Below are 57,671 nucleotides of genomic sequence, written 5' to 3' on the forward strand. Positions count from 1 at the left end.
GTCCAAATATAGAAAATATATATATTAATGGATTTTTTTTGATTGATGATTATTTTAGAATTGGTGTTGTTTTGTGGGAGGAACTACATCAAATAAACCCTAAAAGTAAATGGAAAAAATTCAAGCAACCTATTTTAATAATTCACGGCAATCAAGATAGTTATGTTTCATATGAAACATCAAGAGAATTGTTTAATTCACTACCAACCATAAGCTTTGAAACAATCTCTGGCGCTGATCATGGTTTTGAAATACAAGAAGATGAAACTTATGTCTTATTAAAAACTGAAGAATATTTGTTACATCACCATTTTTCTGATCATGAATAATAAACCTTTTATATCAATCCATCAAGAAGCCCGAATTGATACGACAGCACGAATTGGGGTTGAATCTGAGCAAAGACTGCGAGGATCAGCTATGGATAATTCAAAGTCAAGCAATATAATAATTGGCCGTAATGTTTTAATTGGGGGCTTCGCTTCCATTTACGAGGGAGTCATTGTAGGGGAGGATTCGATAATCGAAGATCAATCTCGTATCGGGCCATTTTCTCAAATCGGTTCAGGATGTCGTGTATGTTATCAAGCTCACATTTCGGATAATGTATCTATTGGAGATAATTGCGTTATTGCTTCATTTATTTGCGATGATTCGGTAGTTGAAGATAATTGCAGAATATTTGGATCATTGGTGCATGAGCAATCTCAGCCTCATAAAGGTTGGTGGGACATTACTGAAGCAGCTCCTAAAGTTAAAAAAGGGACAGTAATTGGATGGGGGGCAATAATAATTGGAGGCATAACAATAGGAGAGAATTCATATATTGCAGCAGGTGCAATTATAACCAAAGACATTCCAGAGAATTCTATAGTTACAGGTGTAAATAAAATTTCTCAGAAAGAGAAATGGTCTGGAAAAAAACTAACACAATGGATAAAAAAATAGGAGCGTAGATGATGAAAACAGTGCATCTTTTCTTTGCGTATCAATTTTCTTCAATTCAGATTTCTCGGATGGAAAGAGAGATGAGTGTGGCACGCTCTGTTCAATACATTAACGCAGAGCTAAGACGTAGCAAACCAAATGTAGAGATAAAATGGACATTTTGTGATCTTCAAGCAGGCATAGGTATTTTCAATCAAATTACCAAATCAATAGAAGATTGTTGTATTTTCATCGCGGATGTAAGTGAAATAAATCCGAATGTAATGTTTGAATTAGGCATGGCCTATGCCTTCACTCGGAAAATACATAAATCAATATCAATCCTATGCCACGAGTCCATTGATATAAAAAGACTTCCGTCTGATATGGCTGGAATTTTTATTGAAATATATAAAACTGAATATTTTCAGCAAATTTTTTCAGGTCAATTGAGCCGATGCATTAATGAATTCCTTGAACATCAAAATGAATTTAATAAGGCACAAGTATCCGATTATTCTTTTTTGGGTTTGAAAGATAAGGAAGTTGTTGACATTGTCTGCTCTGAGCTTCCTGAAAAAGAGTTGCCATACTTCGCCTTAGAAACTGATAGGAATTATTTAAGATACGCCCGATTCGCTGATTTAGATAGTTTTATTCATTTAAAAACACATTTAATAAGAATGTACCCTCAGTTGAAAATAAGAGATTTTACAGCTTCGGAACATAAGATTTCAGATTATGAGACCTTGTTCGTCTTAGGAGGGCCAGCATGGAATAAGCGATTTAGAGCTTTTCAAGATCAACTTCCATTTTATTTTATTGAAAAACCAGATTGCGAAGATGATCTCCTAAAATTTAAGGACGAATATGGGATAAGTGCGCCACCATTAGGACCTGTTGCTAATGAGAATGGAAAAATTCATAAAGATGTTTCAGTTTTGTGCAAACTATCAGATGTTTCCGGAAGGAAGGTTTTTCTTTTTGCAGGTTGCCTGACATTCGGAGTTTTGGGAGCATGCAAAGCAATCTTTTGCAAAGAAAGTGGTAATAAAAATTCAAACTTCCTGCAAGAGATCGTTGGCGAAAATGATTTCGTCTCAGTTTTCTACTCAACATATTTAGAGCACGATGTTAATTCACCACTTTTTTGTGAACATCCACCTTTGGCACTTTTTTCCAGGAAAATGAATAGCGGAGCTATTTTTGAGTTGATTAGTTCAACAATGAAATAATCCTTAAGGATAGCACCAAAGGTGGGCAGCTCTTGTGGAACACACCAACACCAACGGGTTCAGTTCTAACAATCAAACATTTTGAGAGATTTGTTGGAAAGTTAGAACTACCCATGTTGCTCGTATTTTTGGAAATAAAATTTTCAAAACCAGTCAATTTCACATGTGTATATGACCCCCCGTGTCAAAATAGTTGTCGCCTCCAGTGATTTGGAGTTCTAATCCATCCCGGGGGCGATGGAACAGACGATAATGAAATACACACAAGAGAAGAAAGAACATGTGCTCAAGCTGATGAGCGCACCACAAAACAAGTCTGTGGCCGAGGTCGCTGAGATAAGCGGCGTGCCAGAGGCTACGCTTTACCTGTGGCGGAAGCAGGCCCGTGAAGCCGGTCGTGTTGTGCCTGGCGACGGACAAAACCCCGAGCAATGGCGTGCTGCGGACAAATTTGCTGCAGTACTGGAAGCGGCGCCGCTGAACGAAGCAGAGCTGGCTGAGTATTGCCGCCGTAAAGGCTTGCTGGTAGCGCAACTGGAGCGCTGGCGCACAGAAATGCACGCTGCGCTTAGCAGCCAGAGCAGTCAAGCCGATGCTGCAGCCCGGGCCAAAGACAAAAAGCGCATCAAGGAGCTGGAAAAGGATTTGCGGCGTAAAGAAAAAGCGCTGGCGGAAACAGCGGCCTTGCTGGTTCTGTCCCGAAAGTACGAGGCGCTGGGGATCGACGGCGAGGACGCATGACTGCGTTGCCCCAGCGCCTTGAAATGATCGCCGATATTCTGCAGGCCCGGAAGGCTGGTGCGCGTTTAGCATTGGCATGCGCCGAACTCGGTCTAAGCGTGCGCACCTTGGAACGTTGGCGTTGTGACGGTGAAATTCGTCCTGACGGCCGACCGGAGGCAGAGCGGCCAGCGCCTGCGCACAAACTGTCTGATGAAGAACGTCAGCGCATCCTGCAACTGTGTCATGAACCGCGCTTTGCCGATTTGCCGCCAGCGCAGATCGTGCCGCGGCTGGCCGACGAGGGAGCGTATGTGGCATCGGAATCGTCGTTCTATCGTGTGCTGAGAACGGAGCGTGTCAAGGTAGTTGTCGCAAAAAATCGATTAAGCAACCATGCGCTGGTCCAGCTTTGATGGCGGATTAAGCCAGACCTCATTGGGCGCCAGCCAGGGCCGTGTATGACGCTTCCAGCGCAGCGGATGGCGTTGCCGGGCTTCGGCATAAACGTCGCGTCGGCGCTCCAGGATCGCATTGGCGGCGCCCGTATGGCGCTGCTCCGGCGTCACATAGGCCAAGGCGCTGTGCAAATGGGTGCAGTTGTACCAAGTCACAAATTGCAGTGTCCAATCCCGAGCCTGCGCGATGCTCTCAAAGCCTTTGGCTGGATAGCTGGGCGCATATTTACAGGTGCGGAACCACGCTTCGATATGGGCATTGTCATCGGAGACGCCAGGCCGGCTATGCGAGGAGCCGATGCCCAGCATTTCCAACTTGCTCTTGAGCGTGTGCGAAGTTTGCGCAGCACCGTTATCGGCATGCAGCACCAATGGCGTGCAGCGGCGCTGTTCACGCCAGCAGGCGCGCTCAATCAGTAAAGCAGCTTCCTCACCATTTTCCCGCTCGTGGACTTCCCATGCGACCAGTTTGCGGCTGTAAATATCGAGCACGGCATACAGATAAAAATACTGGCCGCGCACCCGGCTGGGCAGGTACGTCACGTCCCAGCTCCAGACCTGGTTGGGGCCATGGGCGACATGGCGCACCGGCTCGCTGGCCACAGGAGCCTTGCTGCGACCCCGGTGATGCTGCTGGTCGGCGCTTCTCAGCACACGATAGAACGACGATTCCGATGCCACATACGCTCCCTCGTCGGCCAGCCGCGGCACGATCTGCGCTGGCGGCAAATCGGCAAAGCGCGGTTCATGACACAGTTGCAGGATGCGCTGACGTTCTTCATCAGACAGTTTGTGCGCAGGCGCTGGCCGCTCTGCCTCCGGTCGGCCGTCAGGACGAATTTCACCGTCACAACGCCAACGTTCCAAGGTGCGCACGCTTAGACCGAGTTCGGCGCATGCCAATGCTAAACGCGCACCAGCCTTCCGGGCCTGCAGAATATCGGCGATCATTTCAAGGCGCTGGGGCAACGCAGTCATGCGTCCTCGCCGTCGATCCCCAGCGCCTCGTACTTTCGGGACAGAACCAGCAAGGCCGCTGTTTCCGCCAGCGCTTTTTCTTTACGCCGCAAATCCTTTTCCAGCTCCTTGATGCGCTTTTTGTCTTTGGCCCGGGCTGCAGCATCGGCTTGACTGCTCTGGCTGCTAAGCGCAGCGTGCATTTCTGTGCGCCAGCGCTCCAGTTGCGCTACCAGCAAGCCTTTACGGCGGCAATACTCAGCCAGCTCTGCTTCGTTCAGCGGCGCCGCTTCCAGTACTGCAGCAAATTTGTCCGCAGCACGCCATTGCTCGGGGTTTTGTCCGTCGCCAGGCACAACACGACCGGCTTCACGGGCCTGCTTCCGCCACAGGTAAAGCGTAGCCTCTGGCACGCCGCTTATCTCAGCGACCTCGGCCACAGACTTGTTTTGTGGTGCGCTCATCAGCTTGAGCACATGTTCTTTCTTCTCTTGTGTGTATTTCATTATCGTCTGTTCCATCGCCCCCGGGATGGATTAGAACTCCAAATCACTGGAGGCGACAACTATTTTGACACGGGGGGAGAAGCGCCGACCAGCAGCATCACCGGGGTCGCAGCAAGGCTCCTGTGGCCAGCGAGCCGGTGCGCCATGTCGCCCATGGCCCCAACCAGGTCTGGAGCTGGGACGTGACGTACCTGCCCAGCCGGGTGCGCGGCCAGTATTTTTATCTGTATGCCGTGCTCGATATTTACAGCCGCAAACTGGTCGCATGGGAAGTCCACGAGCGGGAAAATGGTGAGGAAGCTGCTTTACTGATTGAGCGCGCCTGCTGGCGTGAACAGCGCCGCTGCACGCCATTGGTGCGTAAGCGCCCAACCGCCCCATCTCCCCAAGCCCACAAAACCCGCGCATGCTGTGCCCATCAAACAGGAGGGGCAAGTATGCAAAGCAAATCACCGAAGAAAAGCAGAGAAGAATGGCTCGCGCACGTGCGGGCGTGGCGCATGAGTGGGCAAACGCAAAGCGCGTATTGCCGGCAGCACGAAATCAATCTGCCGGTCCTGCAATACTGGATCAAGCGCAGCCGCAGCGGATCTGAAAGCGCGCCGCTGACCTTGGTTGCCGCACAAGCGCCAACTGGCGCCATTTCTGCCCCCATCAGCGGCAATCTGACGCTGGAATGCGGCGCGCAGCGGCTGCATATTCCGCTGCATGTTCCGGCGCAATGGCTGGCTGCTTTATTGCGAGAACTGGCGTGAGCTGGCCGCAGCCTAAGCAAATCTGGCTGGTGCAAGAAGCGATGGATATGCGCGCCGGCATCGATAGCCTGGCCGCGCGCATTCAGCACAGCTTGGGACGCACGCCGTCGGATGGCGCTGCATACGTGTTTCGCAACCGGCGCAACAATCGCCTCAAGGCGCTGGTGTTTGACGCCAGCGGCATTTGGCTGTGCCAGCGCCGTCTGCATCAAGGCGGCTTCACCTGGCCGGAACCGGGCGCGCAAGTGTTTCTGCTCAACACAGAACAATGGGAATGGCTGTGTAAAGGCGTGGATTGGCGCCGTCTGAGCGCTGCCCACATCCCCGCCTGGCTGTATTGAAATGCGCTTTGGCAACGATCCGACTGGTTCTTGATCAGGTAAAAAAATCCCATGAAAGAAACCGCAAAAAAGATGGTGTTTACGCAGGAAAAAGCGCTTGAAAGCGTTACACTTCAGGCATGGATTTCATTGCGCAAAAACACCGCTTGCAACACACCGAAGGCATCCCGTCCCCGCTACGGGAAGAGCTGTTGGCGCTCATTGAGCAAGCCACGCAGGCAGAGCAAAAAGCTGCTGCATTCGCACAACGCGCCACACATGCAGAGCAGCAAGCCGCACAAGTGCAAAGCTATGCGGATCAACTGCGCCAGCAAAACGAAAAACTCCATCAAGAAGTCACGTACTTGCGCCGCATGCGTTACGGCATCAAGAGTGAGCGCATGGCTGACAGCACGCAGCGCGATTTGTTTGAGCAAGATTTGGATGCCGATATTGAGGCGCTGCAAGCCGAGTTGGATAAGCTCGCAGCAGCGTCCCCAAAAAAAGAAGCGGTCAAACAAAAGCGCCCTGGTCGCCTGCCGCTGGCGGCGCACTTGCCGCGCGAAGACGTGTTGCACGAGCCGGCCAGTTGCGACTGCCCGGAATGCGGCAAAGCGATGCGCAAAGTTGGCGAAGATGTCACAGAAAAATTATCGGTGCAGCCGGCAGTGTTCAGCGTCAAGCGTCACCGCTATCCGAAATATGCCTGTCAGGCTTGCCAATCCATTCATCAGGCGCCCAGCGCACCGTCGATTATTGACGGCGGCGGCGTTGAGCACGATGTGCTGGCTTGGTTGCTGGTGTCGAAATATCTCGATCATCTGCCGCTGTATCGCCTGGAGCAGATCGGTGAGCGCCATAATGTGCCCCTGTCCCGCACCAAGCTGGCGCAGTGGGTAGGACGTACAGGCGTGGCGCTGGCGCCGTTGGCGGATCGCTTGGCGCAATTGTTGCGACAGCGGCGCTGCTTGCATGCCGATGAAACGCCGGTGGCGCAATTAGCGCCGAAAACCGGCAAAACCGAGCGCGGCTATCAATGGGTGTACCGCAGCAACGATATGGAGCCTGGGCCACGGATTGTGGTGTATGACTATCAGCCATCACGCCAGGGACAGCACGCGCGCAACATGCTGGCGGGCTGGAGCGGCTATTTGATGGCGGATGCGTATTCCGGCTATCAGGCATTATTTGCTGGCGGCGTGGTGGAGCTGGGCTGTATGGCGCATGCGCGGCGCAAATTCTTCGATTTGCACGCAGCACGTCCAACGCCCATCACCACCGAAGCCTTGCATCGCTTTGCTCAGTTATATGAAATTGAGCGCGAAGCAAAAGACATGTGCGTAGAACAACGCGCGGATTTGCGACGGGAAAAAAGTCTGCCTCTGTTAGCGGAATTCGAGACCTGGCTGAATGAAACCAGCGCCCGCGCCAGTCCGTCCTCCGGCTTGCAAAAAGCGATCGTGTACACCCTCAGCCGATGGCCTGCGCGGGTGCGCTATGCACACAGCGGGGATTTGCCGATAGATAATAATGCGGCGGAAAATGCCTTGCGCCCGGTGGCCATCGGGCGCAAGAACTGGCTGTTTTACGGCACAGAACGCGCCGGCCATCGCGCCTCTTGCATCATGTCTTTGCTGGCCACGGCAAAGCTTAATGGCCTTGATCCATACGAATGGCTGCTTGATACGCTCAACAAATTGCCCACTTGGCCAGCCAATCGCTTGGATGAGCTATTGCCGCTTGGGTCTGTGATTCAGGTCTGATCGAGATGGGGGCGTTGGGCGCTTACATTGGTGCTGCATGCCGATAACGGTGCTGCGCAAACTTCGCACACGCTCAAGAGCAAGTTGGAAATGCTGGGCATCGGCTCCTCGCATAGCCGGCCTGGCGTCTCCGATGACAATGCCCATATCGAAGCGTGGTTCCGCACCTGTAAATATGCGCCCAGCTATCCAGCCAAAGGCTTTGAGAGCATCGCGCAGGCTCGGGATTGGACACTGCAATTTGTGACTTGGTACAACTGCACCCATTTGCACAGCGCCTTGGCCTATGTGACGCCGGAGCAGCGCCATACGGGCGCCGCCAATGCGATCCTGGAGCGCCGACGCGACGTTTATGCCGAAGCCCGGCAACGCCATCCGCTGCGCTGGAAGCGTCATACACGGCCCTGGCTGGCGCCCAATGAGGTCTGGCTTAATCCGCCATCAAAGCTGGACCAGCGCATGGTTGCTTAATCGATTTTTTGCGACAACTACCTTGACACGCTCCGATGACTAAACATTCATTTGGCGGTCCATGGACTGAAATAAAGTTGGATGTTTTAAAGCAGTATTTGGAATTTTTCAATACTGCGCTTCAATATTCACCTTCAGAAAAAAATCCATTTAGACGAGTATATATTGATACATTTGCAGGTACTGGGCGCTGTGACATTCAGGTTGGTGCGGGCAATATCCTTCAAATTGAAGGGTCAGCCAAAATTGCTATTGAAACAAATCCAGAATTTGATGAAATTCACTTAGCTGACCTGAAACATAAGCATGTGCAAGCACTTGAAAATTTGGCGGTGCAGGATGGGAAGAAGAGGGTTTTTGTGCATGAAAAAGACGCCAATATAGCATTACTTGAAATCCTTAATAAGATAAATTGGAGAGCTACGAGAGGAGTATTATTTCTTGATCCTTATGGCATGGCTGTTCGTTGGTCATCGTTAGAACGCATTGCAGCAACTCAAGCAATTGACGTATGGTACTTGTTTCCAATTAGTGCTGTATGCAGGCAAGCTGCAAATAATTTTTCAAAAATTGACGAAAGAAAAGCAGCATCTTTAGACGCAGTTTTGGGAACCGAGGCGTGGCGAGCACAATTTTATAAGGAATCTGGTCAGGGTAATCTTTTTGATGGCCATGATTCTGTTCTTGAGAGACAAGTAGCACATCAGCAAATAACAGCGTGGTTTCAATCACGACTTATGACTATATTCAAGGGGTGGGTAAATGATCCAATTTTACTCCCTGATATAGGTTCACCACAATTTGCGCTCTTTTTTGCTGTATCAAATCCATCACCAAAGGCAGTATCCCTTTCTAAAAAGGCAGCGGTACACTTGCTTAATATGTTTAAAGCTCAAAAATTCTCAAAGCCGCAACAATTAAATAATTTTCGAGAAAATTCTCAGAAACAACATGATATGTTTAAGGTAGAAAAAGACTAGCCATAGGATATTTTGAAATGCGATCAGTTAACTCAATTCTATGGGCTTTTGACCGAATAGTTCCACTTGAACTTTCCACGAGAATTTCATGATGCCCAATAAGTAGCTCCAAGCATTTTTTATAGATTAATAAGGATGCTGGAGTCTGATTGCAAGTACCCTCATAAAATTCCCCAAAGGTACAACCTTCTTTCATATTTGAAATTAATCTTGGAATCTGTTCCATCATTTTTGAAATGCTTGCATCTTCCGATAATTTATCAAAAGCAAACATGCTTTGCTGTTGAAATTCATTATCAAATCTAGGATCATAACCTAACATATTGAACATATCTAATCCAGCACCACCATAATGAGAAAAATTGGTCTGATGCCCCCAATGTACATCGGTCATAACACTACGAGCACGATGATGTTGCGAAAGATGTACCAGCCAATAGACGCCATGCCCTTTGCTATTATTTATGAAGAAGGGGGTATAGTGTTTGGCTTTAACTTCACCCATTAACGCTTGATATAGGGTTGATTGTACAAATCCACGCCAATTTTTTTCTGATTCTTTGATTTTCTCTATTGTTTGATTGGCAAAGACATTTGGAACATTAATCCGACTAAGGTTTTGATTTAAGTTTACTTCGTTGGCAAAATTAAATAATGAGTCAACACCAAATGTTAAGATAATCTCTGCCTTATCTAATTTTGAGAAAATTCTCCTCATGATATCAGTCGAAACATCCTTATAACCAAACTGATCTAAAATAAAAATTGATCGTCCACTTTTCGGAGTTTTCTTCTGAATGAATTCAATAATTGAATCAACTTCATCCTCAAATTTTCCATGCCTCAATTGAATAGATTGCCCGATAAAACTCCCATAGCCTCTTTCATGGAGACTTTTCGTAAGAAACTGAAATGCCGGTTTCATAGCTTCGACAAAGATGTGGGTTATATCAAACCGGACTTTATTGCTACGGTTCTTATTGATTTCAAACTCAGCAATTTGTGCCTCTTGGAGGCAAATATGTGGCGAGCCGAGGATAAGTTCCCCCGTTTCTTCATGATAATACTCCCCACCACCTGCAAATCCATCAATAACAGTAAGTTTAAACTCACTGCGAGGGCGATCACCAACCAACGTAGCATAGTATTTTGCTAAGTACGTTTTCAATATTTTATGTTTAGCAATACTATGTTGCTTGATAATATCAGGACCATTTTTCCAGGTGTAATGACTCGACATTTCATGCTCCTATTCAGATTAATGCAAGCGGCATCTCATCATATGTTCGGCCATTTATCAATCTACCATTTAATTTTTTTGCCCTTGGTTTTCCATCAACACCCCACCGCCCCCATTGCTTAAAGAAAAATGCAGCATTTTGTTCTTCACACTGAGATTGAATTGATTGCACCCAATCTAATTGCATAGGCCGTGCTTTTGGCCCAGATTCTCCACCAACGATAACCCAATGAATATCTTTCAAATTTAGCTCGCCCAAATCTTCCAATAGAGGTTCAACTGATAAGAAGCGTACTGAAGCATCTACCTGCCGAAGCAGATTGATTCGTGGCAATCCATACTTTTGATCTTCCACGGACACTCCAAGCCATGCATTTGTGGGAGCCGTTTTCCCTTCAAAGTAAGTGGCGAGGCGATCTGCACGCTTTGTTAAAATTTGAAAAGTATGCCAATCAGCCTTTTCTATTGTTGCAAAAACTTGATCAATAAAGCTAAACGGAATATCTTCGTGAAACAAATCTGACATCGAATTAACAAAATAGATTGTTGGTTTTTTTCGTTTTAAAGGTGAATCCAATCTATTTCTCAGCATCGTTAATTGAAAACCGTTCTCATAGCCTGGTGTTCCCATTGCTTGCAACCTTTGTGCCATTTTTTCAGCATAGCAATGCTTACATCCAGGCGATATTTTGGTGCATCCAACTGTTGGATTCCAGGTTTCTTCCGTCCATTCAATTTTACTCATGGCCTGCTCCATTTTTGCTAAACTTGCGCTCCGTGGCTGCTCTAATCATTTCTTCAATCAACTCTCTCTGACTTAGCCCTGTATCCCGACATAGTTCTCGGAGTTGAACAAATGTTTGCTCTGGAACCCATTCCTGAATGCGTCTGTAGCCACGACCTTTCAGCCGCTCACGGTATGTAGTTTGCGCTTTTGCAAGCTGATTGTTTCGCGATTGATTCACAGTTTCAGCCCTTCTTTGGAGGTTGAACGATCAAATTGATTACAGGGTAATCATAGCACAAGTAAGTATCATTCGCAATTGCAAACGTAAACAAGGTAAGAAATACTGTTCAAAAATACAGATCTATTTATCACTGTTTAGTCGATTACGACATTTTTTACAAACCTTTCTTTTACCATGCCACAGTGCGTTGTATATTCAATAATTTTAGCTATATTTCCATTCTGCATATGATACCAAGCATCTGCAAAATCCTCCAAAGGCGGATATGCCTTGCGCCGCAGTTCCTGAACATCTTCCGTATGTATGATTTTCATCACGTTCAAACCTCTACCGTAAACTCGACATCCATCCAGGGAAACGCCTCAACCCTGACCCGATACTTGCCCGGATAGGTAAAGCTCAATTCCGCTTCCGCCTCTGCGCAGTCATAGCGCTTGCCATTGATCACAACCACGCAAGGCGCTGGCAGTGCGCGCAGATGCAAACCATCCAGCCGGGCCGGATTGGCTGGCCTTGGGCAAGCTTTGCCATCGCGCACATATTCGCGCACCGGATCAATGCGCCCGATGAAAGTGCGCTCCCCCTGCAGCGCCAGCATGTCTTGCGGCACATCGCCGATAAACAACACGCGCCCCAGTTCGCCATATTTTGCGAACTCCATACCTTTCCTTTTACTTGTTTGCCGGCAGCGCTGGCAGTCCTGACTTTTTCCTTGGTGTGCTGCTGGCTGGCGCAGCCTGCCTGCTTAGCGCATCACCTCCCAACAACAACACCGACCACCGTTCCAGCCGCCAGAAACCGTCATTGAAATCATTCCCCACATACAAGCTGAACTGATATTGGCCAGCCGGCAGCAGTACGCGCCCGGTGGCGATGTGCGAAGTGGACATGGCGTCCACCACGCTGTAAGACGCTTTGCAAAAGCTTTGCCCATTCACCTTTACTTCCGATTGCGTGTTCGTGCTGCGCCCTGGCGTACACGCCTGCCAGGTCACAATCTCCACCACATCACACAGCGCGCCTTGCGCCTCATCCAAGCGTAATAAAAACGGGGTGAACGCGCCACGGGATGAATACGCCAGCAAACAGCCATCGCTGACCGCAAAACGCATGCTGTCCAGTCCTGCGCCATAGCGCGCACGCCAGGTTTCGCGCGTAAAAAAGCGCTGCGACAGAGTAAGTGAAGGCTGTCCGCCATCCAGCGCCACAATGCCATCATGGCTGGCATACACGATTTGCCCGCCAATATCGGCTAAGGCACACTTGGATACCCCGGCTTGCCACAGATTGAGGGCAATCTCCGTCATGGCGTCCGGCGTGATGCCGGAAATCAGATAAGGCCGGCTGGTGCTTGTCACCAGGGCGCCGCCGCCAACCGCAATCGCCCCCACAATCTGACAATCGCCCAAGGTTTTGACATAGGATGCGGGCCAGGCCCCAGGGCTGCCAGGCGGCGTTGAAATGCAGGGCGTTGCCGCGCCTGGCCATCAGCATGCCATTCGGCAGGCTCAGAGTGAACGGTTGCAAGGCTAGGCATCCCGGACGCTGAATAATCACCGTTCTTTTGGAAATAATTCTTGAAGTCCGTAGGGCGGGCACGCCTTTGTGCCCACACAAAATTGCACCTGGCGCACTGATTGCCTTTGTTCCGCATGGATGCAATATAGCTGTGCCTACCCTGCGCAGCTCACGGCTAAAGCTGCCCCTGCCTGTTCAATCCGCCACTGCGGCAGGCAGGGCTTCACTTCGTTCAGCCCAGCCTGCGGTTGGCGTTTCACACCTGCAAATGTCCCTTCACCGGCAAATCGCGGATGCGCAAGCCGCTGGCGGCGAAAATCGCGTTGCAAATCGCCGGGGCCACCGGCGGCACGCCGGTTTCGCCCACGCCGCCAGGCAGGGCGTCATTGGGCAGCAGATACACATGCAAGGGCGGGCATTCAGCCATGCGCAACAGCGGCATATCGTGGAAATTGCTCTGCACCACGCGCCCTTGCTGGAAATCAATCTGGCCGTATAAACATAAAGACATGCCGAAAATCATCGCGCCTTCCATTTGCGAACGCACGCGGTCGGCGTTGACGATCTGCCCGCAATCAATCGCGCCATGCATTTCTTCAATTTTCAGCTGCCGTCCGCGCACCGAGACGCGGCAGGCAATCGCCACATAGCCGGTGAAACTGCGGTGTGCGGCAAAACCCCAGCCCTGTCCCTTGGGCAGACGCTTGGCGACGCCGGCGCGCGCCGAGACGGTGCGCAAGACCCGCTTTAAGCGCGCGATATCAATCGGGTGCTGCGCCTGTTGCGCGCCGTAATTGCTGTATTTATAGCTGTCTGTATTCGGGTTGTGCAGACGGTCTTCGCCCAGTAATTCAAACCACATCGCCAGCGGCGTGCGCTTGGCCGCATGCGCCAATTCATCGACAAAAGAGCCAAGCGCAAACGCTTGCTGGATATTGCACACCGAGCGCAGCCAGCCGATGCGCGCATGGTTTTGCACTGCGCTGACTTCCAGCGCGGTGTTGGGAATGGCAAACGGCAGATCGGCTGCGCCCATCGCCACTTCCCAGGCTTGCGGTGCGAGCGCGTCAGCATTTGCGGCGAAGGTGCTCATGATGCTGGCGTAAGCCACATGCTGGCGCCAGCACTGCACCCGGCCTTGGCCATCCAGCCCGGCTTGCAAAAATTGCGCGCTTTGCGCATGCAAATAATCGTGCTGCAAATCGTCGCTGCGGCTCCACAGCACTTGCACCGGCTTTTTCAGGGCCTTGGCTAAAAACACTGCTTCACTGACAAAATCTGCCTGCGATTTGCGCCCGAATGCGCCGCCCAGCAGGCTGACATTGACCACGATGTTTTCTTTTTTAAAGCCAAATTCTTCGGCCAGGGTGTTTTGCACATCTTGCGGGCTTTGCACCGGGGCCCAGACTTCGCAGCGCTCGCCATCCACGCGCGCTAAGGCGCATGGCGGCTCCAGGGTGGCGTGCGGCAAAAACGGCACAGTGTAGGTGGCCGCTATCTGCTTGGCGGCTTGCGACAGCGCAGCGCGGCCCTGGCCGGTTTGGCGTAGCACTTTGCCTTCCTTTTGCACTTGCTGACGCAATTGCGCCAGCCCGGCTTTGGAGTCAAACCCGTCATGCGCGCTTTTACTCCATTTGATCTGCAGTTGTTCGCGCCCTTTTTGCGCGCTCCAGGTGTTTTTAGCGATTACCGCCACCCCGGCTAAATGCTTGAAGCCGATCGGCAGGGGACGCGCCGGCAGTGTCAGCACATCCAGCACCCCGCGCACCTTGCGTGCTGCGCTGTCGTCCACGCTGTCCACCATCGCGCCCAGCACCGGCGCGCGCGTGATGCTGGCATACACCATGCCTTCGATGCGCATATCGATGCCGAAGCGGCTTTCCCCGCGCACCGTGGCGGCGTCATCCACCGGCGACAGACCTTGGCCGATGTAGCGGAATTGCGCCGGGCTTTTCAGGCTCAAGGTTTTGACATCCGGGGCCGCCAGTTTGGCCGCGCTGGCGGCCAGTTCGCCATAGCGCAGGCTGCGTCCGCTGGCGGCGTGCCAGACGCGCTGTTCGCGCGTGCTGCATTGCTCCACCGGCACATTCCAGCTTTGCGCGGCGGCGGCCAGCAGCATGGCGCGCGCGCTGGCCCCCATCTCGCGCATGCGCTGGTAAAACACGCGCACGCTTTTGGAGCCGTCGGTGTTCTGGTCGCCATAGCGCTGATCGCCTATCGCTTGCACGATGCGCACCTGGCGCCAGTCGGCGTCGAGCTCATCAGCCACCACTTGCGGCAGGGAAGTGCGGATGCCCTGTCCCATTTCTGAGCGGTGCGCGGTAATGTGGATGAGGTCATCGGCGCCGATGGCGACAAACAGATTCAGACGCGCCGCCGCCGCGTCAGTGGCGTGCGCCGCCGGCAGCAAGCCTTGTTCGATTTTGCCGCCCAGCACCAGCGCGCCCATGCCCACGCCCAGCTCTTGCAGCCAGCGGCGGCGGCTGAGTTGGCGCGCAAACAGACGGCTGTGATTTTTGATGGCATTGTTATCCATTTATGCCTCCGTCGCGGTGTTGGTTTCCAGCGCTGCTTGCGGCGGCAGCGGCATGCCGGCGGCGCGCAAAATCGCCCGTTTGATGCGCGGATAGGTTCCGCAGCGGCATAAATTGCCTTGCATGCCTTCGTGGATTTGCGCATCGGTCGGGCGCGGGTGTTTTTTCAGCAGGGCCAGCGCGGCCATGATTTGCCCGGCCTGACAGTAGCCGCATTGCGCCACGTTTTCATCCAGCCAGGCTTGCTGCAGGGCGTGCAATTGTGCGCCATTGGCCACCCCTTCAATCGTGGTCACGCGTCCGTTTGCGGCTTGTTTGACGCTGACGGAGCAGGCGCGCACCGGGGCGCCATCCAGATGCACGGTGCAGGCCCCGCACAGTCCGGCGCCGCAGCCGTATTTACTGCCGGTGAGCTGTAATTCATCGCGCAACACCCACAGCAGCGGCATGTCTTCATCCACATCCAGCTGTTTTTGACTGCCATTAATATGCAAGGTCGGCATCTGATTCTCCTCTTGGGGACGGTTCGAGTTGCAGAAGGTCGGCGCGCTGGTCGATGTCCAGCGCCGCGCGCGGCAAATCCAGGGCGCGCGCGTGCTGCAAATATGCGCGTGCGCCCTGGTCATGTTGTAAGTTGAGTAATTGCGGCCACAGATGGCGCGGCCAGATTGCCGGCGCGCCCAGCGCGCCATCGGGATAGCGGCTGGCGCACACGGCGTGCGGCGCATGCCGCCAGTGTGCGCACAGGGCCAGATAATCGCTTGCCTGCAGCAGCACTTGATCTAACAGCGCCACCATGGCGGCGGGTGTGGCTCGCTGCTCATCGTTCGCTTGCAGGGCGCGGATGCCGGAGCCCAGACTGGCGCTCTGGCCGTCGGCCCAGTGCGGGCAGATGTGCGCGAATGCCTTGGGCGCATATGGCGCCAGCAGCGGCGCGATATGGGCGCCGATTGGTTCCGCGTGCGCGCCCAGCACCACGCACAGCCGGCTGAACTCGCCTGCTTGTAATAGCGGAAGCAATTGCGCTAAGCGGGCGCCGATCATGCTTTGTCCCTGCCAGGCGGCATGGCGCGCCAGCGCTTTCGGACTGCCGAAGCGGCGCGCGGCGCCGGCGGCCAATAAAATCAGGGCAGGGGCGCTTGATCCGCTCATGCCTGCCACCGTGTTCTGACATCTTGCGCCTGGCTGGCCGGGTGCAAGTGCTGTTGAATCTGGCAGATCAGGGAAAGCGCGATATCTTCCGGCAAGTCCGCGCCGCGCAAGCTGCCTGCCGGGCTGTAAAAATGCAGGCCGGGGGCGTGCAAATCCTGTTCCTGCAATCCGGCGCGCGCCAAGACTTTGGCGCGCCGCGCCGCCGGCCCCAGCATGCCCACATAGTGTGGCGCGGCCCCTTGCCGCAAGACGTGATGCAGCGCTTGCAAGGCTTCGGCGTCGAGTTGCACATGGTGATGCATGACGAGCACCGCTTGCGCTTGCGCCAGGGCGGCAGGCGGCAAGGCCTGCGGCGCACAGCGCCAACAGCGCACGGCGGGGCCGAAATCGCTGCTGCGCGCGGCATGGGTGCGCGCATCGCAGACGCTGACTTGCCAGCCCAGCGCCAAGGCAAGTTGCGCCAGGGGCCGCGCATCGACGCCGCCGCCGAAGATGAACAGATGCGGCGGCAAGTCGAGCCGGCTGCCCAGCCATTGCGCGCCGTCCGGCGCCGGCGCAGTCTGGTCGGCAATCCAGCGCCCCGCACCGCGCACCGCGTGCAAGTCTTGCCAATACACGCCAGGCTGGCGCGCCATAATCGCTGCATGCACAGCATCCAAATCCAGATAGTGATTGGCGGCGCAGATTTCCTGCAGCCGCACCCAGACGCTGCCGCCGCAGCCGGTGCGCGCCAGCGTATTGCCGTCTTCTTCCGCATCGTCGGGAATAAACGCATGGGTGCGGGCGATGCCGTCAGCCAGGACTTCTTGCGCCAAGCGCATTAAATCCGCTTCCAGACAGCCGCCGCTGATGACGCCAAACCATTGCCCCAGATCATTGATGAAAACTTGCGCGCCCGGTTTGCGATAGCTCGGCCCCTGGCGTGCGCTCAAGGTGGCCAAGACCCAGCGGCAGGCGTCGCGTTGCGCATGCCAAAACGGCACAAGGGCGGAAAAGCGGTGGCTGGCGGGACGGTTAGGCATGGCTGGCGGAATCAATTTGGAATATCAAGTGTAGGGTAGATTAGCTGTATAACGCAGAATTTGTGACGAAAATCCTGCAAACTGTGATGAAACCGGACAATCAGACTGTCAAAATCGCCAGCAGCGTGTTTTTCTCTGCTCTGGGCGCGGATTGCGTGGCGGGAATTGGCATAATTGGGGGTCCAGAATGTTGACACAAGACAATAAGGTGGAATTATGTGGAATTGGCTAAAACGTTTGTCGGGTCTGACAAGTGGCGAACAGCCAGCTGCGTCAGTTGCAACTATGCAGGAAAAGCCGGCGGCGTCTGCGACAGTGACGCAGACGCTTGAAGATGCGCCCCGGCATGCAGCAAGCGTTGTCGTTTTGGATTTCAGTCACATCCTTACGCCGCAGCAGGCGCAGGCGGCCAGTGAGCAGGGTGTTTTGTCTATGAATTATGCGATGCCGCTCGAACTGGGAGGCGTGGAAGCCGCCTTGAATCAGATGTATCTGCCGCCAGAGGCAGCGGAGTTGAAGCAATTTCTTGATCTGCACATTATTCTGCCATTGTGCCAAGAGGGTTTGTTGGATTCGTATTCTGCTGATCCGCAGTATTTGGGCGACAGTCAGATCCCGCAAGCGGTGGCTATCCAATGTGGCGGGAAATGGGATTTCAAAGCCAAACTGGTCTGTTGGGGACCGGAGTTTGTGCCACAAGAGGGTCTGCTGGAGGTGCGTGAGGCGCCACAGGTTTTTCAAATTCGGCCACCGGCGCCGCAGCTTTCTGTGGAAAAATTCCTTGAATCGTTTTGGCTCGATTATGCCGACTGGAATGACTGGGCCTATGCGCTTTCGGAACGCATTGAAGCGGAAAACCCGGGTCAGTACGAGCACTACAATGAGATTGACGCCGCCTATGCCGGCTTGCTGCAGGCCTATTGTGTGGCGGATTTCAACAGCAGCGGCGCAAGTTTTGACAGCATCTCCAAGCATCATCCGCGCACTGAAAGCATCATCGCGCAGGCGCAATCAGGGGATGCGCGCCTGATCTATACGCGCAGTTTGAGCATTGTCGAAGGCACGCGCCTGACTTCCTTTTACGAATATCAGCTGCAGCAGCAAGCGGGAGTCTGGCGGATTGTGCAGTTGAACTATGTGAATGATGAGGGCAAATGGGGCATTTTGTAATCCAAACGTGTGCTTGCAGCATTCTGGGTATTGGGTGACGGACATGAATCCGGTGCGCAAAATTTTGTTTGTCTGCAGCCGCAATCAGTGGCGCAGCCCGACCGCTGAGCAGGTCTGGCGCCGCCATCCCGGCATCGCCGCGCGCTCAGGCGGAACCAGCGCCAACGCGCGCCACCCGGTGTCGATAGAGGATATCCGCTGGGCGGATGTGATTTTTGTGATGGAAGAAAAGCACAAGAACCGTCTGCAAGCCAATTTCCGTCAAGCTTTGCAGGGCAAACCTCTGTATGTCTTGGATATTCCAGACCAGTACCGCTATATGGATGCGGAATTGGTGCAGATCTTGCAGCAAGCCGTGGCCGGCATCTTGCAACTTGATGAAGACTAAAAATCGTAGGCGGGGTTGCGCGCAGCTCGACCCAGTCACCGTCTTGGTATGTCCATAATGGTTTTCCTGCACTATGACAGAGCCATGTTTTTTCCTAGATTTGATCCATGCTGGTTTAGCATGATTTCACTGAATCCCGACTTTTTTCGGGGTAGAAGTTGAGATATTTTTCTATTGAAGGAACATGCTATGCCATTGACAGACACTGCAATCCGTAATCTTAAACCAAGCGCCAAGGCGCAGAAATACTTTGATGAACGCGGGCTGTTTTTGCTCGTTTCGCCCTCTGGCGGCAAGCTTTGGCGCTTGCGCTTTCAGTTTGACGGTAAGGAGAATTTGCTCGCTTTGGGCAAGTATCCAGACGTGACACTGAAAGATGCGCGGGAAAAGCGCGATCAGGCGCGCAAGCTCTTGGCAGACGGGGTGAATCCTTGTGCACAGAAGAAACAAGAAAAACGCGATCGGATCAGAAATGCTGAGAATTCATTCGCCGTCCTGGCCAATGAATGGCTGGCCAAAAAGAAAGGCACATGGTCAGCGCGCTATATGCGCATAAACCAACAAGCCATTGAAACCAATGTCATGCCCTGGCTGGGCAAGCTGCCGGCGGCATCCATCCAACCATTGGATGTGCTGGATGTATTGCGCCGGATTGAGGCGCGCGGCGCGCTGAAAGTTGCGCAGCGGGTTATGTCGATGATCAGCCAGATATTGCGCTATGGCGTTGCGACGGCGCGGGTTGAGCGGGATGTGACCTTGGATTTGCGCGGCGCACTGACGCAAGCCAAAAGCCAGCATTTCCCCGCCATCACTGAACCCGCCAAAGTGGGCGCGCTGTTGTGCACATTGGAAGCATATGGCGGTAGCCGCTATGTCCGTGATGCTTTGCGGCTGATGCCCTTGTTTTTTGTGCGATCAAGTGAATTACGCACTGCCAAATGGGTTGATTTTGACTTTGAGAAGGCGCAATGGCGCTTTCTGGTGACCAAGACCAATACGCCGCATGTGGTTCCACTGTGCCGGCAGGCAATCACAATCTTGCAAGAACTCAAGCAATGGAGTGGGCGCTCAGAATACCTTTTTCCGAATGAGCTTGATCAAACCAAGCCGATGTCCCACGACGGAATGCGCCAAGCAATGCGCCGCTGCGGCATTGAGAAAGGCGAAATGACCGTACACGGCTTTCGCGCCATGGCGCGCACCATCATGGAGGAAGTGCTGGATGTGCGCCCGGATTTGATCGAACACCAATTAGCGCATGCGGTGCGGGACGCCAATGGGCGAGCCTATAACCGCACCGCGCATCTGGGCAAGCGCCACGTCATGATGCAGCAATGGGCCGATTATCTGGATATGCTGAAAGAACAGTACCGACAAACCTTGCAGACTGCCCCACAGGCCTAAGCTCAGCGCCGGATTATTCCGGCGTGTGCAACACCTTCAAACAAAATCCAAAGATTTTCAGAATCCCTTTTTACACTTGCATGACCAGGTCCGGGCTGCCAACAACGCCGGCTTGGCGCATGTAATTGAATTGAAGGGGCATTCTATGTCAACAACGCAAACATCTTGGCTTGTCAGAAGATGCGCTGCGCGCCGGTTTTCCGGCGCACATACAACTCCACAACAAAATTCCAAGATTTTCAGAATCCCTTTTTACACTTGCAAACACAGGCGACTGCTTGCCAGCCACGCCTGGCGTAGCTGATTTTTGCACTGTTGTGAAAGGGGTTAGCAATGTAGGCAACATAAAAGACAGGCTTGATTGAGCTGGCCTGAAGGTATGCGGCGCAAGAAGGCATCGTGGCCTCGCGCTTGGCCTCTGCCATGTACACATCTGCAAACAAGCCTGCGCAAGCAGGCTTGCGGGGATTCTTTTACCTGAACGGAAAGAAATATGCAGCAATCTGAACGAACAAAAGCAATCGGTTTTACCGCACTCCAAAATGATTTTTTTGAAGCCTTGCCGCGCTTTGGTTTCACAGGCCGGCAATTGAATGTGATGCTGGTGTTGGTGCGCAAGCTGATCGGTTTCCACAAGAAACAAGACGATATGTCCGCCTCGCAAATTGGCGCGGCCTGCAATACCGCACGCCAGCATGTCACCACGGTTTTAATGCAACTGCGCAAGATGAATGTGATTTTTGTGAAACGGGGACGCTATGGCTCTTTAATTGAAATCAATATGGATTTTTCCCAATGGCGCAAAGGCGCTGGGCAAGACTTAACTCAAGCGCCAGGCAAGCTTGAAGCGCACCAGCCAGCCCCGGAGGAATGGGTAGCTGCAGCAGGCAGCGATGCTGTCTGGCAAGCGTCAAGCGCATCGCATAACAGTAAGGAGGATGAGGGCGTCAAGCCGGAGAGCATTTTTTTGTGTCCAGGAAGAACCGATTCAGGCACATTGCCACTGTTTGATGGCGCAGATGAACCACTTTCCGCATTGGCTGCAACTGATCTGGTGCAGCTCGCCAGGCCGAATGTGGTGCACACAAAAGAAAACCTTCCAAAAGAAAATACGACAAAAGAAAAAGAACCAAAGAAAAAATCTTTGCACAATGCCAAAGCAATCGACCAGGCTTTTGCGCAATTTTGGCAGCACTACCCGAAGAAAGTCGCAAAAGCAGAAGCGTATCGCCAATTTTGCAAGCTTGCGCCGGATGAGGGTTTGCTGGCCAGCATGTTGCAAGCACTGGCCTTGGCCAGCCAGCAAGCGCAATGGAGCGATCCGCAAATGATTCCGTATCCGGCTAAGTGGCTCAAGCGGCAAAGCTGGCTGGATGAGCTGCAAACCGCCTACAGCGAGCAAGAGCGGGAAGCCATCGTCACGTTCAACCACATCCTTGGCCCTGTGCTGGGGGAAGTGGATAGCCAGTATTTTGTGGCAAGTCGGGCAGGCGCCATCCGGCATTTTTTGCAGCAGTTCAGTGCGCCAAAGGATATGGCGCGTTTCTTCACCTATTGCCGTGAGAAATGCGCATTGCCGCCCCGCATTGGCTTTGACTGGCTGCTGAAGGCAGAAAATTTCACCAAAGTATGCGAAGGGCAATACGAGCAAAGGAGCGTAGCATGAACCAAACCACCATCATCAGCGCAAGCCGTGCGGCAGTCTATGAAGTGACAGCACAGCAGGACTTGTTATGCGCAGAACACGCCGAACAAGCCATTTTGGGCGCCTTGCTGTCGGACAGTCAGGCATACGCCAGCATTGGCCATGTGCCTTCCAGCGCATTTTGCTTTTACGAACATCGCTTGGTTTTCGCCGCCATGGGTAAGTTGGCCGATCAGAATGCGCCGATTGACGTGATCAGCGTGGCGGAATTTCTCAAGACGCATGGAAAATTGACGACAGTGGGCGGCTTGCCCTATCTGCAGGCGCTATACAACGCCAGCCCCGGCAGCGCCAATCTGCAGTGGCATATCGCCTTGCTGAAAGAACGCGCTTTGCGGCGCAATATGGTCAGACTGAGCGACAAAATACAGCGCAATGCGCAAACCTCGCCACAAGACGCTTTCGTGCAAATCGGGCAAGTTGCCGAAGAAATTTTGCGCTTACAGGAAGAAAAAGCCGCCAGCAGAAGCATCAAAGCAAGTGAAGCCATGTCCAGGCATATTGCCCTGCTGGAGCAACGTTTTGCCGGCGTCAGCAATGCGATCAGCACTGGCATTGCGCAGCTTGATCAGCACCTCAGTGGTGGGATGCGACTTGGCGAACTGCTGGTGTTAGCAGCGCGGCCAAAGATGGGTAAGACCGCCTTGGCGATGCAAATCGCAGCACATGTGGCGCAAAGCCAGCCGGTGTACTTTATGTCCTTGGAAATGCCGCTCAGTCAATTACAAGACCGCATGCTGGCTTCTCTGGGCAGAATTCCACTGCATCATCTGCTCCAGGTAAGTGACACACAGAAAGCGGATTGGTGCGGCGTGACGCGGGCCTTGCAAAAGATAGAAGGTTTGGCGCTGCATTGGGATGATCAAGCCGGCTTGAGTCTGCAAGATGTCAAAGCGTCCGCCAGATTGGAAAAGCAGCGCCACGGCTTGTCGCTGCTGGTGATTGATTACCTTCAACTGCTGTCAGCTGCTGGGGAAACGCGCAATGCGCAAATTGAAACACTCACGCGCGGCTTAAAAGCATTGGCAAAAGAATTGGATTGCGCCATTTTGCTGCTCTCGCAACTCAATCGCAGCTTGGAGCAACGCTTAAACAAGCGCCCCATTCCTGCCGATTTACGCGATTCCGGCGCGATTGAGCAGGATGCCGATGCGGTGCTGTTTTTGTATCGTGACGAGGTGTACCACCCAGACACCGCGCCACCCGGCTTGTGCGAGATTGAGCTTGCACTATGCAGGCAAGGCAAACCGGGCCGCATGTATATGCACTACATTGGCGAAGAATTGCGCTTTGCGGACGTGGGGCCGGATTTTACCCCGCCAGAACAAGCAGATTTTGCGGCGCATGCCGGCAGCGGGCGCATAGGCAAACGCGGGATTCTGCGCGAGCGCTGAGCTGTGATTATCAGTATCTGGAAGAAGGTGGTACGCAAGGGCTTGGTACGCAAGCTGGTACGCATGAAAAGCGGACTTTTGCGTGCGTACCTTCAACTATGCATGCAAGCAATATCATCAAATTGATCAGGTAAATGGTGCTATCATGCATAGGTGATCCGCTTTAAACTTCAGCGACTGATTTTTTGTTGATATCCAACCACAGATGATGCTCCCGCAATGCGTAGAAAATTTGAGTCATGTGCAATGTGAGCGTTTGGCTTATATCGACTTCCGCCTGTACTTCATGGGAGATATTGGCCGCCCGGATCTGGCTAAGCGCTTTGGTTTGGCGCCAGCCGCCGCCACCCGTGATTTGGCGCTATATCGTGAACTTGCGCCAGACAATATTGCGTTTGATGGCAGCAGCAAAATCTACCGGATGGGAAAAAGATTTGCGCCGCTATTTGCACATAGCGCGCAACGGGTTTTATCTGTCATGTCGCATGGTTTTGGCGATGGTGTCAACACGCAGCCATTGCCCATGCTGCCTTGCGCCACCCCGGCGCTGCTGAGTTGCCCGCGAATTGACGTGCTGGCCCCGGTATGTCGGGCAATCCATGGCAAACGCCCGCTGGCCATGCGCTATTACTCTATGACGCAGGGTGAAACTGAACGGGTGATTGTTCCCTTTGCGCTGCTCGATACCGGCTTATATTGGAAAGTCCGCGCCTTTGACCGCAGCACTGGCGCTTTTCGCGATTTTGCTATCAACCGCATTGCAGCACCGGAGCTGCTTGATGAAGCGCCAAGCGCCGGTGAAAATCCGGAAAATGATATGCAATGGACCCGGATTGTTGAATTGAAATTGACCCCGCATCCGCGATTGGCGCATCCTGAAATCGTCAAAATGGACTATGGCATGGAGGGTGGTGTGATGCGCTTGCATGTGCGCGCCGCAGTAGCCGGCTATATGCTCGCATCCTGGAAGGTTGATACATCGCCCGATCACAGTCTGCATGAAGAACAGTACCGCCTTTGGCTCAGCGATCCACTGGCATTGTATGGCGTGGAAAATGCAAAGCTGGCCCCAGGCTACCGCGCTCCCCAAGGAAAGACATCAAAATGAAGAACGTATTTGCTTTTCGTGATCAGCTTATCGACGAATACAGCACGTTTTCGCGCAGCTTTACCAGAATTGCCGCGCCCGATATTAAGCAGGAAGTGGAACGGCAATATGAAAAAGGGCGCTACTTGCCGGAGCCGCTGGTGCAAATCAATCCCAACTATCAGCGCAAGGGAACCGTGCAGCAATTAGTCGCCGAAGGCGTACTGCACAAAGCCTGTGCAACGCTGTTTCAAGTTGGTAAAGCAGAAGGTCAGCCGCAAGACTTGCACCTGTATGCGCATCAAATGCAAGCCCTGGCCAAGGGACAGGCAAAGCAAAGCTATGTGGTCACTACCGGCACGGGGTCGGGCAAATCGCTATCGTTTTTTATTCCAGTGATTGACCGGATTTTAAAGGCCAAAGAGGGAGATAAAACCGCGCGCACGCGCGCCATCGTGATCTACCCGATGAATGCGCTGGCCAACAGCCAACTCGAAGAACTCGACAAATTCCTGTATGGCTATGCGCCAGGGCAAGCGCCATTCACCGTAGCGCGCTATACCGGCCAAGAGAGCACGACCGAACGCACTGCGATAGCCGACAACCCGCCGGATATTTTGCTCACCAACTTCATGATGCTGGAGTTGATTCTGACCCGTTTTGAAGAAGTGGATAGGCGCGTGGTCGATCACTGCCATGGCTTGGAGTTCCTGATTCTGGACGAACTGCACACCTACCGTGGTCGCCAGGGCGCCGATGTCGCCTTACTGGTGCGGCGTTTGCGCGAGCGCCTGCAAGCCGATCAAATGGTCTGCATCGGCACCTCCGCCACCATGTCAAGCACCGGTAAATTGGCGGATCGCAACAAAACCGTTGCCGGAGTCGCAAGCAAATTGTTTGGCGCCGCCATCAGCGAACAAGACATCATTGGTGAAACTTTGGAGCGTGTCACCGACCCGCTCAAGGATGTGGCGGCAGTGCGCGCAGAATTGGCGGAAGCCATCACACGCACGGAATTCAAATGGGCCGACTTTGCAGAATTTAAGTCAGACCCGCTGGCCATTTGGGTGGAGTTGAATCTTGGCATCGAGTTGCCGGAAGATGAACCACCGCGCCGCGCCAAACCAATGACAATCCAGGCCGCCAGCAAAAAACTGGCACAGGATGCCGCCTGCACGATAGAGGTGGCGCAGCAGGCGCTCAAACAATTCTTGTTAAACGCGCACGAAGTCAAGACAGCTCAGGGGCGGCCACCCTTTGCCTTTAAACTGCATCAATTCATCAGCGGTCCCGGCAAGGTGCACACCACGCTCGAAGCGCAAGGCGTGCGACATGTCACGCTGGATGCGCAACGTTTTGCGCCTGGGCGCCAGGACCAGGGAGTACTGCTGTATCCGGCGCATTTTTGCCGTGACTGCGGGCAAGAGTATTTGCCGGTCTGGCAATCAAAGAAAGCGCCAACAAAATATATCCCGCGCGAAATCAATGAAATTACCTCTGAAGACAATCAAGAAGAGCGTCACGGTTATTTATGCCCGGCCAGCGCAGATTTAGCTTATCAGGGCGGAATTGAAGACTTACCGGAAGATTGGCTGGATCAAAGCCGCGATCCGGTCAAACTCAAACAAAATTACAAAAAAGCAGCGCCGTACAGTGTGAATGTCGATGCGCAAGGCGCACAAGGAGCAGGCGAACTGTTTTGGTTCGTTCCAGGAAAATTCCGCTTTTGCTTAAAGTGCGGCCAAGTCCATGGCGCACTTGGCAAGGACATCAACCGCTTAGCCAGTCTTTCTGGCGAGGGACGCACCTCCGCCACCACCATCTTGACTCTGACCGCATTACGCCAGCTGTTTGCCGAAGAAGCGCCGGAGAAAGGCCAGCCCGATCCGCGCAAACTGCTGGGCTTTACCGACAACCGCCAGGATGCCGCGCTGCAAGCGGGGCACTTGAATGACTTTGTTTTCTTGATGACCTTGCGCGCAGGCTTGATAGGCGCATTACAAAACAACCGGCAGGAATTGAATGAAGAACAGCTCTCCGATGCGGTATTCAAAGCGCTCGGATTTGAGCAAGATGATGAAGCCATCCTGGTCGAATATCTGCGCAAACCCAGACTGATGGGATCGGAGCGGAAAAAGGCGCAACTGACCTTACGCTATGTGATTGGCTATCGTTTGCTGCGCGATTTGCGTCACGGCTGGCGTTTCAACAACCCGAATCTGGATCAATTAGGCTTGTTGCAGATAGATTATGAGGGGCTGAAAGAGTTTTGCGAAGACGCCAGTTTCTTCAAGCGGGCGCAGGTGCTGGCGCAATTAACGGCGGCCCAGCGCATGGCGCTGTATCAAATCCTGTTTGATGCGATGTGCCGGGGCTTGTGCCTGGAAACCCGCTATCTGGACCCGGTCGAGCAGGACAAGGCGCGCACCAGCGCATTTTCGTATCTGAATGAGCGCTGGAGTTTTGCCCCGGACGAGCATTTAGCAAGCGCCAAATTCCTGATTTTGGACAAAAAACCGGAATATAAAGGCAAGGTCAGAGCCGACATCATCACCGGCGGCCCGCGCTCACGGTTATTGCGCACATTGAAAAAAGCCTCATTCTGGAAAGAAGCAGCGCCAGCCAAACTCGTGGCGGACTGGAAAGACCCGGAGTGGGCCAAGCTGCTGGAAGCAATGTTAAGCGCAGCCGACCCGGTCGGCTTTGTGCAGCATCATACATTGGATAAAAAGATGCCAGCCTGGCGCTTGAACGCCAGTAAATTGATATGGCGTCTGCCCGACCTTTCATCGTTCAAGACAGAGCAATACGTCAATCAGTTTTTCCGTGCGCTGTATCTGAATATCGCCGCGCTGTTGCGGCAAACACAGCATCCCCTGTTTGATTTTGAAGCGCAGGAACACACCGCTCAAGTGGATGCGTCCAGGCGGCAACTGCTGGAGCAACGCTTCCGCTACACCGACAAAGACCGCAAAGAATGGGCCGCAGACCCGGCGCATGAAGCGCCGCTTGAGCGCTTACCGATTATGTTTTGCTCGCCCACCATGGAGCTGGGGGTGGACATTTCCGCGCTCAACACCGTGTACTTGCGCAATGTGCCGCCCACCCCCGCCAATTATGCGCAGCGCAGTGGGCGCGCCGGGCGTTCCGGTCAACAGGCCTTGGTAATTACCTATTGCACCTCGCTCAGCCCGCATGATCAGTGGTTTTTCAACCATGCGGAAGATATGGTGCATGGTATCGTGCGCGCACCGACCCTGGACCTGGCTAACCGCGACTTGGTGGAAAGTCATTTGCAAGCGGTCTGGCTGGCCAATGTCGGGATTGAACTCGATTCAAGCATTGCCCCCATGTTAGACCTTGAGCAAGCCGGCAAGCCCTTAATCAAATCTCTGCAGGATGCCCTCAATGATCCGGCAGTCACCCGGCGCGCCCAGGCCAGCGCAGCCCGCGTCATTGCCCAACTGCGCACAGAAATCAGCGACAGCAAATGGTTTTCAGAAGACTATGTGCAAAAAGTCATTGAACATGCGCCAAAAGCCTTTTCCGCCGCACTCGAACGCTGGCGTGTTTTATTCGACGCCACTTGCAAACAAATGGAAGTCGCCAATGCCGTCGCGCGCAGCCATGCCACCACAGCGCAGGAAAAGCAAAACGCCTTACGCCGCTACGGCGATGCGGTAAAACAAAAAACCATATTGGAGAAAGCGGGCAATAGCCAAAACAACGATTTCTACACCTACCGCTACCTGGCCAGTCAGGGATTTTTGCCGGGTTATAACTTCCCGCGCCTGCCACTGATGGCCTGGATTCCTGCGCGCGGCGGCGCATCCGCCAACAGCAAAGATGACGATGGCAGTATGGTCAGCCGTCCGCGTTTTCTGGCGCTGTCCGAGTTCGGCCCGCGCAGCCTGATTTATCACCAGGGACGCATGTACCGCGTCGTGCGCGCCAAACTCAATGTCGGCTCAGCCGATCATATTTCCGGCAACAGCCAGTTAGCCACCATCGCCACCCTGGTGTGCAGCCAATGCGGCTATGGCCATATGGGCGAAGCGAACGCCGGCAACATCATCGAAAATAAATGTGAAAATTGCGCCGCTGCGCTCACCGAGCAAGATTGGGTGCGGCAGTTATACCGGATCGAAACCGTGGAAACGGTAGCGGAAGAACGCATCACCATCAACGATGAAGAGCGCCAGCGTCAGGGTTTTGAGTTGCAAACCACCTACCGCTTCTTGCCCGGCCCGGATGGCTTGATTGCCGAACATAAGGCCGAAGTCAGACACGAAGAACAAGTGTTAGCCGAGTTGACCTATGCGCCCGCAGCCCGCATCTGGCGCATCAATCTTGGCTGGCGCCACCGCAAAAACAAAAAGCAACTGGGTTTTTACATCAACCCTGTCTCCGGCTATTGGAGCAAGCAAGACGAACCGGGCGGCGAAGAAAGCGAAGGCGCGGATGATCAGCAACTCGGTAAAGTCGCCAATCAGCCCATTGTTCCCTTCGTCGAAGATCATCGCAATATCTTGATCCTGACCCCGCAGCATGAAATCTCACAAGAAGCCATGGCCACCTTGCAAGCCGCGCTCAAACGCGGCATTGAAATGACATTTCAGATTGAAGAATCTGAATTGGTGGCGGAACCCTTGCCCCGCGCCGATGCACGGCGCGCGCTGCTGTTTTATGAGGCGGCGGAAGGCGGCGCAGGCGTGCTGACCCGCTTGGCCAGCGACCCTGCCAGCCTGGCGCAGGTCGCCAGCAATGCGCTCAAACTCTTGCATTACAATGCGCCGCAAGTGCGCTGGCGGGTGGAAGACTTGCCACAATTAGCGCAAACCAATGAAGCCGGACAACAGATTTGCGAAGCCGGCTGTTACCAATGCCTGCTGTCTTATTACAACCAGATTGACCATGAAAACATCAACCGCCGCAACCCCGATGTGCTCAAACTGCTGGTCGCCTTGGCCAATGCACAGGTGCAGCCAAAACAAGCGCAGCCAGAAGCCGCGATACCGGACGATGCCCGCCTGCAGCGCTGGTTGCAAGCCTTGACAGAAGCCGGCTTGCGCCAGCCCGACGCCACCCAGGTTGAAGTGAATCAGGGCGCAGCGACCGCCGCCGGCGTGTACAAAGCCGCGCTGACGCTGGTGTTTCTGGAACCCATAGACAGCCAGACCGCCACCCTGCTGAAAGACAAAGGCAGAAAAGTGCTGGATTTCTCCGACACAACACAATGGCCGGCGCTGTTTGCCGCCCACCCTGAAGTATTTGGCGCAAGCACAAAGCCACAAAAAACATGATGAATAAGCTTGAATACGATTTTATGCCCGGCAACCTGGTGCGCGCCCGTGGCCGCGAATGGGTAGTGCAAAGCGAATCCAGCCGCGACTGGCTGCGCCTGCGCCCGCTGGGCGGTGCGGATGATGACATCATCGCCTTGATACCCGAACTCGAACTCGAAGAGCTGGGGCCGGCCACTTTTCCCCTGCCGCAAGTAAGCCAAGCCGGCAACCATGCGGCAGCCCTGCTGCTGCGCGACGCCTTGCGCCTGAAATTGCGCGCCGGCGCCGGCCCGTTTCGCTCGTTTGGCAATATCGCCGTCGAACCGCGCGCCTACCAATTAGTGCCCTTATTGATGGCGCTGCGCTTGAGCACCGTGCGCCTGTTGATCGCCGATGACGTCGGGATTGGTAAAACCATTGAAGCCGGCTTGATTGCGCGTGAGTTGTTAGACCGGGGCGAAATCGCCAAACTGGCTGTCTTGTGTCCGCCACATCTGGTTGAACAATGGCAAAGCGAACTGGAAACCCGCTTCAACCTCTCCGCTGTCGCCCTCACAGCATCATCCGCCGCACGCCTGGAACGCAACTTGCCGCATGGCGTTGGCCTGTTCGACTTTTACCCGGTGGTAGTGGTCAGCCTGGACTACATCAAAAGCGAGCGACACCGCGAACACTTCCTGGCGATAGCGCCCGAATGCGTCATCGTGGACGAAGCCCACACCTGCGCCAGCAGCAGCACAGGCAAGCAATTGCGCTTTGAACTCTTGCAACGTTTGGCCAAAGACGAAGCGCGCCACCTGATTTTGCTTACCGCCACCCCGCACTCAGGGGACGAAGCCGCGTTTTACAACCTCTTATCCTTGCTTGATCCACGCTTTACCGGCTTGCAACAGCGCGCTGCCGCCAACGACCCCTTGCGGCAAGAGTTGGCGCGCCATTTTGTGCAGCGCCGCCGCAAAGACATCATTGAATGGCAGGCCGAAACCGGCGACAGCAAAGGCTTTCCGCGCCGCATGAAAACTGAACTCACCTACCAGCTCAGCGGCGATTGGGGGAAATTTTTTGACGCCGTGCAAGCCTACTGCCGCGAACTGGCCGAAACCGTCAGCGCGCAAGGCGAAGGCCGGGGCCGCCTGATCTGGTACGCCACCCTGGCCTTATTGCGCTGCGTCGCCTCCTCGCCAGCGGCAGCGGTGAAAGCGCTGGGCACCCGTCTTGAAGGCGGCATCGAAGCGGCAGAACTGTTGCGCGATGAGCGTTTGCACGACGGCCAGGCCGATGACCTTGACAGCAACGACCTGGAACCGCCTGCGCAGTTGGAAGAAGCCAACCGCTTGCAAAACCTGATCAACGAAGCCGAACGCCTCTCCAGCCAGCGCGGCGACCCCAAACTGGCCGTCTTGATCCAGCATATCGGCGCCTTATTGAAAGACAGCTACCAGCCCGTAGTGTTTTGCCGCTACATCGCCACCGCCGATTACGTCGCCGCACAATTGCGCAAAGCCTTCCCGCAAGCCGGGGTGGAATCCATCACCGGCGAATACACCCCGGAAGAACGGCGCGAGCGGGTGGAAGCGATGGAAGAAATTCCGCTGCGCATCCTGGTCGCAACCGACTGCCTGTCCGAAGGCATCAACCTGCAACATCTCTTCACCGCCGTAGTGCATTACGACCTGGCCTGGAACCCGACCCGCCACGAACAGCGCGAAGGCCGGGTTGACCGCTTCGGCCAGCAAGCCGCCGAAGTCCGCTGCAGCATGTTGTACGGCCAGGACAATCCGGTGGATGGCTTTGTGTTGCAAGTGATTTTGCGCAAAGGCGAAGCGATTCAAAAAGAATTGGGCGTCCTGGTGCCAATGCCGGAAGATGAAGCGCGCATCCATCAAGCGCTGGTGCAAGCGGCATTAATGAAACGGAAAAACGCACAAATCGGCCCGCAATTTCAAACCAGTTTTGACTTTGGCGAATCAGAGCAGATCCTCGCCCCGCTGCAAGCCAAATGGCAAGATGCGCTGGAAAAAGCCAAAGCCAATCGCACCGTGTTCGCCCAGCGCCGCCTGCACCCGGCAGAAGTTTTGCCCGAATGGCAAAAGCAACAGGAAGCGCTCGGCGCGCAAACCGATGTGCAGCGTTTTTTGCAAAGCGCCTGCAGCCGCCTTGGCGCCCCGCTGGAGCCGGTGCGCCAGCAACAATACCGCTTCTTGCCGCAACACCTGCCCGAAGCCCTGCGCCTGCGCCTGGAAGATGAAGGCATCAAACAAGCGCTCTTACTTGATATGGATGAAGTGCACCGCAGTCATCCGCTGGTGGGCGTGCTGGCCGGGCACCTGCTGGAAACCAGCTTGAGCACAGAGAGCAGCCAAGCGCTGGCCGCGCGTTGCGCCGCCACCCTGACAGAAGCCGTCGATGTCGTCACCACCATTTATCTGCTGCGCCTGCGCCATCAATTGAGCTATGTGCGCCGCCGTCAGCCCTGCCAGATGATGGCGGAAGAAACCGTGGCGATAGCCGTCGCCGGGCGCAGCAATCCGCAATGGCTGCAGGATGGCGATGTGTCGCAATTACTGGCGTGCAGCCCCAGCGGCAACTTACCGCTGGACGTGGTGCAACGCGAAATCCAGGCCTCGCTGGCGTTTATCCAATCCCATCCAGAACAACTGCAAACACTGGCCGCGCAGCGCGCAGAAGCCCTGCTGGCCGACCATCAGCGCGTGCGCAAAGCCGCGCGCGACATTGGCCAGCACAGCGTCAGCGCCTGCCTGCCGGTGGATGTGATCGGCGTCTATGTGCTCTTGCCGGATAGTCTGTAAAGCGCTGCCATAAGAGATAAAACGATGAAAAAAATCCGCAAACCTCAGAGCGCGCTCAATCTGCCCACCCTCACGCTGGAAGGCGGCCTGTTCCTGCCCGACCAACTGGAAAAAGCCGCGCTTGGCCGCGCCGCGTGGCAAACCGAGACCGACTACGGCACCCCTAAAGGCTTGCAGCTCAAAGATGATTACAGCCGCGCCTTTCAAATTGCCTGCGCACAATGGAAGCATTTTTCCAGCCAGTTTGCGCGCACCGATCTGGACGCCGCCGCCCAAACGCAAGCCTTTGTGCAAGAATTTCTGCGCGACGGCTTGGGCTATGTCAATTTGCAAACCTGCTCCGGCCTCCAGTTGGACGGGCGCGCATATCCCGTTGCATTTTTGGCCGGCAATGTGCCGGTGGTGGTGGCCCCGCACCACCTGGCCTTGCATGAACCGGATGCGCGTTTTGCCGTGAGCGGCGCCGGCGCACGCAAAAAATCCGCCTTCATGCTGACGCAAGAATTGCTCAACGCCAGCACCGAACATCTATGGGGCATGGTTTGCAATGGCAAAACCCTGCGCCTGCTGCGTGATGCGGCAACCTTAACCCGTCCCAGCTATCTGGAAATTGACCTGGCCGATATTTTGGGCGGACAGCGTTACGCCGAATTCGCCAACGTCTGGCGCCTGCTGCACGCCAGCCGCGCCACCAGCACCGCTTCCAACAACGTCGGCAAAGCGCAGGACTGCATCTGGGAAAAATGGCGCGCCAGCGGGCAGGAAGAGGGCGCGCGCGTGCGCGACGGCTTGCGCGAAGGCGTCACCGAAGCGCTGCGCATCTTCGGCGAAGGCTTTATCCAACATCCGGCCAATGAAGCCTTGCGCTTGCAGTTGCATACAGGCGAACTGAGCCAGGACGCCTATTTTCAACAACTGTTGCGCCTGGTGTACCGCCTGATTTTCATCTTCAGCCTGGAAGAGCGCACCGACAAAATAAGCGGGCAGCGCTTAATCCACCCCGGCGATGACAGCAAACAAGCCATCGCCGCGCGCCGCGCCTATGCCGAAGGCTATGCCCTGGCGCGCCTGCGTGATCTGTGCCTCAAGCGTCGTGCGCGCAACCGGTTTGATGAACATTGGCAAAGCTTGCGCATTGTCTTCAAAGGCTTGCGCGAAGGCGAGCCGCGCTTGGCCTTGCCCGCCCTGGGCGGCTTGTTTGCCAGCGGGCAGTGTGCGCAACTGGAAACCGCCAAGCTGGATAACGCCCACTTACTGGCGGCCATGGAGCAACTGCGCTGGGCCAGCCATGGCGCCGGCAAAGGCGGCGGCGTGCGCGCCCCGGTGGACTACCGCAATATGGGGCCGGAAGAGCTGGGCAGCGTGTATGAAAGTTTGCTGGAACTGATGCCGGAGATAGATTTACCGGCGCGCCGCTTCGGCTTGATTATTCCTGAAGCCGGCAATAACCGGAAAACCAGCGGCAGCTATTACACCCCGGATTCCCTGGTGCAGGAATTGATTAAATCCGCGCTGGACCCGGTGATTGAACAGCGCATAGCGGCCCAGCCGCAAAACCCGGTGGAAGCGCTGCTCTCGATCCGCGTGATCGACCCCGCCTGCGGCAGCGGCCATTTCTTGCTGGCCGCAGCGCGCCGCCTGGCGGAAAAACTGGCGCAACTGCGCGCGGCGGATGGCGAACAAACCGAGCACGATTTCCGCCAGGCGCTGCGCGAAGTGGTGAACCGCTGTATTTTCGGCGTGGACCGCAACCCGATGGCGCTTGAATTGGCCCGCACCGCCTTATGGCTGGAAGGCTTTGAAGAAGGCCGCCCCCTGGGTTTTCTCGACCATCATTTGCAAGTCGGCGATGCGCTGCTGGGTTTGACCGATTTAAACACGCTCACCTTGGGCATTGCTAAAGACGCCTTTAAGCCGCTCTCCGGCGATGATAAAGAGGTTTGCAAGCAACTGGCCAAAACCAATGCCGCCGCGCTCAAAGCGCTGGACAAACAGCGCGAAAGCCCGCAGTTGGCATTGGCCCTGCACGACAATCACAGCCTGAGCGCCTTGCAGACGCTGGAAGCCATGCCGGAAAACAATACGCGCGAAATCGCCGTCAAAGAAGCGGCTTACCGCAACTTTTTGACGCAAGCCAAAACCAGCCGCTTGGCCCAAGCGGCGGATTTGCTGCTGGGCGCGTATTTGCTGCCCAAGCGGGAAGGCATGGAAGGCAGCATTCCCACCAGCGCCACCTTATATCTGACCTTACTGGGCGACGCCTTGCCCGCTGGCGAAGCAGCGGCATTGCACGCCGCGCAAAGCGCCTGCGCCGAAGCGCGCGTGTTGCATTGGCCGCTGGCATTTCCGCAAGTGTTTGCGGCGGGGGGCTTTGATTGCGTGTTGGGGAATCCGCCGTGGGAACATGTTGAGCTGAAAGAGGAAGAATTTTTTGAGAGCCGTCAAAAAGATGTGTTCAATGCCAAGAATAAAGCGGAGCGCAGCCAGCGCATCCAGTGGCTTTCTGAAGGGATGCTGGCAAAACATCTGTATCCGCAAATTGTGCAACCCGCTGGCGTAAGCGAGGAGGAGAAACGCTTGTATGCCGAGTTCATCCATGCACGGCGTACATTGGAAGCCGCCAGCAATTTTGCGCATGTCAAAGGTGAAGATGGTGGGAGATATCCGCTTACAGGTGTGGGAAGGGTCAATTCGTATGCATTGTTTGCGGAAACAATCCTGCATATTGCGCACCCATCTGGTTTTGCCGGATTCATTGTGCCAACTGGCATTGCGACTGATGATTCAACTAAAGCTTTTTTTGGGCACATAAGTCAATCTGGAAGACTTATTAGTCTTTTTGACATTGAAAATCGTGATAAGCTATTTCCGGCTGTTGATAGTCGGATGAAATTCTGCCTAATCACTCTAGGGGCGGCCGATATCTCTGAATTCGTTTGTTTTGCAACACAAGTAAGTCAATTTTCTGACTTGCGGCGCCGGTTTACGTTAACACCTGAAGAGTTTCATCTCCTCAATCCTAATACGCTAACCTGTCCAGTTTTCCGCACTGAACGTGATGCAGCACTGACTAAAAAGCTCTATCAAGCAGTACCAGTACTGATCGAAGAAGGCAATGAGATGGGTAACCCATGGAAAATTATATTTTCACAAGGGTTATTTAATATGTCAGGTGACAGCCACTTGTTTTTTGAATATCAAAAACCAGGCAGCATAGCACTTTATGAAGCAAAAATGATTCATCAGTTCGACCATCGCTGGGCGACTTTCACTCAAATCGGGGATAGCCGTGATGTAACCGAGGCTGAAAAAATGATCGCGGATTATGCAGTAACGCCACGATACTGGGTGGAAAAAAATGAAGTTGAACAACGGCTGGAAAAGTTTGACCGTGATGGTAATTTAGGTTGGAGCTGGGAGCGCCAATGGCTGTTAGGGTGGCGGGATATTACAAATGCCACCAACGAACGCACCGTGATTGCGAGTGTGATGCCTCGCTTTGGTGTGGGGCATACTTTGCCACTGTGTATGACAACCGAAGCACCTGCAAAAGTGGCCGCACTGTTGGCTAATTTCTGCGCCCTGGTGCTGGATTTTTGCGCCCGCGTCAAAGTGGGCGGCACTCATTTGACCTATGGCTATCTGAAGCAATTTCCGGTTTTGGCGCCTCATCAATACAGCGAGGAAGACCTCGATTTTATTGTTTCGCGTGTGCTTGAATTGACCTACACATCCCACGACATGCAACCCTGGGCGCAAGACCTTGGCTTCGATGGCCCGCCATTTACCTTCAACCCTGACCGCCGCGCGATTTTGCGCGCAGAACTCGATGCCTACTACGCAAAACTCTATAGCCTCAGCCGCGACGAGTTGCGCTACATCCTCGACCCGGCTGACATCATGGGCGAGGACTACCCCAGCGAAACATTCAGAGTGCTGAAAAACCGCGAAATACGCGAATTCGGCGAATACCGCACCCAGCGCCTGGTGCTGGAAGCATGGGATAAATTGGAACGTGGAGATTTACAATGATGAAATTTGAATTCAAACACCTGGGCTTGCTTGATCATGCCGAGCTAGAGTTGGCTGATTTGACCCTGATTTGTGGTGAGAACAACACCGGAAAAACTTACGCCACTTACGCGGTGTATGGTTTTTTGCGCAATTGGCGGCAATTGCTTGGTTCTGTCTTTTCCATAGAAATTCAAGCTCTTTTGTCAAGAACAAAGGAGAATAAAATTGATTTGGCTGAAATGTTTGATGGTAAAATTAACAATTATTTGATGGGCATGGGTGGAGATTATACAAAGCATCTATCCACTGTATTCGCATCAGATGACAGCATGTTCAAGAAAAGTATTTTTATCCCAACATTACTCCAAACTATTGATATTTCGCAACATGCTTATCAAAGTTCTGTCCATACAAGTCGTCGTGGTAAAGTGTCTGCAATTATTGAAAAGGAAGCTGGTAGTACACTACTGAAAGTATTGGTGGCGGACACGGATCTTCCTCCTCGCGCTTATAGAAATTTTGTCATTGATGCAATTGCCGATATTGTTTTTGCACCGTCCTTGCCGCGTGTTCATATCGCCAGTGCTGAGCGAACTGGCGCAGCAATCTTCCGCAAAGAATTAGATACTGCGCGTACCCGCATGCTCAAGGCTATTAACCAAGTTGACTCAAAAGAGCTGAAGCGCAATCCTTTCATTTTCCTGAAAGAAATGGATTCTGGATACGCCTTACCAGTGGAAGACAATGTGGAGTTTGTACGCCAATTGGAAGATATGGACAAACACACAAGCGAAGTGGCCCAATCTAATCCTGAGCTGATTGAAGCATTTGACGCCATCATCGGTGGTAGTTATAAGGTTGTAAAGCAGCAATTGGTGTTTCAGGCGGGTGGCGTTGGAAAAGCGCGCTTTAATATGAATGAAGCCTCCAGCAGCATTCGCGCCTTGCTCGATATTGGTTTTTATCTGCGTTGCCATGCAAAAGCGGGTGATTTGTTTATCATCGACGAACCGGAGTTGAATCTGCACCCCAAAAGCCAGCGCGCATTTGCCCGCCTGGTGGTGCGCATGATCAATGCCGGCATCAAGGTATTTATTACAACGCACAGTGATTATTTGGTAAAGGAATTGAATACCTTGATCATGCTCCATCAAGGCACAGAGCATACAAAAAAAATGCAAAAACAATACGACTACCAGGATCAAGAATTGCTTGATCCGAGTCGGATTCGTTTGTATATGACGGGCTTGGCGAAACCCGCTGGCGGTCGCAGTAAAAAAATCCGCACTTTGATTCCTGCAAAGATTTACCCGGATCGCGGCATTGAGGTCAGCACCTTCGATGACACCATCGACCTGATGAACACTATTCAGAGCGATATTCTGTATGGGGGAGAACTTTAATGGCCTTGTCCGAGAATTTACAGAAACTGTATGACATGTTGTCTTGCTGCACTTATAACGGAGCACAACATACGCATATCCTGATCGAAGAAACAGACCAATTGGCGAAGCTGAAAAAAGTAACGCTTAAGGCGCCAAACGGGGATTGGTTTTCATTCTGCCCGGATGAGGGGCGCAAGTGTAAGCGCCTTCAAGCCAGCAGCAATCTTGTGATTATGTCCCCTCTGTTGAAAATTGGAGAAAAACATGATCACCACCGCGCTTGCGATTGTGTGGTGCTTATCAATAAGAATGAACAGATTACTGCATTGTATATTGATTTGAAATCTGGTAATCCGGTGGGTTACAAGGGGCAATTTCAAAGCACGCGCCAGTTTGTGCGCTATGCCTTGGGACTGCTGGAAGAATTTCATGGCATAAAACTGACTTTGGCTCAAGAGCGATTCGCGGTGTTGTATGGTGGCGAGCAGAGTCCGTTGAATAAAACCACGACAGTTCCAAAGCCAATTAAAACAACGCAGCCAGACGCTCCGTATAAGAAAGAAGTGAGTAATGCTGCCGAATTAAAAATGAACGAATTGCTGGTGTAAATTTTTGCGGCGATGATCTGCTTCAATCGACATGTGCCGACTTTACCCAAATCATAGACAGCCACTGGCGCAAGCGCGCGCTGGAATGGAACCGCATTCAATATACCGCTTGATTAAAATTCCCCATGTCCATTTTTGTCACCCTCACAACAGACCTCATTTGCAGTGCGATTCACGCCGCAAAACAGCATGTCATTCTGGCTGCGCCAGGCATCAGCACCCAAATCAGCCAGGCGCTATTGCAAGCCTGGCAGCGCTTGCCCGCCGGCGCGCTGCAAATCGTGTTGGATGTTTCGCCCAATGTGGCGCGCCTGGGCTATGGCCAGCATCAGGCCGTGCAAGAACTGGCCGGGGCCGGTCTCACCCTGCACCAGCATACCGGCTTGCGCATCGGGGTCTTGATTTGCGATGACGCCGGTTGGACTTTCGCCAGCTCGCCCAGCCTGGTGGAAGCCGACCCCGATGGCGCGGGTGACGGGTTTAATGCAATCGCCCTGAGCGCCGAACAAATAGCCGCTTTGCGCATGGAATTGCCCACCGCCGCGCCCGCGCCAGACGCCGCAGAAATGCCAGCCGCCGCCATCGCTGCCGCTGCAACATGTCCAGACCAGGCAGCTAACCCCGTGGTCGGGGCCAAGCTGCTCGATGCGGCGACCTTGGGCAAAGTCAAGCGTGCGCTGGAGATTGCGCCGCCACAGCAATTTGACCTGGCCCGCCAAACCCAGACTTATGCCGCCCTGATCCAATTTGTCGAACTCTCGTTCGAGGGTTTCAATATTCAAAGCCGGCGGGTGCAATTGCCAAAAAGCCTGCCGCTGATCGCCAGTAAAGAACAGGCGGTGAAAGACCGCTTAAGCGCATCCCTCAAACTGCTGGATAAAATCGAAAAACCCCAAGCCTTGGCGCAAGTCAGCGCAAAACTGGAAGAGCTGCGCAAAGCCTATCTTGTGCCGGTAGGCCAGGCCGGGCGCATCATCCTGAAAGCCAAACGCAACGAATTTGAAAAGGAACTCAGTCAGATTGAAGCCGTGTTGGCAGAGTGCAAAAAAACACTGGCTGATGAATTAGATTCTACGCTGCAGAAGGTGGCGGATGCGCTTACACCCGACCTGGCGCGCGCCGTGCTGGCCGACCCGCCGCCGCGCTTTCGCGGCTTGTTTCCACTGGAAGAGCGCTATGCCCGCGAATTTGTGCAAAGTGAATTGGCCAAGACCTTGCCCCGGGCGGAGGACTTGGTTGCCAACCTGAAAATCCACAAATACTATAAAGACGTGACTTACGAAACACTGAAAAACCCTGAGTTCAGCGAGCGTGTAATGAGCGTAATTCCCGCTTCTGTACTGGATGGCGCTTTACTGCACGAAAACGTGGTGGCGCAGGCCAGCCCGGTATTGACCTAAGCCCTAAGCCCTCAGTCGCAGGAGTCTGCCGCCCATGAACCCGCTGCAACGCACCCTTCTCGAAAAAATCGGCAACGATAATGGCTTTGAACACATCATGGCATCAGCGCCGGATGGCGTCATGCTGGCTTCCGCCCGTCACCCTAATCGCGTGCTGCTTACGCTCAAGCATGGGGCATACCATGCAATCTTTCACACCAATTCAGTAAGCTTGCTGCCGGAATTGCAGCGTAACTTTGCCGCGCAGTACGAAGCGCAAAGTTTTCGCCTCGCCAGCGAGGCCGCCTTGGCCGGCTTGCTGCGCCGCGCCGCCAGCCTGTCGCGCGCCTTGCCCAACCAGGCGGAAAACGATTATCAGCAGGCGGTGCTGCGCGAACTGACAGCGCTGGCGCCCACCCTGGCCGGCACCGAGGTCGAGCGCATGGTGCGTCAGCGTCTGGGACAAAGCAAATTCCGTGACGCCATGCTCGACTACTGGGGCGGCGCCTGCGCCGTGACCGGGGTGGCGCTGCCCGCCGTGCTGCGCGCCAGCCACGCCAAACCCTGGGCCGAGTGCGCCAGCGACGCCGAGCGGCTGGATGTGTTCAATGGCTTGCTGCTCAGCGCCAATCTGGATGCCTTATTTGACCGCTTTCTGATCAGCTTTGACGAACAGGGCAGCATGCTGCTTGCCCCAGCGTTAGCCGGCATCGACTTACAACCCTTGGGCCTGGCGCCCGGCATGAAACTGCGCTGGCTGAACCCCTTGCACCAGCCCTATTTAGCGCAACATCGGGCACGCCTGCGCCAACATCGCACAGATCTGGTTTAACCCATTGCATTGCATGGCTGTGGGAGGGGCGCAAAATATTGAGCAACTGCTGCCCATCGTGCTTGTTACCCTTGCCAATTTCTTTGTTGAGCCACTTCTGTCTGACGCCGGGTTGTCGTTACGTTCATGTCTGACTACGCTTTTGGCTTGAATTTGACTGAATAGGCAGGGATGATTGAAATAAACTGCTTTGGAAAAACATCTCAATAGAGAGCGTGCTGCTGATTTTTAATTTTGGTGGATAGATTTTATTTCCTCCCTCCTGTAAATCCAAGCAAGCGATGCAAAGATAATTCCTGCTTAATCATCAGCATTCTCTCCCGGCGCGCCTGACGTTCACAGCGTATTTGCGCAATACGAATCCACAACTTCCATATTTGTTGAAATTTTTTAGGTTGATAGAGTAAATGCTTGCGTATCCAAAAAGGCAGTTGTTCGGGTAATCCGGTATCACAAGCGATAATCGCTTGATTTAGTCCCGGTTCCCCTTGGCGTGCGGCGCGGCCAAATAACTGTCTATCCACGCGGGCTGATTCATGGTATTCAGTTAATATGACAAACAAGCCGCCGGCAAGCCGGACGGATTCATCTAATTTTATATCAGTGCCTCGTCCAGCCATATTTGTTGCGACAGTGATCCGGCCTGATTGACCGGCTTGTGCGATGATCTGTGCTTCATGTGCATCCTGCCTGGCATTTAAAACAGTATGCGGCACACCCAGGTTTGTAAAAACAGCCGATAATGATTCAGAAGCTTCAACACTTCTGGCGCCGATCAAGACAGCTTGCCCTTTTGATGCAGCTTGACATGCTTGTTCTGCTACTAATTTCCATTTTTGCATGGAATCTGCCAAAAACTGATCAGGTAAGCGGGTGCATTTTCCCGGTAAATTGGTCGGTAAGCAAACAACCTTGATACGGTAGCTGCACCAGAGTTCATTTGCCGCTTCTCTTGCCGTTCCTGATAACCCGGATAGAACAAAATATTTCTGGAAAAATTTCTGAAATGTCATCCGCCCTAAAGTTTCCCGTCCTGGTGTGATATCTACATTTTCTTTGGCTTCCAATAATTGATGCAAGCCCTGCGACCAGGAACGATCCGGCATAACCCTTCCGGTTGATTCGTCTATAATTTTAATTTTTCCATCATGAATTAAATAATGTTTATTCTTTTGATATAAAAATAATGCGCTCAGTGCTTGTTTAATGAGCATTTTTTTTGCGCTTGCAGTATTGAAAATGCCACCGCTTTCATTTGGCGCGGCAAAGCAAGCGTCTAAAGCATGTTGATAAAGTTCCACATTACGCTGCACAGGGTCGATAGAGTAATGTGTTCCCGTTTGCAGTTTTTTGGCTGAATTGATTGCCCAATCTATCCATTGATTTTCATAAACAGCTCCTGCTTGTCGCGATAATATCATTGGCGTGCGCGCTTCATCAATCAATACACTATCGGCCTCATCTATTATTGCAAAATGCAAATTCGATAAAACCGGGTTTTGATCCTCTACAAAATTCCTGATGCGGCGGACCGTTTCCACTGATGCCGGAAGTACGCCATGTCCGGCATTTTTGTCTTTTAAATAATCGAAAACGACTTCTTTTCCGCTGACATAACAAATATGCGCGCGATATGCTTCTCTGCGTTGCGTTTGGTTCATTTCATTTGTAATGTATGAACTGCGCAAGCCAAAAAATTTAAACAATTCATTCATCTCTTCGCAATCTCTTTGCGCAAGATAATCGTTAGTCGAGATGATATGCACGGAAAATCCTGCGCCTGCCATCACCGTTGCAGTAATGGCAGCAACTAATGATTTTCCCTCACCTGTTTTCATTTCTGCCAGGCGTCCTTGCATCAATACTTTTGCGCCAAAGAATTGAACCGGGTGCGGCCATATTCCCAGTTTCTCTTTAGCCGCAATGCCAATGCATGCTAATATCTCCGGCAATAGTGAGGAGTTTACCAACTTCACATTGCCAGTTTGAACACTTTGCAGCAGATCATAAAATCGCTCATTAATTATTGATTTCTCACTCCCTTGATATTTTTCAACTGCAAGTTTGATGGTTTGGTTAAAGTTGTTGACTTTTTTGCGGCTGATGCGCTCAACTGGTAATAAACCTATGCAATCAACAATGCGTTTACTCCAGCCTTCATCCTCATTTGGTCGCCATTCTTGAATGCAGTTGTCAAATCTTGCCCGAGGTTTGCCAAGCAAGCGCAAGGGGAGTCTTATCGGTGTCAGGTTAGTTGTCATAAGGTTTCACCAATTTAAATGAGACAAGATTGCTTGCCTGAATCGCAATAATCCTTGCCACAGCAGAGGGCGTTTTTCTAAATCAAACCGGACATACACACGATCGCCAAAAAATTCCTGTGCTACGGGCCTGCTCAATTCCAGCTCCAAATCAAAAACTCTTTCCAATGCGCGCGTGCCTTTTTCATCGGGGTGGACGGGAATCTCGCCGCCACCTTGCAATCCCAGCGCTGCTGAAATCAAATCAAATTCACCCCCAGGCACCTGCCTGATCAGTTTTCCTGAAATAGTATGCTTTACGCTGCGGTCCAAGCGTATTTCAATGCCAGTCAAACCTTCTTGCATTAAACTCAAATCATCCTGACGCATTGCAACCCTGACTGTTCGGGTCGGGCCATTTAATACAAAGCCAATCATTTCTCCCCGTTTGAAATAGCGCCCTTTCAATTCACCTGAATTTGCTTGTTGCCAGCGCCCGTTGTTGCGCGCTTGGATGTCCAGCCTGTCTATTCTTTCTGTTAAATCTTGAACGCGTGCGGCATCGGCTTCCACTTCGCTTTTAAAGTGCGCCAATTGGGCTGGCGCCAAGCTGAATGCTTGACGTAATTTTATTTCACTCTGAATGAAATTGGCTTGTGCGGTTTGCTGTGCAAGTTGTAATTTTGCGTTGGATTGTTGTATGAGCGTTTGCCCTGAAGTGACTGTCATGCCTGGCGCTGTATATGTGGCCGTAATGAAACCATCTTCGGGTGCCCGGACTATGGTTTGCTCAGGCAACCAGATCAAGCCATGATGTATTACCGAAAATGGTAATGGTATGCCAGCTAATATGAATAGCATTCCTGCTATGGTGAATATACTGCGGCGCATCGCTTTTGATCTGTTGTTTTGCAATACAGGCGCAGTTTGCAGATGCCGCCAGGCGCGCCAAATGGGGCGTAAGAAAGTTGACCATGCCGCCACGCAGGCTAGAATAACACCTATCCACCAATAATGGCTGGCGATAAACCAAATCAGGCCAATCATTACCAAAATCCGGTAAATAGGCGCAAGCAAACCATAGCACCATAACCAACGCGCTTCGCCATTTGCCAATTGGGGAGGTTTTGCTTCTTTTGCACCTAAAAAATATTTATCCAGTAAATAAATCCAATATTGTGTGGCACGCTGTCCTAAATTGGGCAATTCGGCCACATCGCACAAAACGAAGTAGCCATCATAGCGCATCAGTGGGTTGCCATTAATTAATAGCGTGGAAACGCCAGTGATAAAAATAACATTATAAGCAATCGCTTTGATAAGTCCTGGTTCGACACTTAACCAGACGAACATGGCGACTGCGCCTAGCAACCATTCTGCCATTATGCCTGCAGACGCAACCAGTGCGCGTTGCCATTTTGATGTGAAGGCCCAGGAGGAACTTGCATCCACATAAGGCATGGGGGTAAATACAATCCAAATAATACCTACTTCACGCACCACGCCGCCAAACGCTTTCGCTGCTGCGCCATGCGCCCATTCGTGCACTGCTTTTACAATAGGGTATATCAGCCACAGCAGCATCAGATTGGATGCGGATAAGATTTGATCAGAAAGATTTGCACTCAGCGCTTGCCAGTTCCTGCACAAGAGAAAAGTTGCTGGCAAAATAATCAATAAAAAAAGCACGCCAACATATCCAGAGAATACCTTGCGGCAGAATTCAGCATGCAGGTTAAACCAGGCATCTGGATAAAACAGCGGCATTTTGATGCTTAAAGGATTCGCCCAATATTGGCGCAGTCTGCCGGATTGGATGCGTTGATATCTTTCAGTGGCTTCTTTGGCGTCTGCCGCCAATGTGGTTTGCAACAAATCAGCGCGATGTAAGCTGGCGAGTAAGTTAATCAACTCGGTCTGAGAAATCGCATACTCACCCTGTTCACAAATTTCGCTCCAGATCTCTTGCAAGTTGCGCTTGCCATCAAAGCATTTCACCACTTGCCAGGCTGCATACTGTAACCGATGGAAACGCTGGGTCAGCGGATCGCAAAGTAAAATCCATGTGCTTCCTCGTGCTTGACGGGTGCTGACAATAATGTCTTCCCGTAAGCGCGGGCAAGCCTGGGCTGCCATGTGCCAATGTTCTGAGAAAAGGGAGTCCATTGATTACCAACCCCATGACCAGATTTTGATACGCAGCCAATGCAGAGGGTCTCGCATAAAGACTGTCAATAAATTGGTTTGGCCGGTTTCAATTTTTCCCACACCTTGCATGCCCGGCTTGATCAAAGGAGAGGCGCCTTGCCAATCCGCTTCCACCCGAAAACCATTTTCACCATTTTGCACATCCGCCACTGGTGTGACATTTGTCACCACAAACGGATATGCGGCATCCGGGCGGCCTGTCAGGCGCACATAACCGGTTTGCCCATTACGCACCCTTTCGATTTCACGCTCGGGCACATGTAAGATAACCCGGAATTTTTCGCTTGAATCGACTTCAAATAATTGTCGGCCGGTATCAATTTTCACACCAATTTGATGCGACCAGTCTCCGGAAACAATCAGGCCGTCCATAGGCGCCAGGATGGTGCTGCGCTCTAAGCGGGCCTGAACTTCATCCAACTCTGCTTGCGATTTTCGTAATTCGGCCCCTGCGGCCATGCTTGCGGCGGCATCGTGTTCAGCATTCGCCGTGCGTAATTTGCTCGCGGCTTGCTCATATTGGCTTTGTAATTTTGCCTGCTCCAAGAGCAAATCGCGGCGATCAAACTGGGCAAGCTTTTGCCCTTTTTTTACTGTCATACCGGGGCGCGCCCATACTTCGGCAATGAATCCATCAAAAGGCGCACTGAGCGTTTGCCGTGTTTTTCCTTCGATGACACTGTTGGCGGCGACCCGATCTTGCACTGGAACGAAACACAGTAAAGAAATGAGCAGCACTGCAGCTGCGGTGCTGATTTTCAGCTTATGACTGCCGGGCCTTGAAAGTTTATAAATGCCATCTGAACACAACTGCCAGACATGCCCGGGCAAACTTTGCTCAGCCTTGCGCCAATGGCGCAACATCGGTTCTGCCAGTTGCGCGGCTGCGCGCAGACGGTTGGCAAGTGATGGCTCGGCTTTACCTGCAATGTGTAAGACTGCCACCACGCCAGACGGGCCAAACAGGGGGATAGTCCAGGCGCTTTCCGCATGCATTTCTTGTTCCAGATCCTGGGTGCGGATGACTAAGGCTTCGGCCTCCGCCAAAGCTGGTGTGCCTGGCTCAATCCAGGCGGTGTGGGATGAAACCAGCCAGCGGGCTTGCCCGCGCCTGATTTCAAACAAGCTTAAATGGAGATTGCTGGCGCCCAGTTGATTGGCGCAGCGGTTGATCCACTCCTGTGCCGCCGTGCGTGCATCGGCTTGTGCGCCCGTGTAAGCCAGTATTTCCAGAACTTGTGCCGGATCAGCTTGAAATTGCGCCTTGCGTTGCTCAAATTCAGCCAATAGCCAAGCACTGGCTAATACAAGCATCGGGGCAAAACGCTCTCCTTGCGTCGGCGCAAGCCAGACCCCCAGTACGCCATGAAATGTCGTTTGTGACTCTACACGCAAGACGAACAATGTGTCTTCGACTGCAGACAAGCCGGGACGGACTATTTTCAGGTTTTCACCGGGCGTACTTGCCTGCGCGACTGATTTCCAGCGCGTCAGCCACTCAGGCGAAACTTCCGGATTCACACTTTGGGAATCACTACCTTCCCAGGCAAGCGTCTTGCAGGCAATTCCAGCGCTGTGCAGGCGGCTTTGCCATGCCTGGAGCAAGTGTGCAGCGCCGCCAGCCGCATCCTGCTTAAGGTCAGACTTAAATTCCATAGGCAGAGTGGATTACGCTTTTACTGGTTTACGCCTGCGCAAATGGATCAGTCCCAGTCCTGCAATCAGCAAAGCCCAGGTTTCTGCTTCGGGGATCGGTGTCAACGGAACTGTCATGCGGGTTGCCAAGACGTTGAAGCTGTCATCCAATAATTGCCAGGACTGTGCTGCGGGGCGTCCTTGCCCTGTCCATGCGACATCAATCCGCACTGTATTGTTGAAGCTTGCAGGTAAATTGTCCAAAGCAGTGACAGTCAATTGCCCATCGGCCTGTAAGATGGCGTCAGGTTGGGTGCTCAGCACATCCAATTGCCCTGGCGCGCCATTATGCACAAGCTGCAAAAATGAAAATTCGCTCGATGGAAATAAGATGTTGACAGCATTAAACAATGGCAGCTCACCGTTAAAGTGATAGGTGTATTGCCAAACATTGCTATTGCCGGAGTGCATCACCTCATAGCTGACTTGTTGCGCCTGGCTTGGCGCAATGAAAGCCATGGCCCCAAGAAACGCAGCGCATGCAAGGCCATGTCGCAAAAACTTGTTGTGAATGTGTTTCATTTTCAGTCCTCTCTTATCATTGCTATTGCAGTGGCCTGTCGCACTGCATGGCTAGTGATTGCTTAGAATACCCGGCCTTTACGCAAGGGTATTGGGTATGGTGACGCCATTCACAACAATGGCGCCGCTTGCTGCTTGCACCCGGCCGGTATTATTCAAGGTCGTGTTGTAAAAATAAAACGAGCCTGTTCCAGCTGATTTTTTCAGCAAGCCGGTGTTGTTCAGCACCAGATCGCCGTTTGCATACCATGGGGAGCGCATCCATGTGCTGTCCACTTGCAGATCCATCACGCCGTAATTATTCAGTACGCTATTTCCTGTCAAGTAGAACGGGGAGGGCATGCTGTGCACAAAATTACCATGGTTATTGATGGTGCGCTGTTCCAGATTGGGATTTGAATAGTTGCTAGTCAGGTTTAATGTGGCGCCGCTTGCAATTTCAGTGATGCCGCCGCCGCTCATTGTGCCGCCTGTCCATGTGTTGTTTTGGCCTTGTAAGGTCAATGTGCCTGCGCCATCAATGCGACCGCTCCTGAAATTCAGATTTCCCATAATGGTGGCAGAGCTATTGATTGTGAACTGGCCTTCAATATTCAAATTCCCGTTCAACGTCATCGGGTTGTCAACTGTAATGGCGGCGCCTGAAATGCCTAAGGCGCCAATTTGCACTGTGCCTTGGGCCTTGAGGGTGGAATTACCATCAAGATTGATGTTGCCGCTCAAAGAAACGCCATCGTCGAGAACAAGTTGGGTATGGGTCAGGTTGAGCGCGCCTTCAAGAATCTGGCCTTGCCCTTTTATCTGTAATGAGTCAGCAGCGCCAGAGCTGTTGTTATAGTCCACCCAGCCAAGCGTGCTGGTAAAGCGTAATGAACCGCCTTGCAGATCCAACACCGCTTTGCCTTCCAGATCAATAGGCGCACCGTAATAGCTGCGCTTGCTGATAATGGCGCCAGCGTTCACCAGCGTCCGGTCGCCCCATTGGCCATAGGAATAGATATTTGTGTCGCTGCCCAGGGTTAAGGTGGCGCTGCTGGCGATGCGGGTCGTGCCGCCGCCAGTCATCAAGCCGCCGGTCCAGGTGTTGCCGCTGCCTTCCAGCGTGACCATACCGCTTCCATCCAAGATGCCGGACTCGGCTTTGAGCGCATTCTTCACAGTCAAGTTACCGCGAACCGTTGCCATGCCGCCGGATAGGGTTAGATTGTCCAAACTTGCTGCACCTTCCAGCACGGCATTACCCGTCACGCCCAAGGCGCCATTGCCTTGTATTTTCAAGCCATCCGCTAAGGTGATCGTGGAATTGCTGACCGAGAGCGTGCCTTCCAGAATGCTGCCTTCGCCTTGAATCCGCAAGGAATCTGCATTACCCGAATTATTGCCATAATCCATCCAACCAAAGTCGGTGGTAAAGCGCAAAGAGCCACCTTGCAAATCCAAAATGGCGTTACCTTCCAGATCCAGTGCTGCACCATAATTACTGCGTTTGCTGGCAATCGCGCCGGCATTTACCAATGTTCGGTTGCCCCATTGCGCATAAGAATAAGAACTGACCTCATTGCCTATGGTCAAGGTTGCACCGTTGGCGATCCGTGTAGTGCCGCCGCCCGTCATCAGTGCGCCGGTCCAGGTGCTGCTGCTGCCTTCAAGTGTGACTGTGCCGTTCCCATCCAGAATGCCGGCCTCAGCTTTCAGAGCATTCTTCACTGTCAAGTTACCGCCGACCGTAATTGTGCCGCCAGCTAGAGTCAGATTTTCCACGCTGGCGCTACCTTCCAACACAGCATTTCCCGTCACGCCCAAGGCGCCATTGCCATGCATGTTTAAACCATCCGCTAATTTGATGGTGGAATTGCTGACTGATAGCTTGCCCTCAAGAATGCTCCCCTTGCCTTGAATCAGCAAGGAATCAGTATTGCCTGAATTATTGCCATAATCCATCCAGCCAAAATCGGTGGTAAAACTTAATGTGCCTCCCTGGAGGGACAAGACGGCATTGCCTTCGATATCCAGGGAAGCACCATAATTGCTACGCTTGCTGACGATAGCTCCAGCGTTCTCCAGGGTTCGATTGCCCCATTGGGCATAAGAATAAGAATTGCCCTCATCGCCAATAGTCAGTGTGGCGCCACTGGCGATTCGTGTCGTTCCGCCGCCCGTCATCAATGCGCCGGTCCATGTGCTGCCGTTGCCTTCCAATGTGACCGTACCATTTCCGCCCAGGATGCCTGCGTCGGCTTTGAGGGCATTTTTCACAATCAAATTACCGTTGACCGTGGCTGTGCCTCCAGATAATGTCAGATTTTCCAAACTGGCTGCGCCTTCCAGTACAACATTGCCCGTCACGTCCAAGGCGCCATTGCCATGCATATCTAAGCCATCAGCAAATGTGATGGTGGAATTACTGAGCGAGAACTTACCTTCGAGGATGCTGCCTTCTCCTTGAATCAGCAAAGAATCAGTATTGCCCGAATTATTGCCATAATCCATCCAGCCAAAGTCGGTGGTAAAGCGCAGGGAGCCGCCCTGCAAATCCAAAACCGCTTTGCCTTCAAGATCTAGTGCTGCGCCATAATTACTGCGTTTGCTGACAATTTCCCCAGCATTCACCAGCTTCCGGTCGCCCCATTGTGCGTATGAAGGAATATTACCTTCGCCACCTATCGTCAGTTTTGCATCAGTAGAAAGGCGAGTCGTGCCGCCACCCGTCATTTCCCCACCAATCCACTGACTATTGAAACCGTTCAGGGTAAGTGTTCCTGCGCCATCCCATTTGCCGGAGCTGAGCATAAAATTGCCATTGACATCGACCTGATTGCTTGCCGAAACAGTGCCGCCATTGACCTTGAGATCACCTGTAATGCTTAAAGGTGCGTTCCAAACCGATTGGCCACCGCCAATACCTAGTGAGCCAAGCGTAATTTGGCCTTGTGCTGCGATATTCCCACTGCCATAAAATTGCAAGGCGCCGCCAAGCTGCAATCCATCATCCAGTATCAGGGAGGTGTTGGTGAGGGTCAGCGTGCCGGCGGAAATATTGCCTCGGCCTTTGATTTCCAATGAATCCAGATTGCCAGAACCATTGTTGTAATCAAACCAGCCTATGCCATCCTCTGCAAAACTGAGAGAGCCGTCTTGCATGTCCAATACGGCTTTTCCTTCAATATCAAGCGGATTGCCATAGTAGCCGCGCTGGGTGAGGATTGTGCCGGCATTCAGCAAGGTTCGATCAGCCAAGAATGCTATGCTGTTGTTGCCGCCAATGGTCAGAGTAGCGCCTTTGCTAATCGAGGTAGTTCCTCCACCACTCATCCAGCCGCCTGACCATTGATTGTTGGCGCCATTCAGGCGCAGTGTGCCTGAACCAGCTATTTGGCCTTCGGTAAAGCTGAAGTTCCCTGTCACTTCAAGCTGATCGGAAATGGTGAGGTTGGCGCCGGCCAGTTTGAGATTGCCATTAAAGTTCACTGGCGAATTCCAGTTGGCCTGACCGGAGCCCAGCGACAGTGAACTTACAGAGATATTGCCTTGCGCTGCAATATTGCCACTGCCGTAGAACTGCAGCGCGCCGCCAAGCTGCAATCCATCATGAAGTATGAGGGAAGTATTGGTAAGGCTGAGTGAGCCGGCTTCAATATTGCCTTGACCTTTGATTTCCAGCGAATCCGTATTGCCGGAGCCGTTGTGGTAATCAAACCAGCCAATGCCATCTTCAGCGAAACTCAGTGTGCCGCCTTGCATGTCCAGCATGGCTTTACCATCAAAATCGAGCGGGTTGCCAGTGTAGCCCCGTTTGGTGATGATCGAACCGGCATTCAGCAGGGTTCTATCAGCCCAAAAGGCAAGACTGTTAGTATTGGGGTTGCCGCCAATGGTCAGCGTGGCGTCTTTGCCGATCTGAGTTGTCCCTCCACCGCTCATACGCCCGCCAGTCCATTGATTTCCTGATCCATACAGTCGCAGGGCGCCTGCGCCATCCAATTGGCCATTGCTTAAAATAAAATCGCCGATCACATCAATTTGGCTGGAAGCGGTGAGATTGACGCCATCGAGTTTCAGCTTGCCGTTGAAGGTCAAAGGCGCATCCCAACTCGCCTGACCACCAGCCAGCGTCAAGGCGCCAACAGTGACATTGCCTTGCGCCGCAATATTTCCGCTGCCATTCACAAGCACGGCGCCGCTTAACTGCAAGCCGTCAGCCAACTTGAGAGAAGTGTTGTACAGATAGAGCGTGCCATTGGTAATTTGGCCTTGTCCCTTGATTTCCAGTGAATCCGTATCGCCGGAGCCGTTGTAGTAATCAAACCAGCCAATGACATCTTCAGCAAAGCTCAGTGAACCTCCCTGCATCTCCAGCACGGCTTGGCCGTCTAAATCCACCGGATGTCCATAGTAGCCGCGCTGGGTGACAATGGTTCCGGCATTTTCCAGGGTGCGATCGCCCCAGTAGGCAAGCGAGGCGTTATTGCCGCCAATTTGCAGCGTCGCATTTTGGCCGATGCGGGTGACGCCGCCGCCTGTCATGCGCCCGCCAGTCCACTGATTATTGGCGCCATGCAAACGCAGCACGCCAGCGCCATCCAGTTGGCCATTATTAAAAATGAAATCGCCGTTGACATCAATTTGGCTGGAAGCGGTGAGATTGCCGCCATCGAGTTTGAGCTTGCCGTTAAAGGTTAAGGGAGCATCCAAATTCGTCTGCCCCCCACCCAGCGCCAAGGTGCTGACTGAAATATTGCCCTGAGCGCTAATCTCGCCGCTGCCGCTCACCAGCACTGCGCCATTAATTTGCAAGCCGTCCGCCAGTTTGAGCGATGTATTGCTGAGGTTGAGCGCGCCAGCGACAATCTGGCCTTGCCCCTTGATTTCCAGTGAATCCGTATTGCCCGAACCATTGTAGTAATCTGACCAGCCTATGCCATCCTGTGCAAAGCTGAGCGAGCCGCCTTGCATATCCAACACCGCCCGGCCTTCAAAGTCCACCGGGTGGCCATAGTAACTGCGTTGGGTGATGATGGTTCCGGCATTTTCCAGGGTCCGATCGCCCCAGTAGGCGAGATAGGCGCTATCGCCACCAATTTGCAGCGTCGCATTTTGGGCGATGCGGGTGACGCCGCCGCCTGTCATGCGCCCGCCAGTCCACAGGTTGTCAGTGCCGTTGAGTTGCAGGCTTCCTGTTCCGCTTAAAACGCCACCGGATTGCTTATAAGTTCCTTGAATGATGGCGGCGCCGGCAATCGAGAATTCACCATTCAATAAATGCAATTCACCTTGCAGATCGAGATTGCCGACCTGCGCCTTGCCGTTTGAAATGCTGAGTATGGCGCCCGGGTCCAGATTGATGCCCACATCATCCGACTCTGTGGGCAGGCGGCCAGCGCTCCAATTCGCTGCATTGCTCCAATCGCCACCCGCACTATTGAGCCACTCATTGGTATAACGCTGCACTGTGAAATGCAGGTCCGCCGGCGCGCTGGCGATAGGGTTGCCAGCCGTGTCACTGATTTTTTCTGCGTCAAAATGTACGGTGTAATGGCCGATGGCAAACTGTGCAAAGCTCAGTTGCACTTGGCGGCCATCAAGTCGGAATTGGATATTTTGTGGCGGCACGGCTTGCCCACGCTCATCCAGGACGGTGATGGCGCCGGTGTTGAATTTACTCTGATCCAGCGGCTCTGAGAAATTCAAGCGGAGATTACGGAAGCTGGCTCCGACTTTCATGCCTTCTGTCACATTTGCGCTTTGCAAGACAGGCGGCGTGGTATCCCTGATTAATTCCACAATGATGGGGCTTGAGCTGCTGACATTGCCGCCGGTATCCGTGGCGCGCACCGCCAGGCTGACTGTGCTGCCGCCATTGGCGGCAATGCTCGGCAGCGCAGCGCGCAAATCAAAGGGGAAGGAAATGTCATTGCTGACGGCTTTGCCATTGACCAGCAATTCCACATTGCCGACTTGCACATCATCCCGGATCAAGGCTGAAAGCGAGATGCTGGAGCCTTCAACCACTTGCAAACCAGCTTGATTCGGGTCTTGATCTATCGCAGAGCTATCCACCTCAACTGTAGGCGGCAAGCCCTTATTATCAAACGGCCGGTAGTTGACGATTTGCAAACCGCCGCTGCCATCCGCCACATAGGCGATGCCGCCGCCAATGGCGACATCCATCGGCGCCGCCGGCAAATTGTAGCGGGTGATGAATTTTCCAGTGTCTGTCGGGTCGGAGACATCCATCACATCCAATGCATTGCCAAGCAATGAGCCAACAGATACGGCTAAGCCTGAGCCATTAGCGGCAATCGCGCCGCCTTGCACATTGTTTGCGTCAATGCCGGACAGTAAGACCGGATTGGCCGGATTGCTGACATCCACCGTGGCGAAACCACCGCCAAAGCCAGTGGTGCTGCCAATATAGGCAATCTTGCCGCCGACAAACAGCTTGCCGCCAGTCGGCAGGTTGGACAATGCGCCGCGTTTGATGATTTCGCCAGCGCGCATTTCCATGGCGATCAGTGTGCCTTGTTCGGTGGTGGCGTATAAATGACTTCCCTCACGCGCCAGACTGCGAATGGCGGAATTGCCGGTGCTGAACTGTCCCAGATTTTCCCCGGTCAACACATCATAACTGAACAGGCTGGCGTCTTTGCTGGCATAGAGAATGCCGTCAAAGATTTCGACTTGGGTGAAGTTGCCAGGGATGGTGCGAATTATTTGCGGCGCGAGCGCATTTTTAACATCAACCAAGCTTAGTCCATTGTTACCCGTAGAGACTGCCGCAACGCCAGCCTTGTCATCTACCGCAACGTCAGAAGCGAACCCACCCAGACTGAGTTTGGATATCAGCGTTGGCTTGGAAAACTGGGTGACGTCAGCGATTGCCAAACCTGCATTGCCATTTGCGATGTAGGCCAGTTTTGTTGTGGCGTTATTGCTTCCGCTCAGTGTGATCGCTGTGGCATTGCCATTGAGCGGAAGAGAAGAGACGATGCCGGTCGCAACCGGGAGGTTGTCTATGGGGTCGGTTCCTTGCTTTATTTCTCTGTAATCTGAAATTCCATCATTATCAGTATCGACTTGGTCTTGCTTGGAACCGATAATCTGTTCCGCCATATCAGATAGCCCATCATTGTCGGAGTCATCAGTCTGATGTGCTAAAAAGATTTGAGGGATTATTGTTGGGACTCCAGTTGGAGAAGATCTGAATGTAGTAAGACCAACGCTGCCAGTTTCAGGGTCTAGTACTGACAATGAATAAATCATGTCAGGGGCCAGTTGCCAACTGATCCCATTTCCTTGCAAATAAGAAAACCGCTCAATAGATCCATTTTGGCTAGTGAGCATACCAAATAGTTTCTGGTTCCCCGAAACTGGAACCTGATTTGAATCCATGCTCTTAATTAGCTGTGATGTATATGCAAAATAATCACTAAGGCTAGCCAGAACGTCGAAAGAAAGAGTTGCAATGTTCTTGGCATTCTTGATGTTTTCATGCAAAACATGCAACCGAGCCATTGCTTCAGCCATAGTTTTTACATCTGAAACTGATAGTGAATTGATTTTATCCGCAGAATAGTTGCCGTTTGTTACATTTTCAATGCGCCTGACTAATTCTATATACTCATTAATATAGCCAGACTGGAGGTTTAACTCATCTCTGAAATTCGATATCCGGTGATCAACTTCAGTTCTATCACGCCCAGCCAACGATAAAATTGGATGATTTGCACTGCATGCTGCACGAGCTGCTTCAGATTCATTGATTGCTCTATTGAGATCTCTACCATCCATGAACAATGATGTAGTGATAGACCAGAGGCCTTGAATAGCAACCGTTGCAAGTTTTACTTGTGGAATAAAAGATACCAAACTAAGTGCTGCCGTGACGCCTGAAAGTAATTTTTCGCTAGTGGTCGCATCTGGGTCGCGAAGGGTATTATAAAAGTTAATGGCATCATTGGCTGCTGTTGCTATTGAAATAATCGGATTTAATTTCTTTCCAATTACTTCGGCAGCACTTAAAGAAGCACCGGCTATATCCATGCCAACATTGATACCAGCTTTTGTTGCTTTTAGATTGGCATAAGACTCGTCCGGGCAGTTTTGTGGCGGAGGAGTCGTTTGCCCTCCGGAAGATGGGGAACCTGGCGGCACCAACCCATGCCACCCCGGCGCTGTCACCCCCGCCCCTTCATCCGACACCACCGTTTTTCCATCAGCCGACACCGTTGCCGTGCCATTGATCACCAAACGCCCGGTTGTGTGATCAAAACTCAGCACATTCAACTTCGTTCCTGGCGCGGCATGAAATACATTCGGGAAGGTGATTTGCACCGGTTGTGCGAATGCCGTCACGCCAGGCGCTTGAATTGTGATGTCGAAAGTATGTTGCATCACGCCCGGCGGCAACATGTCTTTGACCAGTTCCGGCGGCACAGTCGCGACGCCGATTTGCGGCGCGGCAATCTGGCGCCCGTTCTCATCCAGCGCACTGCCGGGTTGAACCGTCAATGTGAGTTGACTGCGCTGCTCATCCGTCAAGCCGATATTGCCTGCCGCTTGCGCAGTGATCACACTGGGCTGGGTGGCGCTGGTTTGTTGCAAGGCGCTCGTCAATACACGCGGCAAATACACTTCGCTGCGTTCAAAATTGGCGGCGCGCGATTCGCGTGCGCCCATGCTGCCCATCACGGTATTCGTAATACCGGGCGCAAGCTCGATATCCATTACCATTTCAGGCCAAAACACGCCCTCCGGCGCATTGCTTGAGGTGCGCCCATCCACCACCAGCTTGACTGTCCCCACCGGCACATTATTGAGTTCAAAATAGCCATTGGCATCGGTGTACGCCACCAGATTTTCAAGGCCCAGAATGCTGACTCTGGCGTGGGCAATCGGATTTAAAAACACATCATCGGCGGTGTGAATCACCCCGTCCGGCCCGCGCCGGATATCATCAAACGTGCCGGGTTTCAAATCCGCACCGGGGTCCACCACCCGGCCAATCAACTTCGTTCCCAATACAGGGGATAGACTGACGGTGGTGAAGCTGATGCTGCGCAAGCCGCCCGGGGCGCCATTGCCATCCGCATCCAATAAAGCGCCATCTGCCGCGGCGCGGATCAAATCGCCGCGCACATGCAAATTCACCACGCTGCCGCCCGGCATGGCTTCATGCAAGAACAGCCAGGCATAACTGCCATCGCTGGCCGTCACAATATTCGCGCCAAGCTTGCGCCCATCCGGGCCGGTGGCATAAAAACTGTCGCCATTCAAGCTGGCCGTATCGACTGCGCGCGAAAAGTTGATTTTCGGATGAAAAGTGCTGCCAACATCGGTGCTGCCATGCGCCGGGCTTAATTCGGTGATGGTCAACGGGGCCAGCGCGTTGACCTGCACCAAACGGCTGAGTGTGGCGCGGTTGCCGGCGCTATCCAGTGCGCTGATGCTGAGTGTGTGACTGCCGGGGCTGAGATTGCGCCAATCCAGCGTTTGGGCAAAGTTGTTGCGCCCATCAAAAATCATGCTGCGCCATGCGCCATCATCAAAGCGGTAACGCAATTCTTGCAGTGCGCCGCCACTCGGATCGGCAACGCCGCTTAATACGCTGTTGGCGTTGAGCACGTCGCCATCTTGAATGCTGCTCAGGCTCAGTATTGGGGCCTTGGTATCCAAAATAAAGCTGCGCTGCATGAGGGGGCTTTGATTGCCAGCCGCATCTTGTGCGATGATCGTCAGGCTGTGCGCGCCATCCCGGCTGCCATCCAAGGCAAAATCGGTGCGGATGCTGAAATTGCCATTCGCTTGCAATGGCAGGTTTTGCAATGGACCATCATCAATCCGGTATTGCGCACTGGCGACGCCGGACAGATTATCTAAAATTTGCCCGCTGAAGACAGGATTGACAGCACTGGCGGCTGCAGAATCCGCCAACATCAGCGCCGGCGCCTGTGTGTCTGCCGACAAACGGAAACGCTCCAATACGGTGGCGGCAACCCGGGTGCCGATTTGCTTGCCTGCCA

General features: G+C 53.1%; 36 protein-coding genes and 2 pseudogenes (2 of these 38 only partly in view). 23 read left to right on the forward strand and 15 right to left on the reverse strand.

What is annotated here, in order from left to right; all coding sequences use genetic code 11:
* From V8J88_RS07475 to V8J88_RS07495, 5 genes are all read left to right on the forward strand, one after another.
* Positions 1-329, forward strand: the 3' end of a protein-coding gene (locus V8J88_RS07475) for an alpha/beta fold hydrolase (protein ID WP_338848753.1). 472 nt of this gene lie to the left of the window's left edge; only the last 329 of its 801 coding nucleotides appear in the window; its start codon lies beyond the left edge, outside the window; its stop codon occupies positions 327-329.
* Positions 322-948 carry a DapH/DapD/GlmU-related protein gene (locus tag V8J88_RS07480; RefSeq protein ID WP_338848754.1) on the forward strand — a complete coding sequence of 209 codons (627 nt, stop codon included), beginning with the start codon at positions 322-324 and terminating at the stop codon, positions 946-948. Before V8J88_RS07475 ends, V8J88_RS07480 begins: the two co-directional genes overlap by 8 nt.
* A gap of 8 nt (positions 949-956) precedes the next feature.
* On the forward strand, positions 957-2,162 hold the full coding sequence (locus tag V8J88_RS07485; RefSeq protein ID WP_338848755.1) for a hypothetical protein: 1,206 nt from the start codon (positions 957-959) through the stop codon (positions 2,160-2,162).
* A 252-nt stretch (positions 2,163-2,414) separates the two neighbouring features.
* Positions 2,415-2,903, forward strand: a complete 489-nt coding sequence (locus V8J88_RS07490) for a transposase (RefSeq protein WP_338847466.1) — start codon at positions 2,415-2,417, stop codon at positions 2,901-2,903.
* Positions 2,900-3,298: a helix-turn-helix domain-containing protein gene (locus V8J88_RS07495; RefSeq protein ID WP_338848756.1), complete on the forward strand. Its 399-nt coding sequence runs from the start codon at positions 2,900-2,902 to the stop codon at positions 3,296-3,298. The genes V8J88_RS07490 and V8J88_RS07495 overlap by 4 nt, the downstream gene beginning before the upstream one ends.
* On the opposite strand, the pseudogene V8J88_RS07500 reads toward V8J88_RS07495, so the two are convergent.
* Positions 3,269-4,806 (reverse strand): annotated as a pseudogene (locus tag V8J88_RS07500) (IS3 family transposase). The gene V8J88_RS07495 and the pseudogene V8J88_RS07500 sit on opposite strands and share 30 nt — an antisense overlap.
* Positions 4,807-4,880: 74 nt before the next feature.
* On the opposite strand from V8J88_RS07500, the pseudogene V8J88_RS07505 reads away from it, so the two are divergent.
* From V8J88_RS07505 to tcmP, 5 genes and pseudogenes are all read left to right on the forward strand, one after another.
* Positions 4,881-5,141: pseudogene (locus V8J88_RS07505) on the forward strand (DDE-type integrase/transposase/recombinase); the annotation flags it as partial.
* Between the two features lie 413 nt (positions 5,142-5,554).
* Entirely contained in the window at positions 5,555-5,899 is a 345-nt protein-coding gene (tnpB, locus tag V8J88_RS07510; RefSeq protein ID WP_338844870.1) for an IS66 family insertion sequence element accessory protein TnpB, read from the forward strand.
* Positions 5,900-6,018: 119 nt separating this feature from the next.
* On the forward strand, positions 6,019-7,641 hold the full coding sequence (locus V8J88_RS07515) for an IS66 family transposase (RefSeq protein ID WP_338844871.1): 1,623 nt from the start codon (positions 6,019-6,021) through the stop codon (positions 7,639-7,641).
* Positions 7,642-7,671: 30 nt separating this feature from the next.
* On the forward strand, positions 7,672-8,112 hold the full coding sequence (locus V8J88_RS07520) for an integrase core domain-containing protein (protein ID WP_338849849.1): 441 nt from the start codon (positions 7,672-7,674) through the stop codon (positions 8,110-8,112).
* 35 nt (positions 8,113-8,147) lie between these two features.
* Entirely contained in the window at positions 8,148-9,092 is a 945-nt protein-coding gene (gene tcmP / locus V8J88_RS07525) for a three-Cys-motif partner protein TcmP (protein ID WP_338848757.1), read from the forward strand.
* Here tcmP and V8J88_RS07530 read toward each other — a convergent pair.
* The 9 genes from V8J88_RS07530 to V8J88_RS07570 form a co-directional block, all read right to left on the reverse strand.
* Positions 9,073-10,332, reverse strand: a complete 1,260-nt coding sequence (locus V8J88_RS07530; protein ID WP_338848758.1) for a three-Cys-motif partner protein TcmP — start codon at positions 10,330-10,332, stop codon at positions 9,073-9,075. The two genes, tcmP and V8J88_RS07530, sit on opposite strands and share 20 nt — an antisense overlap.
* A gap of 13 nt (positions 10,333-10,345) precedes the next feature.
* Entirely contained in the window at positions 10,346-11,077 is a 732-nt protein-coding gene (locus V8J88_RS07535) for a phage Gp37/Gp68 family protein (protein WP_338848759.1), read from the reverse strand.
* Positions 11,078-11,434: 357 nt separating this feature from the next.
* A complete protein-coding gene (locus tag V8J88_RS07540) occupies positions 11,435-11,614 on the reverse strand; it encodes a hypothetical protein (RefSeq protein ID WP_338848760.1) in 180 nt (59 codons plus the stop codon).
* Between the two features lie 5 nt (positions 11,615-11,619).
* Positions 11,620-11,961 (reverse strand): hypothetical protein, encoded by a 342-nt coding sequence (locus V8J88_RS07545; RefSeq protein WP_338848761.1) that lies wholly within the window; start codon positions 11,959-11,961, stop codon positions 11,620-11,622.
* Positions 11,962-11,971: 10 nt separating this feature from the next.
* Entirely contained in the window at positions 11,972-12,709 is a 738-nt protein-coding gene (locus V8J88_RS07550) for a hypothetical protein (RefSeq protein ID WP_338848762.1), read from the reverse strand.
* A 365-nt stretch (positions 12,710-13,074) separates the two neighbouring features.
* On the reverse strand, positions 13,075-15,354 hold the full coding sequence (locus V8J88_RS07555) for a molybdopterin cofactor-binding domain-containing protein (RefSeq protein WP_338848763.1): 2,280 nt from the start codon (positions 15,352-15,354) through the stop codon (positions 13,075-13,077).
* Complete coding sequence (locus V8J88_RS07560; protein ID WP_338848764.1) at positions 15,355-15,855, reverse strand: (2Fe-2S)-binding protein; 501 nt, start codon at positions 15,853-15,855, stop codon at positions 15,355-15,357.
* On the reverse strand, positions 15,836-16,504 hold the full coding sequence (locus V8J88_RS07565) for an NTP transferase domain-containing protein (RefSeq protein ID WP_338848765.1): 669 nt from the start codon (positions 16,502-16,504) through the stop codon (positions 15,836-15,838). The genes V8J88_RS07560 and V8J88_RS07565 overlap by 20 nt, the downstream gene beginning before the upstream one ends.
* The gene (locus tag V8J88_RS07570) at positions 16,501-17,526 is read right to left on the reverse strand and encodes an XdhC family protein (protein WP_338848766.1); all 1,026 of its coding nucleotides are present in this window, start codon (positions 17,524-17,526) and stop codon (positions 16,501-16,503) included. Before V8J88_RS07570 ends, V8J88_RS07565 begins: the two co-directional genes overlap by 4 nt.
* A gap of 426 nt (positions 17,527-17,952) precedes the next feature.
* On the opposite strand from V8J88_RS07570, the gene V8J88_RS07575 reads away from it, so the two are divergent.
* The 13 genes from V8J88_RS07575 (at position 17,953) to V8J88_RS07635 (ending at position 40,987) form a co-directional block, all read left to right on the forward strand.
* On the forward strand, positions 17,953-18,696 hold the full coding sequence (locus V8J88_RS07575) for a hypothetical protein (protein WP_338848767.1): 744 nt from the start codon (positions 17,953-17,955) through the stop codon (positions 18,694-18,696).
* Positions 18,697-18,739: 43 nt separating this feature from the next.
* Complete coding sequence (locus V8J88_RS07580) at positions 18,740-19,084, forward strand: phosphotyrosine protein phosphatase (RefSeq protein WP_338849850.1); 345 nt, start codon at positions 18,740-18,742, stop codon at positions 19,082-19,084.
* 189 nt (positions 19,085-19,273) lie between these two features.
* On the forward strand, positions 19,274-20,488 hold the full coding sequence (locus V8J88_RS07585; protein WP_338848768.1) for an integrase arm-type DNA-binding domain-containing protein: 1,215 nt from the start codon (positions 19,274-19,276) through the stop codon (positions 20,486-20,488).
* A 493-nt stretch (positions 20,489-20,981) separates the two neighbouring features.
* Positions 20,982-22,154 (forward strand): replication protein, encoded by a 1,173-nt coding sequence (locus tag V8J88_RS07590; RefSeq protein WP_338848769.1) that lies wholly within the window; start codon positions 20,982-20,984, stop codon positions 22,152-22,154.
* Entirely contained in the window at positions 22,151-23,587 is a 1,437-nt protein-coding gene (locus V8J88_RS07595) for a replicative DNA helicase (protein WP_338848770.1), read from the forward strand. Before V8J88_RS07590 ends, V8J88_RS07595 begins: the two co-directional genes overlap by 4 nt.
* A 208-nt stretch (positions 23,588-23,795) precedes the next feature.
* Positions 23,796-24,695, forward strand: coding sequence for a WYL domain-containing protein (locus V8J88_RS07600; RefSeq protein ID WP_338849851.1), 900 nt, complete (start codon positions 23,796-23,798; stop codon positions 24,693-24,695).
* Entirely contained in the window at positions 24,692-29,977 is a 5,286-nt protein-coding gene (locus V8J88_RS07605) for a DEAD/DEAH box helicase (protein ID WP_338848771.1), read from the forward strand. The genes V8J88_RS07600 and V8J88_RS07605 overlap by 4 nt, the downstream gene beginning before the upstream one ends.
* Positions 29,974-32,769 (forward strand): helicase-related protein, encoded by a 2,796-nt coding sequence (locus V8J88_RS07610; protein ID WP_338848772.1) that lies wholly within the window; start codon positions 29,974-29,976, stop codon positions 32,767-32,769. The genes V8J88_RS07605 and V8J88_RS07610 overlap by 4 nt, the downstream gene beginning before the upstream one ends.
* Before the next feature lie 24 nt (positions 32,770-32,793).
* Positions 32,794-36,801 carry an N-6 DNA methylase gene (locus tag V8J88_RS07615; RefSeq protein WP_338848773.1) on the forward strand — a complete coding sequence of 1,336 codons (4,008 nt, stop codon included), beginning with the start codon at positions 32,794-32,796 and terminating at the stop codon, positions 36,799-36,801.
* A complete protein-coding gene (locus tag V8J88_RS07620) occupies positions 36,798-38,186 on the forward strand; it encodes an AAA family ATPase (RefSeq protein WP_338848774.1) in 1,389 nt (462 codons plus the stop codon). The genes V8J88_RS07615 and V8J88_RS07620 overlap by 4 nt, the downstream gene beginning before the upstream one ends.
* Positions 38,186-38,776, forward strand: coding sequence for a hypothetical protein (locus tag V8J88_RS07625; protein ID WP_338848775.1), 591 nt, complete (start codon positions 38,186-38,188; stop codon positions 38,774-38,776). Before V8J88_RS07620 ends, V8J88_RS07625 begins: the two co-directional genes overlap by 1 nt.
* A 125-nt stretch (positions 38,777-38,901) precedes the next feature.
* The gene (locus tag V8J88_RS07630; RefSeq protein ID WP_338848777.1) at positions 38,902-40,176 is read left to right on the forward strand and encodes a hypothetical protein; all 1,275 of its coding nucleotides are present in this window, start codon (positions 38,902-38,904) and stop codon (positions 40,174-40,176) included.
* Positions 40,177-40,210: 34 nt separating this feature from the next.
* The gene (locus V8J88_RS07635; RefSeq protein ID WP_338848779.1) at positions 40,211-40,987 is read left to right on the forward strand and encodes an HNH endonuclease; all 777 of its coding nucleotides are present in this window, start codon (positions 40,211-40,213) and stop codon (positions 40,985-40,987) included.
* A 248-nt stretch (positions 40,988-41,235) separates the two neighbouring features.
* Here V8J88_RS07635 and V8J88_RS07640 read toward each other — a convergent pair whose 3' ends face one another.
* The 5 genes from V8J88_RS07640 to V8J88_RS07660 form a co-directional block, all read right to left on the reverse strand.
* Positions 41,236-43,248, reverse strand: coding sequence for a DEAD/DEAH box helicase (locus V8J88_RS07640; protein ID WP_338848781.1), 2,013 nt, complete (start codon positions 43,246-43,248; stop codon positions 41,236-41,238).
* Positions 43,249-43,254: 6 nt separating this feature from the next.
* Complete coding sequence (locus V8J88_RS07645; RefSeq protein WP_338848782.1) at positions 43,255-45,393, reverse strand: site-2 protease family protein; 2,139 nt, start codon at positions 45,391-45,393, stop codon at positions 43,255-43,257.
* Positions 45,394-45,396: 3 nt separating this feature from the next.
* Complete coding sequence (locus tag V8J88_RS07650) at positions 45,397-46,380, reverse strand: efflux RND transporter periplasmic adaptor subunit (protein WP_338848784.1); 984 nt, start codon at positions 46,378-46,380, stop codon at positions 45,397-45,399.
* Between the two features lie 723 nt (positions 46,381-47,103).
* Positions 47,104-47,652, reverse strand: coding sequence for a hypothetical protein (locus tag V8J88_RS07655; protein WP_338848785.1), 549 nt, complete (start codon positions 47,650-47,652; stop codon positions 47,104-47,106).
* Positions 47,653-47,730: 78 nt separating this feature from the next.
* A protein-coding gene (locus V8J88_RS07660; protein WP_338849852.1) for an Ig-like domain-containing protein crosses the window boundary here: on the reverse strand, positions 47,731-57,671 show its 3' portion. 1,081 nt of this gene lie beyond the right edge of the window; only the last 9,941 of its 11,022 coding nucleotides appear in the window; its start codon lies off the right edge, out of view; its stop codon occupies positions 47,731-47,733.

It is taken from the genome of Massilia sp. W12, from assembly GCF_037300705.1.
Classification (GTDB): domain Bacteria; phylum Pseudomonadota; class Gammaproteobacteria; order Burkholderiales; family Burkholderiaceae_D; genus JACPVY01.

Excerpts from the sequence above, each read along its gene's own strand:
- V8J88_RS07480 (WP_338848754.1), top strand. The coding sequence starts at position 322 with ATGAATAATAAACCTTTTATATCAATCCATCAAGAAGCCCGAATTGAT.
- V8J88_RS07485 (WP_338848755.1), top strand. The coding sequence starts at position 957 with ATGATGAAAACAGTGCATCTTTTCTTTGCGTATCAATTTTCTTCAATT.
- V8J88_RS07490 (WP_338847466.1), top strand. The coding sequence starts at position 2,415 with ATGAAATACACACAAGAGAAGAAAGAACATGTGCTCAAGCTGATGAGC.
- V8J88_RS07495 (WP_338848756.1), top strand. The coding sequence starts at position 2,900 with ATGACTGCGTTGCCCCAGCGCCTTGAAATGATCGCCGATATTCTGCAG.
- V8J88_RS07515 (WP_338844871.1), top strand. The coding sequence starts at position 6,019 with ATGGATTTCATTGCGCAAAAACACCGCTTGCAACACACCGAAGGCATC.
- tcmP (WP_338848757.1), top strand. The coding sequence starts at position 8,148 with ATGACTAAACATTCATTTGGCGGTCCATGGACTGAAATAAAGTTGGAT.
- V8J88_RS07530 (WP_338848758.1), bottom strand. The coding sequence starts at position 10,332 with ATGTCGAGTCATTACACCTGGAAAAATGGTCCTGATATTATCAAGCAA.
- V8J88_RS07535 (WP_338848759.1), bottom strand. The coding sequence starts at position 11,077 with ATGAGTAAAATTGAATGGACGGAAGAAACCTGGAATCCAACAGTTGGA.
- V8J88_RS07540 (WP_338848760.1), bottom strand. The coding sequence starts at position 11,614 with ATGAAAATCATACATACGGAAGATGTTCAGGAACTGCGGCGCAAGGCA.
- V8J88_RS07545 (WP_338848761.1), bottom strand. The coding sequence starts at position 11,961 with ATGGAGTTCGCAAAATATGGCGAACTGGGGCGCGTGTTGTTTATCGGC.
- V8J88_RS07555 (WP_338848763.1), bottom strand. The coding sequence starts at position 15,354 with ATGGATAACAATGCCATCAAAAATCACAGCCGTCTGTTTGCGCGCCAA.
- V8J88_RS07560 (WP_338848764.1), bottom strand. The coding sequence starts at position 15,855 with ATGCCGACCTTGCATATTAATGGCAGTCAAAAACAGCTGGATGTGGAT.
- V8J88_RS07565 (WP_338848765.1), bottom strand. The coding sequence starts at position 16,504 with ATGAGCGGATCAAGCGCCCCTGCCCTGATTTTATTGGCCGCCGGCGCC.
- V8J88_RS07570 (WP_338848766.1), bottom strand. The coding sequence starts at position 17,526 with ATGCCTAACCGTCCCGCCAGCCACCGCTTTTCCGCCCTTGTGCCGTTT.
- V8J88_RS07580 (WP_338849850.1), top strand. The coding sequence starts at position 18,740 with ATGAATCCGGTGCGCAAAATTTTGTTTGTCTGCAGCCGCAATCAGTGG.
- V8J88_RS07585 (WP_338848768.1), top strand. The coding sequence starts at position 19,274 with ATGCCATTGACAGACACTGCAATCCGTAATCTTAAACCAAGCGCCAAG.
- V8J88_RS07590 (WP_338848769.1), top strand. The coding sequence starts at position 20,982 with ATGCAGCAATCTGAACGAACAAAAGCAATCGGTTTTACCGCACTCCAA.
- V8J88_RS07595 (WP_338848770.1), top strand. The coding sequence starts at position 22,151 with ATGAACCAAACCACCATCATCAGCGCAAGCCGTGCGGCAGTCTATGAA.
- V8J88_RS07600 (WP_338849851.1), top strand. The coding sequence starts at position 23,796 with ATGCTCCCGCAATGCGTAGAAAATTTGAGTCATGTGCAATGTGAGCGT.
- V8J88_RS07605 (WP_338848771.1), top strand. The coding sequence starts at position 24,692 with ATGAAGAACGTATTTGCTTTTCGTGATCAGCTTATCGACGAATACAGC.
- V8J88_RS07610 (WP_338848772.1), top strand. The coding sequence starts at position 29,974 with ATGATGAATAAGCTTGAATACGATTTTATGCCCGGCAACCTGGTGCGC.
- V8J88_RS07615 (WP_338848773.1), top strand. The coding sequence starts at position 32,794 with ATGAAAAAAATCCGCAAACCTCAGAGCGCGCTCAATCTGCCCACCCTC.
- V8J88_RS07620 (WP_338848774.1), top strand. The coding sequence starts at position 36,798 with ATGATGAAATTTGAATTCAAACACCTGGGCTTGCTTGATCATGCCGAG.
- V8J88_RS07625 (WP_338848775.1), top strand. The coding sequence starts at position 38,186 with ATGGCCTTGTCCGAGAATTTACAGAAACTGTATGACATGTTGTCTTGC.
- V8J88_RS07630 (WP_338848777.1), top strand. The coding sequence starts at position 38,902 with ATGTCCATTTTTGTCACCCTCACAACAGACCTCATTTGCAGTGCGATT.
- V8J88_RS07635 (WP_338848779.1), top strand. The coding sequence starts at position 40,211 with ATGAACCCGCTGCAACGCACCCTTCTCGAAAAAATCGGCAACGATAAT.
- V8J88_RS07640 (WP_338848781.1), bottom strand. The coding sequence starts at position 43,248 with ATGACAACTAACCTGACACCGATAAGACTCCCCTTGCGCTTGCTTGGC.
- V8J88_RS07645 (WP_338848782.1), bottom strand. The coding sequence starts at position 45,393 with ATGGACTCCCTTTTCTCAGAACATTGGCACATGGCAGCCCAGGCTTGC.
- V8J88_RS07655 (WP_338848785.1), bottom strand. The coding sequence starts at position 47,652 with ATGAAACACATTCACAACAAGTTTTTGCGACATGGCCTTGCATGCGCT.